48 protein-coding genes and 5 tRNA genes are annotated in these 57,671 nt (G+C 71.1%); 19 read left to right on the top strand and 34 right to left on the bottom strand.

Annotated features, from left to right (window positions below):
• Window positions 1–27: 27 nt before the first annotated feature.
• The 4 genes from ABTX60_RS11680 to ABTX60_RS11665 all read right to left on the bottom strand — a co-directional run bounded on the left by ABTX60_RS11680 (window position 28) and on the right by ABTX60_RS11665 (window position 6,342).
• On the bottom strand, window positions 28–1,446 hold the full coding sequence (locus tag ABTX60_RS11680) for a sugar porter family MFS transporter (RefSeq protein ID WP_352096894.1): 1,419 nt from the start codon (window positions 1,444–1,446) through the stop codon (window positions 28–30).
• A gap of 223 nt (window positions 1,447–1,669) precedes the next feature.
• The gene (gene smc, locus ABTX60_RS11675; protein WP_352096893.1) at window positions 1,670–5,266 is read right to left on the bottom strand and encodes a chromosome segregation protein SMC; all 3,597 of its coding nucleotides are present in this window, start codon (window positions 5,264–5,266) and stop codon (window positions 1,670–1,672) included.
• A gap of 212 nt (window positions 5,267–5,478) precedes the next feature.
• Window positions 5,479–5,682: a hypothetical protein gene (locus tag ABTX60_RS11670; protein ID WP_030852030.1), complete on the bottom strand. Its 204-nt coding sequence runs from the start codon at window positions 5,680–5,682 to the stop codon at window positions 5,479–5,481.
• 378 nt (window positions 5,683–6,060) lie between these two features.
• Window positions 6,061–6,342, bottom strand: coding sequence for an acylphosphatase (locus ABTX60_RS11665; RefSeq protein ID WP_352096892.1), 282 nt, complete (start codon window positions 6,340–6,342; stop codon window positions 6,061–6,063).
• 161 nt (window positions 6,343–6,503) lie between these two features.
• Between ABTX60_RS11665 and ABTX60_RS11660 the strand changes: the two genes are divergently transcribed.
• Window positions 6,504–7,640, top strand: coding sequence for a CAP domain-containing protein (locus ABTX60_RS11660; protein WP_352096891.1), 1,137 nt, complete (start codon window positions 6,504–6,506; stop codon window positions 7,638–7,640).
• A gap of 118 nt (window positions 7,641–7,758) precedes the next feature.
• Complete coding sequence (locus tag ABTX60_RS11655; protein WP_352096890.1) at window positions 7,759–8,157, top strand: winged helix-turn-helix transcriptional regulator; 399 nt, start codon at window positions 7,759–7,761, stop codon at window positions 8,155–8,157.
• Here the strand turns inward: ABTX60_RS11655 and mutM are convergent.
• The 8 genes from mutM to recG form a co-directional block, all read right to left on the bottom strand.
• Entirely contained in the window at window positions 8,147–9,007 is an 861-nt protein-coding gene (gene mutM, locus ABTX60_RS11650) for a bifunctional DNA-formamidopyrimidine glycosylase/DNA-(apurinic or apyrimidinic site) lyase (RefSeq protein WP_352096889.1), read from the bottom strand. The genes ABTX60_RS11655 and mutM overlap by 11 nt on opposite strands.
• A gap of 102 nt (window positions 9,008–9,109) precedes the next feature.
• Window positions 9,110–9,958 (bottom strand): ribonuclease III, encoded by an 849-nt coding sequence (gene rnc / locus ABTX60_RS11645; RefSeq protein WP_352096888.1) that lies wholly within the window; start codon window positions 9,956–9,958, stop codon window positions 9,110–9,112.
• A 7-nt stretch (window positions 9,959–9,965) separates the two neighbouring features.
• The gene (gene rpmF, locus ABTX60_RS11640) at window positions 9,966–10,139 is read right to left on the bottom strand and encodes a 50S ribosomal protein L32 (protein WP_003951102.1); all 174 of its coding nucleotides are present in this window, start codon (window positions 10,137–10,139) and stop codon (window positions 9,966–9,968) included.
• 2 nt (window positions 10,140–10,141) lie between these two features.
• Window positions 10,142–10,792, bottom strand: a complete 651-nt coding sequence (locus tag ABTX60_RS11635; RefSeq protein ID WP_352096887.1) for a YceD family protein — start codon at window positions 10,790–10,792, stop codon at window positions 10,142–10,144.
• A 129-nt stretch (window positions 10,793–10,921) separates the two neighbouring features.
• Complete coding sequence (locus ABTX60_RS11630) at window positions 10,922–12,049, bottom strand: cell division initiation protein (protein WP_352096886.1); 1,128 nt, start codon at window positions 12,047–12,049, stop codon at window positions 10,922–10,924.
• 121 nt (window positions 12,050–12,170) lie between these two features.
• Window positions 12,171–12,650 (bottom strand): pantetheine-phosphate adenylyltransferase, encoded by a 480-nt coding sequence (coaD, locus tag ABTX60_RS11625; protein WP_104781443.1) that lies wholly within the window; start codon window positions 12,648–12,650, stop codon window positions 12,171–12,173.
• 26 nt (window positions 12,651–12,676) lie between these two features.
• Entirely contained in the window at window positions 12,677–13,264 is a 588-nt protein-coding gene (gene rsmD / locus ABTX60_RS11620; RefSeq protein ID WP_352096885.1) for a 16S rRNA (guanine(966)-N(2))-methyltransferase RsmD, read from the bottom strand.
• Between the two features lie 86 nt (window positions 13,265–13,350).
• Window positions 13,351–15,570, bottom strand: a complete 2,220-nt coding sequence (gene recG / locus ABTX60_RS11615) for an ATP-dependent DNA helicase RecG (RefSeq protein WP_352096884.1) — start codon at window positions 15,568–15,570, stop codon at window positions 13,351–13,353.
• 187 nt (window positions 15,571–15,757) lie between these two features.
• Between recG and ABTX60_RS11610 the strand changes: the two genes are divergently transcribed.
• Entirely contained in the window at window positions 15,758–17,596 is a 1,839-nt protein-coding gene (locus ABTX60_RS11610; protein WP_352097032.1) for an HSP90 family protein, read from the top strand.
• A complete protein-coding gene (locus tag ABTX60_RS11605) occupies window positions 17,593–20,547 on the top strand; it encodes a tetratricopeptide repeat protein (RefSeq protein ID WP_352096883.1) in 2,955 nt (984 codons plus the stop codon). The genes ABTX60_RS11610 and ABTX60_RS11605 overlap by 4 nt, the downstream gene beginning before the upstream one ends.
• A gap of 54 nt (window positions 20,548–20,601) precedes the next feature.
• On the opposite strand, the gene ABTX60_RS11600 is transcribed toward ABTX60_RS11605, so the two are convergent.
• Window positions 20,602–22,341, bottom strand: a complete 1,740-nt coding sequence (locus ABTX60_RS11600; protein ID WP_352096882.1) for a DAK2 domain-containing protein — start codon at window positions 22,339–22,341, stop codon at window positions 20,602–20,604.
• 268 nt (window positions 22,342–22,609) lie between these two features.
• Here ABTX60_RS11600 and rpmB point away from each other — a divergent pair, with 268 nt between their 5' ends.
• Entirely contained in the window at window positions 22,610–22,795 is a 186-nt protein-coding gene (gene rpmB / locus ABTX60_RS11595; RefSeq protein ID WP_004924906.1) for a 50S ribosomal protein L28, read from the top strand.
• A gap of 138 nt (window positions 22,796–22,933) precedes the next feature.
• On the opposite strand, the gene thiD is transcribed toward rpmB, so the two are convergent.
• Window positions 22,934–23,731, bottom strand: coding sequence for a bifunctional hydroxymethylpyrimidine kinase/phosphomethylpyrimidine kinase (thiD, locus tag ABTX60_RS11590; RefSeq protein ID WP_352096881.1), 798 nt, complete (start codon window positions 23,729–23,731; stop codon window positions 22,934–22,936).
• Window positions 23,728–24,693, bottom strand: a complete 966-nt coding sequence (locus ABTX60_RS11585) for a thiamine-phosphate kinase (RefSeq protein ID WP_104781449.1) — start codon at window positions 24,691–24,693, stop codon at window positions 23,728–23,730. The genes thiD and ABTX60_RS11585 overlap by 4 nt, the downstream gene beginning before the upstream one ends.
• Before the next feature lie 206 nt (window positions 24,694–24,899).
• Between ABTX60_RS11585 and ABTX60_RS11580 the strand changes: the two genes are divergently transcribed.
• Together ABTX60_RS11580 and ABTX60_RS11575 are read left to right on the top strand one after the other, a co-directional pair.
• A complete protein-coding gene (locus ABTX60_RS11580; protein WP_344459002.1) occupies window positions 24,900–25,133 on the top strand; it encodes an Lrp/AsnC family transcriptional regulator in 234 nt (77 codons plus the stop codon).
• Between the two features lie 20 nt (window positions 25,134–25,153).
• Complete coding sequence (locus ABTX60_RS11575; RefSeq protein WP_352096880.1) at window positions 25,154–25,672, top strand: DUF3515 domain-containing protein; 519 nt, start codon at window positions 25,154–25,156, stop codon at window positions 25,670–25,672.
• Between the two features lie 80 nt (window positions 25,673–25,752).
• Here ABTX60_RS11575 and ABTX60_RS11570 read toward each other — a convergent pair whose 3' ends face one another.
• The 3 genes from ABTX60_RS11570 to ABTX60_RS11560 are packed head-to-tail and all read right to left on the bottom strand — an operon-like array spanning window position 25,753 to window position 28,768.
• Window positions 25,753–26,910: a D-alanine--D-alanine ligase family protein gene (locus ABTX60_RS11570; RefSeq protein ID WP_352096879.1), complete on the bottom strand. Its 1,158-nt coding sequence runs from the start codon at window positions 26,908–26,910 to the stop codon at window positions 25,753–25,755.
• A 59-nt stretch (window positions 26,911–26,969) separates the two neighbouring features.
• Window positions 26,970–27,980, bottom strand: a complete 1,011-nt coding sequence (locus ABTX60_RS11565; protein WP_352096878.1) for an NAD(P)H-dependent glycerol-3-phosphate dehydrogenase — start codon at window positions 27,978–27,980, stop codon at window positions 26,970–26,972.
• Complete coding sequence (locus ABTX60_RS11560) at window positions 27,977–28,768, bottom strand: lysophospholipid acyltransferase family protein (protein ID WP_352096877.1); 792 nt, start codon at window positions 28,766–28,768, stop codon at window positions 27,977–27,979. Before ABTX60_RS11560 ends, ABTX60_RS11565 begins: the two co-directional genes overlap by 4 nt.
• Before the next feature lie 160 nt (window positions 28,769–28,928).
• Between ABTX60_RS11560 and cofC the strand changes: the two genes are divergently transcribed.
• Both cofC and ABTX60_RS11550 read left to right on the top strand, forming a co-directional pair.
• Window positions 28,929–29,567, top strand: coding sequence for a 2-phospho-L-lactate guanylyltransferase (cofC, locus tag ABTX60_RS11555; protein ID WP_352096876.1), 639 nt, complete (start codon window positions 28,929–28,931; stop codon window positions 29,565–29,567).
• 9 nt (window positions 29,568–29,576) lie between these two features.
• Window positions 29,577–29,780: a hypothetical protein gene (locus tag ABTX60_RS11550; protein ID WP_104781455.1), complete on the top strand. Its 204-nt coding sequence runs from the start codon at window positions 29,577–29,579 to the stop codon at window positions 29,778–29,780.
• Between the two features lie 71 nt (window positions 29,781–29,851).
• On the opposite strand, the gene ABTX60_RS11545 is transcribed toward ABTX60_RS11550, so the two are convergent.
• The 4 genes from ABTX60_RS11545 to leuC all read right to left on the bottom strand — a co-directional run bounded on the left by ABTX60_RS11545 (window position 29,852) and on the right by leuC (window position 33,167).
• Window positions 29,852–30,493 carry an HU family DNA-binding protein gene (locus ABTX60_RS11545; protein ID WP_352096875.1) on the bottom strand — a complete coding sequence of 214 codons (642 nt, stop codon included), beginning with the start codon at window positions 30,491–30,493 and terminating at the stop codon, window positions 29,852–29,854.
• A 135-nt stretch (window positions 30,494–30,628) separates the two neighbouring features.
• Entirely contained in the window at window positions 30,629–30,859 is a 231-nt protein-coding gene (locus tag ABTX60_RS11540; protein WP_053668772.1) for an SCO5555 family protein, read from the bottom strand.
• 277 nt (window positions 30,860–31,136) lie between these two features.
• A complete protein-coding gene (gene leuD / locus ABTX60_RS11535; RefSeq protein WP_352096874.1) occupies window positions 31,137–31,730 on the bottom strand; it encodes a 3-isopropylmalate dehydratase small subunit in 594 nt (197 codons plus the stop codon).
• Window positions 31,731–31,736: 6 nt separating this feature from the next.
• Window positions 31,737–33,167 carry a 3-isopropylmalate dehydratase large subunit gene (gene leuC, locus ABTX60_RS11530; protein ID WP_352096873.1) on the bottom strand — a complete coding sequence of 477 codons (1,431 nt, stop codon included), beginning with the start codon at window positions 33,165–33,167 and terminating at the stop codon, window positions 31,737–31,739.
• A gap of 195 nt (window positions 33,168–33,362) precedes the next feature.
• Here leuC and ndgR point away from each other — a divergent pair, with 195 nt between their 5' ends.
• Window positions 33,363–34,079: an IclR family transcriptional regulator NdgR gene (gene ndgR, locus ABTX60_RS11525; protein ID WP_003993203.1), complete on the top strand. Its 717-nt coding sequence runs from the start codon at window positions 33,363–33,365 to the stop codon at window positions 34,077–34,079.
• A gap of 189 nt (window positions 34,080–34,268) precedes the next feature.
• Here ndgR and ABTX60_RS11520 read toward each other — a convergent pair.
• The 9 genes from ABTX60_RS11520 to ABTX60_RS11480 all read right to left on the bottom strand — a co-directional run bounded on the left by ABTX60_RS11520 (window position 34,269) and on the right by ABTX60_RS11480 (window position 38,406).
• A tRNA-Glu gene (locus ABTX60_RS11520) sits at window positions 34,269–34,341 on the bottom strand.
• Window positions 34,342–34,369: 28 nt separating this feature from the next.
• Window positions 34,370–34,441 (bottom strand) — tRNA-Gln (locus ABTX60_RS11515).
• A gap of 20 nt (window positions 34,442–34,461) precedes the next feature.
• A tRNA-Glu gene (locus tag ABTX60_RS11510) sits at window positions 34,462–34,534 on the bottom strand.
• 47 nt (window positions 34,535–34,581) lie between these two features.
• Window positions 34,582–34,654, bottom strand: a tRNA-Glu gene (locus tag ABTX60_RS11505).
• A gap of 21 nt (window positions 34,655–34,675) precedes the next feature.
• A tRNA-Gln gene (locus ABTX60_RS11500) sits at window positions 34,676–34,747 on the bottom strand.
• Between the two features lie 89 nt (window positions 34,748–34,836).
• Entirely contained in the window at window positions 34,837–35,568 is a 732-nt protein-coding gene (locus ABTX60_RS11495) for an HAD family hydrolase (protein WP_352096872.1), read from the bottom strand.
• Window positions 35,569–35,767: 199 nt separating this feature from the next.
• Window positions 35,768–37,252 carry a glutamate--tRNA ligase gene (gltX, locus tag ABTX60_RS11490; RefSeq protein ID WP_352096871.1) on the bottom strand — a complete coding sequence of 495 codons (1,485 nt, stop codon included), beginning with the start codon at window positions 37,250–37,252 and terminating at the stop codon, window positions 35,768–35,770.
• On the bottom strand, window positions 37,245–38,021 hold the full coding sequence (locus ABTX60_RS11485; RefSeq protein WP_352096870.1) for a fumarylacetoacetate hydrolase family protein: 777 nt from the start codon (window positions 38,019–38,021) through the stop codon (window positions 37,245–37,247). Before ABTX60_RS11485 ends, gltX begins: the two co-directional genes overlap by 8 nt.
• A gap of 193 nt (window positions 38,022–38,214) precedes the next feature.
• Entirely contained in the window at window positions 38,215–38,406 is a 192-nt protein-coding gene (locus ABTX60_RS11480; RefSeq protein ID WP_344458990.1) for a hypothetical protein, read from the bottom strand.
• A 602-nt stretch (window positions 38,407–39,008) separates the two neighbouring features.
• Here ABTX60_RS11480 and ABTX60_RS11475 point away from each other — a divergent pair.
• The 9 genes from ABTX60_RS11475 to ABTX60_RS11435 all read left to right on the top strand — a co-directional run bounded on the left by ABTX60_RS11475 (window position 39,009) and on the right by ABTX60_RS11435 (window position 52,869).
• Window positions 39,009–42,938 (top strand): sensor histidine kinase, encoded by a 3,930-nt coding sequence (locus ABTX60_RS11475; protein WP_352096869.1) that lies wholly within the window; start codon window positions 39,009–39,011, stop codon window positions 42,936–42,938.
• 9 nt (window positions 42,939–42,947) lie between these two features.
• Window positions 42,948–43,361, top strand: coding sequence for a roadblock/LC7 domain-containing protein (locus ABTX60_RS11470; RefSeq protein ID WP_031138073.1), 414 nt, complete (start codon window positions 42,948–42,950; stop codon window positions 43,359–43,361).
• 110 nt (window positions 43,362–43,471) lie between these two features.
• Entirely contained in the window at window positions 43,472–43,867 is a 396-nt protein-coding gene (locus tag ABTX60_RS11465) for a DUF742 domain-containing protein (protein WP_030851927.1), read from the top strand.
• On the top strand, window positions 43,848–44,423 hold the full coding sequence (locus ABTX60_RS11460; protein WP_352096868.1) for a GTP-binding protein: 576 nt from the start codon (window positions 43,848–43,850) through the stop codon (window positions 44,421–44,423). The genes ABTX60_RS11465 and ABTX60_RS11460 overlap by 20 nt, the downstream gene beginning before the upstream one ends.
• A gap of 376 nt (window positions 44,424–44,799) precedes the next feature.
• Window positions 44,800–48,108 carry a sensor histidine kinase gene (locus ABTX60_RS11455; protein ID WP_352096867.1) on the top strand — a complete coding sequence of 1,103 codons (3,309 nt, stop codon included), beginning with the start codon at window positions 44,800–44,802 and terminating at the stop codon, window positions 48,106–48,108.
• Between the two features lie 10 nt (window positions 48,109–48,118).
• On the top strand, window positions 48,119–48,532 hold the full coding sequence (locus ABTX60_RS11450) for a roadblock/LC7 domain-containing protein (RefSeq protein ID WP_003993185.1): 414 nt from the start codon (window positions 48,119–48,121) through the stop codon (window positions 48,530–48,532).
• Between the two features lie 94 nt (window positions 48,533–48,626).
• A complete protein-coding gene (locus tag ABTX60_RS11445; protein WP_352096866.1) occupies window positions 48,627–49,205 on the top strand; it encodes a DUF742 domain-containing protein in 579 nt (192 codons plus the stop codon).
• On the top strand, window positions 49,186–49,767 hold the full coding sequence (locus ABTX60_RS11440) for a GTP-binding protein (protein ID WP_014675207.1): 582 nt from the start codon (window positions 49,186–49,188) through the stop codon (window positions 49,765–49,767). Before ABTX60_RS11445 ends, ABTX60_RS11440 begins: the two co-directional genes overlap by 20 nt.
• 78 nt (window positions 49,768–49,845) lie before the next feature.
• Window positions 49,846–52,869 carry an NACHT domain-containing protein gene (locus ABTX60_RS11435; protein ID WP_352096865.1) on the top strand — a complete coding sequence of 1,008 codons (3,024 nt, stop codon included), beginning with the start codon at window positions 49,846–49,848 and terminating at the stop codon, window positions 52,867–52,869.
• Window positions 52,870–52,929: 60 nt separating this feature from the next.
• Here ABTX60_RS11435 and ABTX60_RS11430 read toward each other — a convergent pair whose 3' ends face one another.
• The 3 genes from ABTX60_RS11430 to ABTX60_RS11420 all read right to left on the bottom strand — a co-directional run bounded on the left by ABTX60_RS11430 (window position 52,930) and on the right by ABTX60_RS11420 (window position 57,267).
• Window positions 52,930–53,124 carry an acyl-CoA carboxylase subunit epsilon gene (locus ABTX60_RS11430; RefSeq protein ID WP_352096864.1) on the bottom strand — a complete coding sequence of 65 codons (195 nt, stop codon included), beginning with the start codon at window positions 53,122–53,124 and terminating at the stop codon, window positions 52,930–52,932.
• 35 nt (window positions 53,125–53,159) lie between these two features.
• The gene (locus tag ABTX60_RS11425) at window positions 53,160–54,743 is read right to left on the bottom strand and encodes an acyl-CoA carboxylase subunit beta (protein ID WP_352096863.1); all 1,584 of its coding nucleotides are present in this window, start codon (window positions 54,741–54,743) and stop codon (window positions 53,160–53,162) included.
• Between the two features lie 154 nt (window positions 54,744–54,897).
• Window positions 54,898–57,267: a polysaccharide lyase 8 family protein gene (locus tag ABTX60_RS11420; RefSeq protein ID WP_352096862.1), complete on the bottom strand. Its 2,370-nt coding sequence runs from the start codon at window positions 57,265–57,267 to the stop codon at window positions 54,898–54,900.
• Between the last annotated feature and the right edge of the window lie 404 nt (window positions 57,268–57,671).

Here is a 57,671-nt window from a genome sequence, read left to right as displayed (position 1 = left end):
CCCTTCTCCCCGAGTCGCGGGACGGGTCTAGCCCATCTCCTCCAGGGCCTTGCCCTTCGTCTCCTTGACGAACTTCAGGACGAACGGGATCGAGAGCGCGGCGAACGCGGTGTAGATCACGTAGGTCACGGAGAGGTTCCAGTCGGCCAGCGAGGGGAAGCTCGCGGTGATGGCCCAGTTGGCGATCCACTGCGCGGCGGCGGCCACACCCAGGGCGGCGGCGCGGATCCGGTTGGGGAACATCTCGCCGAGCATGACCCAGACGACCACACCCCAGGACAGGGCGAAGAAGAGGACGAAGACGTGCGCGGCGATCAGGGCGATCCAGCCCTGCGTGGCCGGCAGCTTGCCGTCGACGAGGTGGTGGGAGAACGCCCAGGCCTCCAGCGCCAGGCCGACGACCATGCCGACCGAGCCGATGATCGCGAGGGGTCGGCGGCCGATGCGGTCGACGAAGATCATCGCGATGACGGTGCCGAGGATGTTGATGATCGACGTGGTGAAGGAGTAGAAGAACGAGTCGGCGGGGTCGACGCCGACCGACTGCCACAGCGTCGCGGAGTAGTAGAACGCCACGTTGATGCCGACGAACTGCTGGAAGACCGACAGGCCGATGCCGATCCAGACGATCGGCTTGAAGAAGAAGCCGCCGCCGAGCAGGTCCTTGAAGCTCGACTTGTGCTCGCTCTTCATGGCGCCCTCGATCTCGGCGACACGGGCGTTCAGGTCGACGTCCTTGCCCTCGACCTCGGTGAGGATCTCCCGGGCGCGCTCGTGCTTGCCCACGGAGATGAGGAAGCGCGGGGACTCGGGGATGGCGAAGGAGAGCAGGCCGTAGAGGACGGCCGGGACGACCATGACGCCGAGCATGACCTGCCAGGCCTCCAGGCCCATCAGCTTGCCGCGCTGGTCACCGCCGGCGGCGTTCAGCAGACCCCAGTTGACCAGCTGTGACACGGCGATGCCGATGACGATCGCGGCCTGCTGGAAGGAGCCGAGCCGGCCGCGGTAGGCGGGCGGGGCGACCTCGGCGATGTAGGCCGGGCCGATCACGGAGGCCATGCCGATGGCGAAGCCGCCGACGACACGCCAGAAGGCGAGGTCCCACAGCGCGAAGGGCAGCGCGGAGCCGACGGCGCTGACGGTGAAGAGGGCCGCCGCGATCTGCATGCACCGGATGCGGCCGATGCGGTCGGCTATGCGGCCGGCGGTCGCGGCGCCGACGGCGCAGCCGATGAGGGCGATGGCGATGACCTGGGCGAGGGCCGCTGAGCCGACGTCGTAGCGGTCACGGATGGCCTCGACGGCGCCGTTGATCACGGAGCTGTCGTAGCCGAAGAGGAAACCGCCCATCGCGGCCGCCGCCGCGATGAAGATGACGTGCCCGAGATGATCGGGGTGAGCCGTCCTGGCTCCTGACTTGGGTGCCTGCGCTGTGCTGGTCACGTGTACTCCTCGGGCCACCGGCAACGCTGCCGGAGGGGATCAGCCCTTCGAGGTGCCACCTGAGGTACCTGAAGGTAAAAGGAACGTTGCCGAGACTATGCCTTCAAGTTTCGAAGTCAATAGGTCGTGACCTGTGAATCTGAGGCAGGGATGTGTCGGCTATGTGTTCAAGTGTTGAAGCCGCAGGACTCACGCAGGTGAGACTGGTGCAGAGGGCACCTATTTAACGGAGGCGCTGGCTGATGACCTTCGACACACCGTCGCCCTGCATGGAGACGCCGTAGAGCGCGTCGGCGACCTCCATGGTGCGCTTCTGGTGGGTGATCACGATCAGCTGGGACGCTTCCTGGAGCTCCTGCATGATCCGGATGAGCCGCTGGAGGTTGGTGTCGTCGAGAGCGGCCTCGACCTCGTCCATGACGTAGAACGGGCTGGGCCGCGCCTTGAAGATCGACACGAGCATCGCCACCGCGGTCAGCGACCGCTCCCCGCCGGAGAGCAGCGACAGCCTCTTGACCTTCTTGCCCGGCGGACGCGCCTCGACGTCCACGCCCGTGGTGAGCATGTTGTCGGGGTCGGTCAGGATCAGCCGCCCCTCACCACCGGGGAACAGCCGGCTGAAGACGCCCTCGAACTCCCGGGCCGTGTCGCGATAGGCCTCCGTGAAGACCTGCTCGACGCGCTCGTCGACCTCCTTCACCACCTGCAGGAGATCCGCCCGCGTCTTCTTCAGGTCCTCGAGCTGCTCGCTGAGGAACTGGTGGCGTTCCTCCAGTGCCGCGAACTCCTCCAAGGCGAGCGGGTTCACCTTGCCGAGCTGCTGGTAGGCCCGCTCGGCGGCCTTGAGGCGCTTCTCCTGCTCGGCCCGGACAAACGTCCTGGGCCGGTTGCGCGGGTGCTCCGGGTCCTCCGGCAGCTCCTCCCCCTCGGCGGGGGGCGAGGGCGGCACGAGCTGGTGCGGTCCGTACTCCGCCACCAGTCCGGCCGGTTCGACACCCAGCTCCTCCAGCGCCTTGGTCTCCAGCTGCTCGATGCGCAGCCGCTTCTCGGCGCCGAGTACCTCGCCGCGGTGGACCGAATCCGTCAACTTGTCGAGCTCGCCCTTGAGATCACGCCCCTCGGTGCGGGCGCGGGCGAGTTCCTGCTCACGGCGGGCCTTGGCGGCCTCGGCGGCGATGCGCTCCTCGTCGGCGCGGGCCAGGGAGACCTCGACGTGCATGAGCAGCTGCCGGGCACCCGCGCCGACTGCCTCGGCGACGGCCGCCTCGTGCCGCAGCCGGGCCCGCCGCTGCTCGGCACGCGCGCGCGCCTCGCGTTCCGCGCGGGCGGCCCGGTCGAGGGATTCGGCCCGTCCGGCCAGTCCCTTGACCCGTTCCTCGTGCGTACGGGCCTGGAGACGGGCCTCCATCTCGGTCTGGCGTGCGTTGGCACCGTCGGCGGCGAGCCGGTCCCGAGCGGAGGTGTCGGGCTCCTCCTCGATCGGCATCTCCTCGGCGACGGCCAGCCGTTCGGCGAGTTCCTCGACCTCCTGGAGCGCCTTGTCCAGGGCGTCCTGCGCACGGGCCGCCGCGGCGGCGGACCGCTCGGCCTCACCCGCCGCGCCTCGCGCCTGCCCGGCGAGGCGGCCGAGCTGCTGGGCGACGGCCGACTTCTCCCGGTCGCCGGCCCGGCGCCGCTCCCCCAGCTCCTCGACCAGGGCGGCCGCTTCCTTGCGCCGCTCGACCGCCGCGTGCTGCGTCTCGGTGAGCGCCTCGCAGCGGACGGCCAGCTCCTCCAGCTCCGCCGCGGCCTCGTCGACGGACGCCTGCACCTCCAGGAGGCTGGGGGCGCCGGCGGAGCCGCCGTGGGCGAAGTGGGCGCCCAGGAGGTCACCATCGGCGGTGACCGCGGTGAGGTGGGGGTGGCTGTAGACGAGGTCTTCGGCGTCTTCGAGGGTGTTGACGACGACGATGCCGTGGAGCAGCCGGCGGACGGCCGGCATGAGGTCGGAGGGCCCGCGGACCAGGTCTGCCGCGTAGGTGTGTCGTGCGTCTGCCGGTCCGTCGTGGCCGGTCGCGCAGTTCCCCGCGCCCCCAGGGCGATGATCCCCGGCCAGGAGATGATCTCCGGCCAGGAGCAGGGTGGCCCGGCCTCCGTCCTGCTTGCGCAGCATGCGGATGGCCTCGGCAGCCGCGGACGGGGACGTCACGGCCAGGGCGTCGGCGGCGGCCCCGAACGCCGCGGCCAGAGCGACCTCGTGGCCCGGGGTCACCGTCAGGAGTTCCGCCGCCGGGCCGAGCAGGCCGGAGAGGCGGTCCTTCGCCGCGAGCAGTGTCCCGGTGCCGTCCTTGCGCCGCAGGCCGAGGGCCAGGGCCTCGTGGCGGGCCTGGGTGGCGGCGCGTTTGCGCTCCGCCGCCGTGGCCTCCTCGCGGGCCGCCGTGAGGGCGGTCTCCGCCTCGGTCAGCTGCCGCTTCGCCGCCTCGTGCTGCTCGGAGAGTTCCGCGTCGCCGGCGTCGAGACCGTCGACCTCGGCCTTGAGGGCCTCGTACTCCTCCTGGGCTGCGACAGCACGTTCCTGCGCCTCGTCGCGGGCGGCGGCCAGGCGTTCGATCTCGGCCTGGGCGGAGGCCGCGCGGGAGCGGGCGGCGTTGACCTGGCCGCTGAGGCGGGCCAGGCCCTCACGCCGGTCGGCGATGGCGCGGGCGGCGTCCTTCAGGCGCCGCTCCTCCTCGGTGAGCGCGCGCTCCAGCTCGGCGCGGTGGGCGACCGTGTCCTCCAGCGCGCGTTCGGCCGCCTCCAGGGCCGCCTCCAGCTCGGCCTCCTGCTCACGGATCCGGGCGGCCTCGCGCTCCATGTCCTCCGGGTCGCGGCCACGCCGCTCCTCGGGGGGCGCCGAGGTGGCGCTCTTCACCCGCGCGTCGGCCAGTGAGATCGTGCCGCGCACACGCTCGGCGAGCTGGGAGAGCTCGTACCAGGTCTGCTGGGCGCGCTGGAGGCGCGGGGCGAGCCGGCGGACCTCGTCCTCCAGAAGGGCCTCACGCTGGAGCGCCTTGCGCAGCTCCTGCTCGGCGGACTCCTTGCGCTCCTTCAGCGCGGCCTCGTCGGCGACCTCGGCCTTGAGGGCCTCCCGGAGCCGCACGAGGTCGTCGGCCAGGAGACGCAGACGGGCGTCGCGCAGATCTGCCTGGATGACGGCGGCCCTGCGGGCGACGGCGGCCTGGCGGCCGAGCGGCTTGAGCTGGCGCCGCAGCTCGTCGGTGAGGTCCTGCACGCGTGCGAGGTTGGCCTGCATCGCGTCCAGCTTGCGCAGCGCCTTCTCCTTGCGCTTGCGGTGCTTGAGGACGCCCGCGGCCTCCTCGATGAAGGCGCGTCGGCCCATGGGGTCGGCGTGCAGCACGGAGTCGAGCTGGCCCTGCCCGACGATCACGTGCATCTCGCGGCCGATGCCGGAGTCGGAGAGGAGGTCCTGGATGTCGAGGAGGCGGCAGGTGTCGCCGTTGATCTGGTACTCGCTGCCGCCGTTGCGGAACATGATCCGCGTGATGGTGACCTCGGCGTACTCGATGGGCAGGGCCCCGTCGGAGTTGTCGATGGTCAGGGACACCTCGGCGCGGCCCAGCGGCGGGCGGCCGGTGGTGCCGGCGAAGATGACGTCCTCCATCTTGCCGCCGCGCAGCGACTTGGCGCCCTGCTCGCCCATGACCCAGCTGAGCGCGTCGACGACGTTGGACTTGCCCGAGCCGTTCGGTCCGACGACGCACGTGATCCCCGGCTCGAACCGAAGGGTGGTCGCCGAGGCGAACGACTTGAACCCGCGGAGGGTCAGGGCCTTGAGGTGCACGCCGCCGGACTCTACCGCCCGGGTGTGTCTCACTCCATGAACCCGCTGTTTCGCCGCTGAACGCGCAGGGCACATCAGACGTTAAAGACGGTGAAAGGATGCGGGGGCAAGAAAGAAGGGACGCCGACAGGGCGTCCCTTGCACTTCAGACAACTAGGCGGTTGTGACGGGCGGCCCAACCACTGCTGTGCTGTTGTGGAGCGGTGCAGTGATCAGGTGAGCGCAGGCTCCGCCTGGTGTGCGTCAACGCTCTCCATGATCCTGTCGTGAGAAGCGGCAGCCGTGAGCGCCTCGTTCTCAGCCTGGATTCGTCCGAGCTCGGATTCCAGGTCCTGGACGCGCTGCTGGAGCCGTCGCATCTCGGCGAGGAGTCGCGGGTCGGAGCCGCCGACGTAACCGAGAAGCGCCTTTGCCATGATGGATGGTCCTCCACAATGCGTGACCGACCGCTGCGGTGTGGGTCGTGAGGGAATCGCACCCGCGGTTCTGGCACGGCCTGGAGTTGTACTGCCGTTCAGCCATGCCAAACAGCTAAGGTGCGCGGGGCTTTCAGCGTCTCACCAAAAAGTTTGACGGTCAACACGATCACGCCCCGTATTGGGGGGCGGCCCGGGCGCGCGCGGCCTGGAACGGCCGTACTGCGGCTTCTGCGGGGCCCTCGGGGCGTGGCGATCATCCTTGCGTGTGGAGCGGGGCAAGGCAAGCGGTTCCGGCAATCACCAGCAAGTTTCCTCTCCGGGCGGCTGCCCGCACCCCGCCCGGAGGCCGCCTCATGAGCCGCCCGGCGGGCGTGATCAGCGGATGGCGAAGCCCTCGTAGCCGCCGCGCGGTGTGTCCCAGATCTCGGTGACCCCGTCCACGCGGCCGGGCGTGTCGTCACCCTGGAGCCACTCCAGCAGGCCCTCGCAGCCCTCCCGCCCGCCCTCGGCGACCACTTGGACACGGCCGTCGCCCAAATTGAGAGCAAAGCCACTCAGGCCGCCGATCTCCAACACCTTGGCCCGCGTGAACCAGCGGAAACCCACACCTTGGACGCGTCCACGCACCCAGGCGACCAGTCGCACATCCTCGCTCATGACTGCAACCTAACCGCCCGAACTCGCTCCGGGCACTTCCTCCACTTGCGCCATGCGGTACCGTCCCCCCTCAACGAATCTCATATGAAACTCACACGATCGAGTGAGTTTGGTGTTGATCTCGAGGACGAGTCGACCGCCAGGACGAGGAAGGCCAGGACATGGGACGCCACCGACGCTCCGACGCCGGCCGCGCCGCCACGGGCCGCGCCACGGGAATCACCCACGCCGAAGGCTTCGCGGAGGGTCACGATTCGCTGTACCCCACCGCGGACGACGCTCCGACGATGGGCATCGCGCCCTATCTGAACCCGGAGGCGTACGCCGACAGCTACGCGAAGAGCGAGGCGTACCTGTTCGCCGCCGAGGAATCCGAGGGGTCCTCCGCAGGTGACCGCTACGGCGCCACGGCCCTCTTCGCGAGCGACGGCTTCACGCCCGACGGCGGCGCCCGGCGCGCAGGTTCGCACCGCCGGCGCAAGAAGGCCGCCCGGCCGATGCGCACCGGGCTGCTCGGCGTCTCCGCCGCCGTAGCCCTCGGCACGGTCGCGGTCGCCACGGGCGCGGTGCCCGGCCTCGACAACTACAAGCTCGGCGGGGGCGGCGGGGCCGACAAGGTCCAGGCCGGGGACACCCCGACGAACACCCCGATCGAGCAGGGCGGCACCGCCGGCACCGCCGACAGCCGGGACGACACGTCCACCAGCCGGGACGCCGAGCGCTCGGCCACACCGTCGCCGTCCGCCTCGAAGACCTCGGCCGCGCCGACGAAGACGCCGGACAAGCCCGAGAAGACGCAGGAGAAGACTCCGGAGAAGAAGGAGCCGGCGGCCACCCCGAGCAAGAAGCCGGACACCACGCCTTCCCGCACTGCCACGAAGGCGCCGAGGACCCCCAGCGCCTCCGCCGCCCTGTCCGGGGAGTCCGCCGCCGCGGCCCAGGTGCTCAGCCTCGTGAACGAGGAGCGGGCCAAGGTGGGCTGCAGCCCGGTCGCCGCCAACAGCGCTCTCACCGGCCTGGCCCAGAGCTACAGCGAGGACATGGCGGCGCGCGGCTTCTTCGACCACACCGACCCGGACGGCCGCACTCCCTGGGACCGGGCCGAGAAGGCCGGGATATCCAACCTCGGCGGGGAGAACATAGCCCGCGGTCAGGCGACCGCGGCGGCCGTGATGGACGCCTGGATGAACAGCCCCGGCCACCGCGCCAACATACTGAACTGCGACTTCAAGACGCTGGGCGTCGGAGTCGAGTTCGGTTCCGGCGGCCCCTGGTGGACGCAGAACTTCGGCTACTAGACCCTGCTGACGGCACCCGGGTGACGGGCGGGCCCGGAAAGGTCTGTAACCGCACAGGGCGCTAACCCGTGGTTAGCGCAACCTTTCAGTTAGCGCTGTGCTGGCGTACGCTGGGCGTATGACCACCACCCAGGGACTCCCGGAAGGCCTCGACGAGCTCCCGTTCAACGTGTTCGCCAAAGCCTGCCCGTCGCGCGGCACGCTGGAGCACGTCACGGGCCGCTGGGGCGGCCTCGCGCTCGGCGCCCTGTACGAGGGTTCGCTGCGCTTCAACGAGCTGCGCCGCCGCGTCGACGGGGTCAGCGAGAAGATGCTGTCCCAGACGCTGCACGCCCTGGAGCGCGACGGTCTGGTCCACCGTGAGGCCCAGCCGACCAATCCGCCCCGGGTGGACTACGAACTGACGCCGCTCGGGCGGGACGTGGCCGAGCGGCTGCTCGCCCTGATCCACTTCGTGGAGGGCAGCATGGAGCAGGTGCTGGCCGCGCGCGAGCGGTACGACTCCGCTAGGGCGTGATCCTGGGCGGCCGCTGGCACTTCGGGCAGTAGTAGCTCGACCGGTTCATCCAGGGCCGGCGCCGCATGGGCGTCCCACAGCGCCGGCAGGGCAGGCCCTCGCGCCCGTACGCGTCGAGCGACCGGTCGAAGTAGCCCGACTCGCCGTTGACGTTGACGTACAGGCTGTCGAAGCTGGTGCCGCCCACCGCGAGGGCGGCGTTCATCACGTCCCGTACGTGCCCCAGCAGCATCAGGGCGCGGGGGCGGGTGAACGTCGCGGTCGGGCGCTCGTAGTGGATGCGGGCGCGCCACAGGGCCTCGTCCGCGTAGATGTTGCCGACCCCGCTGATCAGCGACTGGTCGAGCAGGGCCCGTTTGATCGTGGACCGCTTGCGGCGCAGCGCCCGGTGGAAGGCCTCGTCGTCGAAGAGTTCGTCGAGCGGGTCCCGGGCGATGTGCGCGATGACGTCCGGCAGGCCGTCGGGGGTGTTGTCGTGCAGCGAGAGGCCGCCGAAGGTGCGCTGGTCGACGAAGCGGAGTTCGGTGTCCAGGGCGTCGGTGAAGCGGACGCGGATGCGCAGGTGCTTCTCGTCCGGCGCGGTGTCCGGCTGGACCAGGAGCTGGCCGCTCATGCCGAGGTGGGCCAGGACCGACTGGTCGGTGTCCTCCAGGGGCAGCCACAGGTACTTGCCGCGCCGGCTGGGGACGCCGATGCGGTGGCCCTTCAGACGGTGTGCGAAGTCGTCGGCGCCCGCGAGATGGCGGCGTACCGCGCGCGGGTGCAGCACCTCGGCCTCGGCGACGGTCCGGTGGGCGACCCACCGCTCGAGACCGCGCCGCACGACCTCGACTTCGGGCAACTCGGGCATGGGCTCCCCCGTCACGGACCTGTGGATGACGCGAGCGCCCGCCCCGGGCAGGGGCGGGCGCTCGGGTGCGCTGTGCTTGCCGCCCGGTGAGGGCGGCGGCGGTCAGCCGCCGACGCTGCCGTCGGAGACCGTGTGGGCGGCCTGAACGGCTGCCGTCTGCGTCGCCTCGGCGTCCTTCGCCGCCTTGGCGCGCTCGTCCGCCGCGGCCCGGATGGACCGCCACGCGGACTCGGCGGCCTGCTGCTCCGCCTCCTTCTTGCTGCGGCCGGTGCCGGTGCCGTACGAGACGCCTCCGACGCGGGCAGCAGCAGTGAAGGTCTTCTCGTGATCGGGGCCCGTCTCCGTGACCAGGTACTCGGGGACACCGAGCCCCTCGGTCGCGGTGAGCTCCTGGAGACTGGTCTTCCAGTCCAGGCCGGCTCCGAGGTTCGAAGACTTCTCGATCAGGGGGTCGAACAGGCGGTGCACGAGCTCCGCCGCCGAGTCCAGTCCCTGGTCCAGGTAGACCGCGCCGATCACCGCTTCGAGGGTGTCGGCGAGGATGGACGCCTTGTCCCGGCCGCCCGTGCCCTCTTCACCCCGGCCGAGCCGGATGAAGGAGCCCAGGTCGAGCCCGCGGCCCACCTCGGCGAGCGCACGCGAGTTCACCACCGCGGCCCGCAGCTTGGCCAGCTGGCCTTCTGGCAGGTCGGGGTGGATGCGGTACAGCGTGTCCGTGACCACGAGGCCGAGGACGGAGTCCCCGAGGAACTCCAGGCGCTCGTTGGTCGGCAGACCGCCGTTCTCGTATGCGTACGACCGGTGGGTCAGTGCGCGCACCAGAAGGGCGGACTCGAGCTTGTACCCGAGCCGCCCTTCCAGAAGCGTGTGGGACGAGGCCTGGTTGTCCGCCGGAGCACTCCCGCTCGCACGGGAAGACTTGTTCTTAGGCGTGGACACAGTGCCTCTCACCAGCCGCTCAGACCTCGAGGACCTGGCGCTTGTTGTAGGTGCCGCACGACGGGCACGCGATGTGCTGCTGCTTGGGCTCGTGGCAGCGCTCGCACGCAACCAGGGTGGGGACCGCAGCCTTCCACTGCGACCGGCGGTGGCGCGTGTTGCTGCGCGACATCTTCCGCTTCGGAACAGCCACGGCTACTTCTCCTGCTTCTCGTCGACGCCCGCTTCCGCTTCGGCGCCGCTCATCTCGTCCTTCTCGCCGTCCTTCATGGTGCCGGCGAGTCCCTGCAATGCCGCCCAACGGATGTCGACGGCGTCATGGTGGTGGTCCGGGTCGTCCGCCAGCCGCGCGCCGCACTCGGCACACAGCCCGGGGCAGTCTTCCCGGCACACCGGCTGCATCGGCAGTGCGAGCACCACCGCATCACGCAGCACGGGCTCGAGGTCGAACAAGCCGTCCTCGAGGAAGAGCCTGTCCTCGTCGTCCTCGGCGTCGTCGCCCGGTTCCGCGATCACGCGGCCCCGGTCGTCGGCGTCAGGGTACGAGAACATCTCCTGGAACTCCGCTTCGAGCTGCTGCTCGAGCGGCTCCAGACACCTTACGCACTCCCCCTCGGCCGCGGCACGGGCGGTGCCTGTGACGAGCACCCCTTCCATGACCGACTCCAGGCGGAGTTCGAGCTCCACCGGGGCGCCTTCCGGCACTCCGATGACTCCCTTGATACCGAGGTCCTTGGGAGCGTCGACCGTGCGGGTCAGGCGCTGCAGCGCACCAGGCCGCCGGCCCAGCTCGTGCGTATCGAACACGAGGGGGTTGCGGTGGTCGAGGCGGGCGTTCAGGGCCATTCCAACTTTCGGTCTGCTGAGCTCGGGGGTACGCCGCCCTTCGTCGTTCCCGGGCAGCGTTGATCGCGGACGTACGCGCGACCGAAGAGCCAGGATACTGGACCATTCGCTCTCGGCCCAATCCGGGGCTCAGCCCTGGCCGCGGCCCTGTTCGTAAGCCCGCAGCTGCTCGGCGCTGATCATGCCGGTGTCGAAGAGACTGGTCTCGTCGAGGGCGTAACCCTGCTGGGTGTGGTGACCCTGCTGCGGCTGCTGCTGGACCTGGTTCGGGTCGTAGGCGGCCTGCTGGGGGTCGTAGCCCTGGAAGGGGGCACCTCCCGCCGGAGCGTAGCCGGGGGTGGCGGAATAGGGATCGGCGTGCTGGTAGCCGTAGGGGTCCTGCTGGGCGGCGTAGGCCTGCTGCGGGTAGCCGCCGTACGGATCGGGCTGCTGGGCGGGGTCGCCTCCCGCCGGGGTGTAGCCGGCGGCCGGGGCGTACGCCGGCTGCGGCTGTCCGTAGTCCTGCTGCTGGGCGGACTGTGCGGCCGAGGTCTCCCGCTCGGCGAGGGCGGCCAGGTCGGCGAGGTAGTCGGCGTCGCTGGAGTGCTGGACGGTGCTCGCGTCGTCGGCGAGGGAGCCGAGGTCGTCGGTGGCGATCCGGCCGTGCAGCTTCTGCCGACCGCGGCCGACGGCCTCCAGAGTCTTGGCGAGGACCGCCTCGAAGGCGCCGAGCTTGACGTCGACGTACTCGTCGGCGCTGCGGCGCTGGGTCTCCGGGTCGTGGCTGCGCTCGGGGGCGTCCTCGTCCTCGTACCCCTGCTCGTCGGTGCCGGGGCCGGTGCCCAGGAGCTTCTCGCGGCCGCGGCCGACGGAGCCGAGGGTCTTGGTGAGGACGACCTCGAAGTTGGCGAGCTTGGAGTCGACGTACTCGTCGGCCTCGGCGCGGATCTCCTCGGCCTCCTGGCGGGCCTCGGCGAGGATCCGGTCGGCCTCGGCCTGGGAGCGGCGGGCGACCTCGGTACCCGAGATCAGCGACCCGCGCTCGGCGTGCGCGCTCTCGATGATCTGCTGGGCCTCATGGCGGGCCTGCTCGACCATCTGCTCGCGGCCGCCGATCAGCTCCTGGGCCTGGGCGAGGGAGTCGGGCAGCGCCGCGCGTACCTCGTCCAGCATCGCGAGCAGGTCGGCGCGGTTGACCACGCACGAGGCCGACATGGGCATGGACCGGGCGCCGGAGACCGCGGAGACGATCTCGTCGAGCTTCTTCTGCACGTCCACCGTGTGCTCGCCACTCTCTACAGATGCGTTGGAGACGGACGGGACGACTGTACGGCCATGAGGTCGCCCCGGGACACCGGGTGACGGGCAGTCAGGCCCCGTGGAGCCGCCGGGGACCGGCTCAGTCCTTCCTCAGGCGCTCGGTGAGCTCCTGGAGGACCTCGGCCGGCACCAGGTGGGAGACGTCGCCGCCCCAGGTCGCGACCTCCTTGACCAGGGAGGACGACAGGAAGCTGTAGGTGGGGTTGGTGGGGATGAAGAGGGTCTCCACGCCCGAGAGGCCGTTGTTCATCTGGGCCATCTGCAGCTCGTAGTCGAAGTCGCTGACCGCGCGCAGGCCCTTGACGATGGCGGGGATGTCGCGCTGCTTGCAGAAGTCGACGAGCAGGCCGTGGAAGGCTTCCACGCGGACGTTGCCGTACTCGGCGGTGACCCGGCGGATCAGGTCGATCCGCTCCTCGATCTCGAAGAGGCCCTTCTTGGCCTGGTTGATCATCACCGCGACGTAGACCTCGTCGTACAGCCTGGAGGCGCGGGAGATGATGTCGAGGTGTCCGTTGGTGATCGGGTCGAACGACCCGGGACATACGGCGCGGCGCACTTGTGATCCCTCGCTCTCCGGTCCGGTCATCGTGCGTCTTCGCACGTAGAGGCGGCGCGACCGTACCAAAACGTTCCCTCGCCGTAGCGACGGGCCCGGAGGGGTTCGAAACCCTCGGGCCACCGGAATTCACCGCCTCTGGTGCTGCGCTCCACGGTGACGAGGGCTTCTCCGGCGAGCCAGCCCTCCGAGCGGAGTGTGAGGAGGATCTCCCGAAGATCGTCGTCCGTGACGGCGTACGGGGGGTCGAGGAAGACGAGGTCGTACGGGGCGCCGGGGGGTGACGTCCGGATGATCTGTTCGGCTTTGCCGGATCTGACCTCGGCGCCGGGGAGGCCGAGGTTCTTCACGTTCTCGCGGACCGTGCGGACGGCTTTGGCGTCGGCCTCGACGAGGAGGGTGTGGCTCGCGCCCCGGGACAGGGCCTCCAGGCCCACTGCGCCCGAGCCGGCGTAGAGGTCGAGGACGCGTTCGCCGTCCAGGGGGCCGCCGAGGAGGGACTGCCAGGTGGAGAAGAGGCCCTCGCGTGCGCGGTCGGAGGTGGGGCGGGTGCCGTTGCCGGGGGGTACGGCCAGTCGACGTCCGCCGGCTGTGCCGGCGATCACGCGGGTCATCTGTGGTCCTTGGTCGTGGGCGGCTTTCGGTATCAGTGTGGCTGGTCGCGCAGTTCCCCGCGCCCCTGAAAGACGGCCAGTCCCCCTCACCCCTTCTCCAGGTACTGCTCCCGCTCCTCGTCCAAGAGGGCGTCCAGTGCCGTGCGCAGGGCCGGGAGGTGGGTCAGCTCCGGGTCGTTCGCGACCACCGCCGCCGCCTCCTCCCTCGCCTCGGCGATGATCTCCTCGTCCTCGATGACGGCGAGGACCTTCAAGGATGTGCGGGCACCCGACTGGGCCTGGCCCAGGACATCGCCCTCGCGGCGTTGTTCCAGGTCGATGCGGGACAGTTCGAAGCCGTCGAGGGTGGCGGCCACCGCGCCCAGGCGCTGTCGGGCCGGGCTCGCCTCGGGCATCTCGGTGACCAGGAGGCAGAGGCCGGGGGCCGAGCCGCGGCCCACTCGGCCGCGCAGCTGGTGGAGCTGGGAGACGCCGAAGCGGTCGGCGTCCATGATCACCATGGCGGTGGCGTTGGGGACGTTGACACCGACCTCGATGACCGTCGTGGCGACGAGGACATGGGTCTCCCCGGCGGCGAAGCGGCGCATGACGGCGTCCTTGTCGTCGGGGTGCATCCTGCCGTGCAGAACCTCGACCTTGAGCCCCTGCAGGGGGCCCTTGGTGAGCTGGTCGGCCACCTCGAGGACGGCGAGGGGCGGGCGCTTCTCCGCCTCGTCCTCCGGGGACTTCTTCTTCGCGGACTTCTTGGGGTCGTCCTCCTCGTCACCGATGCGGGGGCAGACCACGTACGCCTGGTGGCCGTTCTCCACCTCCTCACGAACCCTTTCCCACGCGCGCGACAGGAAGTGGGGCTTGTCGGCGGCCGGGACCACATGGCTGGCGATCGGCGAACGGCCGGCCGGCAACTGGTCGAGGACGGAGGTCTCCAGGTCGCCGAAGACGGTCATTGCGACGGTGCGCGGGATGGGCGTGGCGGTCATGACCAGCAGATGCGGCGGTTGCTTGCCCTTGCCGCGCAGGGCGTCGCGCTGCTCGACGCCGAAGCGGTGCTGTTCGTCGACCACGACCAGGCCCAGGTCGTGGAACTGCACCTTGTCCTCGATCAGCGCGTGCGTGCCGATGACGACGCCGGCCTCGCCGGTGGTGAGGTCGAGCAGGGCGTGCCGCCGGGCGGCCGCCCCCATGGAACCGGTGAGCAGCACGACCTTGGTGGCCTGCTCGGCCCCGCCCAGCATGCCGCCCTCGGCCAGCTCTCCCATCATCTCGACGATGGACCGGTGGTGCTGCTGAGCGAGCACTTCGGTGGGCGCGAGCAGGGCGGCCTGACCACCGGCGTCGACCACGGCGAGCATGGCGCGCAACGCGACCATGGTTTTCCCGGAACCCACCTCCCCCTGCAACAGCCGGTGCATCGGATGGCTCGTGGCCAGGTCGTCGAAGATCTCCCGGGAGACGCGCTGCTGGCCGTCGGTGAGGGTGAAGGGGAGGCGGGCGTCGAAGGCGGTGAGGAGGCCGTCGGGGGCCGGCTTGCGCGGGACGGCGGGGAGTTGGGCGTCGGCGTGCCGGCGACGGGCCAGGGCGACCTGGAGGACGAAGGCCTCGTCCCACTTGAGGCGGGAGCGGGCGTCCTCGATGTCGGCCTTGGTGTGCGGGCGGTGGATCTTGAGGAGGGCTTCGGGGAGCGGGACCAGGCCGCGGCCCTCGCGCAGGGAGTCCGGGAGCGGATCGACGGCCTCCTGGGCGGTGGGCAGGACCGTCTGGATCGCTTTGCCGATCTTCCAGGACTCGAGCTTGGCGGTGGCGGGGTAGATCGGGATCAGGGCACCCGCCCAGGTCTCGACGGACTCCTCCGGGTCGCCGCGCAGCAACTCGTAGGCCGGGTGCGCTAGTTGGAGACGGCGGTTGAAGACGGAGACCTTGCCGGCGAACATCGCGCGGGTGCCCGGCAGGAGTTCCTTGTGGGGCTTGTGGACGCCCGCGCCGAAGAAGACCAGTTGGAGCCGGCCGCTGCCGTCCGTGATCGTGACCTCCAGACGCTGGCCCTTGCCGCGCGGGGCCTTGGCTGAGGCGAACGTGTGCAGGCGAGCGTCGGCGACCTGCGCGACCACCGTGACGTGCTCGTCCATGGGGAGGTCGGCGAGGTGCGTGAGCTGACCGCGCTCCTCGTATCTGCGCGGGTAGTGGTGCAGGAGGTCGCCGACGGTGAGCAGGCCGAGGTGCTCGGCCATCACCTTCGCGGTGGCGGGTCCGAGCACCGACTTCAGCGGCTGGCGCAGGGGTTCTTCCAGTGCGGGCACGAGATCCATTGCACACCACGCCACTGACATTGGCTTCCAGGCCCACGGCCGGACCGTCGTAAAGATCCCGGAAACCCCTGGTCAGGCGGCTCACCAGAGCCTTAGGATGACGCGCTCCCGGCCCTCTTCGCGGTCACCGCCCCACCGGGACCGCCCGACCCCGCGCCGTCGCGAGTCCCCCACCGGCGCCGTGATGATGGACTCCCAGACCTCACAGCCCTCCCCGGCACCCCATTCGCCCCCGTCACCTCATTCGTTCCAGGTCGACCTGCGTGGTCTGGTGGACCTGCTCTCCCACCACCTCTACTCCAGTCCCAAGGTGTATCTGCGCGAGCTGCTGCAGAACGCCGTGGACGCCGTCACGGCCCGGCTGGTGGACGAGCCGGACGCCCCTGCCCGGGTCCGGCTGCACGCCGAGGGCGGTGCCCTGCGCGTCGAGGACACCGGCGTGGGGCTCACCGAGGCGGACGTGCACAGCCTGTTGGCCACCATCGGGCGCAGCTCCAAGCGGGCCGAGGGGCTGGAAGAGGCGCGGTCCGACTTCCTCGGGCAGTTCGGCATCGGACTGCTGGCCTGTTTCGTCGTCGCCGAGCGGATCCGGGTCGTCAGCCGCAGCGCCCGTACGCCCGGGGCGCCGCCGGTGGAGTGGACGGCGTCCGACGACGGTTCGTACACCGTGCGGACGCTGCCGGACGCCGAGATGCCCGAACCGGGCACGACCGTGCACCTGGTGGCCAGGGCCGGGGCCGCGGAGTGGCTCGCGCCCGAACGGGTCGAGGCGCTGGCCCGGGACTTCGGGTCGCTGCTGCCGTACGACGTCCGGGTGGGCGGCGAGGCGGTCACCGACCTCCCGGCGCCCTGGGACCGTCCGTACCCGGGCCCGGCCGCCCGTCGCGTGGCTCTCGCCCGGCACTGTCACGACCTGTTCGGCTTCGCCCCGCTGGACACGATCGACCTGTCCGTGCCGCTGGCAGGCATCCGCGGGGTGGCGTACGTGCTGCCGTCGGCGGTGAACCCGGCCCAGCGCGCGGGTCACCGGGTGCACCTCAAGGGCATGCTGCTCACCGAGCGGGCCGAACAGCTGCTGCCCGACTGGGCGTTCTTCGTGCGCTGCGTCCTCGACACGGACAGCCTGCGGCCCACGGCGTCACGCGAGTCGCTGTACGAGGACGAGACGCTGGCCGGCGTGCGGGAGGCGCTGGGCGAGCGGATCCGTGCCTGGCTGACCGGGCTGGCGGCCGGTGATCCGGACCGGCTGGCCGCGTTCCTGTCGGTGCACCACCTGGGCGTGAAGTCGCTGGCCCGGCACGACCGGGAGATGCTGCGCACGATGCTCCCGTGGCTGCCGTTCGAGACGACCGACGGGCGGCTGTCCCTGGAGGAGTTCGCACAGCGGCATCCGGTGGTGCACTTCACGCGGACCGTCGAGGAGTACCGGCAGGTCGCGCCGATCGCGTCCGCGCAGGGCATCGGCGTGGTCAACGGCGGCTACACGTACGACGGCGAGCTGGTGCAGGCGCTGCCGACGGTGCGGCCGGGCACCGTGGTCGCCGAGCTGGACGCGGAGACGGTCACCGCGCACCTGGACGCGGTCGACCCGGCCGAGGAGCCGGCCCTGTCCGGCTTCCTGGCGGCGGCCCGGGCCCGGCTCGACCCGCTCGGCTGTGACGTCGTCCTGCGGGCTTTCCACCCGCTCTCCGTGCCCGCGCTGCACCTCGACGACCGGGACGCCCGGCACGAGCAGGCCCGGGCGGACGCCGAGGCGCAGGCCGACGACCTGTGGGCGGGCATCCTCGGCTCCTTGCGCGGCAGCGCCCCCCGCGCGCGGCTGGTGCTCAACCACCTCAACCCGCTCGTGCGGCGGATCAGCGCGCTCCCCGACCCGGAGTTGATCGGCACCGCCACCGAGTCGCTGTACGGGCAGGCGCTGCTGATGGCGCAGCGGCCGCTGAGGCCGGCCGACTCGGCGCTGCTCAACCGCGCGTTCATCGGCCTCCTGGAGTGGGCCACGCACAGCGAGGACGGTCAGGCATGACGGAGATCGCGGACTTCGACGCCCTGCGTGAGGCGATGGCGGAGAACTCCGGGCAGCCGGAGGGGCCGGCCCGCAACGCCCGCGCGGAGGAGCTGCTGACGGCGGCCGAGAAGCTGGGCGTCCCGCTCGCCGTGATCGAGGCCCTCGGCCACCAGCTGAAGGTCTACAACTACAGCTCCGAGAAGGGGAAGATGTTCGTCCCCTTCGCCCGGCTGCTGCGGATGTGGGACGAACGGCCCGAGGACTTCGACGAGTACGAGACCCACTCGCTGCACTGGGTCTTCAAGTGGGTCTCGGCCGGCATGCTGGACCAGCCCCACATCCCGCTCGCGTCGATCGAGAAGTGGCTCGGCGAGATGGAGCACCGCTACCGGCTCGCCGGGCACTCCGAACGGGCCGTGCGCAGCGCCGAGCACAGTGTGGCCGCGCACGTCGGGGACGTGGCGCGGGCCGAGCGGGCGTACGCCGCGTGGCTGGCCGCCGACCGGGACACCATGGCGGACTGCCACGCCTGCGAGTTGCACGGGCAGGGCTGGTGGCAGGCGGAGCTGGGGCGGGACGCCGAGGCGCTTCGGCTGTGGGGGCCGGTGCTGGAGGGCGAGTACGCCTGCGCCCACGAGCCGCACACGGCCCTCGCGTCCTCCCTGGTGCCGCTGCTGCGGCTGGGCCGCCTCGACGAGGCCCGGGCCAACCACCTGCGGGGCTTCCGGCTCGTCCGGGCGATGGAGAGCATGCGCGGTGCGTACGCGGAGCACGTGGAGTTCTGCGCGCTGACCGGCAACGAGGCCCGGGGTCTGGAGCTGCTCGCGGAGCGGCCGGCGTACTTCACCGACGACGGGCATCCGCAGAGCAGGCTGGAGTTCATGAGCGTGGTGGCCCTGCTCATGGACCGGCTGACCGGGCTCGGGCTGGGCGAGCGGCAGGTGCCGGGTCCGGCCGGGCGGGAGTGGACCGCCCGCGAACTCGCCGCGCACGCGCGCGGGGAGGCCCTGGCCCTGGCGGCCCGCTTCGACGAGCGCAACGGCACGGCGCACGTGAGCGAGCGGGCACGCGCGCGTATGGCGCGGCAACCGCTCGCGGAGCGGCTGCCGCTGGGCGTGCGGTCGGTGCGCCCGGCTGCCCCGCCCGTTCCTCCGGCGGCTCCCGTCCACGCCACCGGGCAGCCTGATCTGCCCGCCCTGCTGGCCGAGGCCCGGCGGCTGTCGGACACCCTGCGGCCGAACGCGGTGGAGGCGTGGGCGGCGGCCGCCGAGGCTGCCGCAGACACCGAGCTGGACCCGCGCGACCGTGCCGAGATGGCCGACCACGAGGCGATGTCCCTCGGCCCCGGGGGCACCGGGCTCTTCGAACGGGCCGCAGACCTCTACGCCGAGGCGGGCGACCCGGGCGAGGCCCTCGCGGCACGCGCGCGTGGGGCGTACGTCCGCGCGCTCGCGGGCGACGTGGACGGCGCCGTCGCGGCGGTGACCGGCCTGTACGACGAGATCATCGCGCTGTACGCCGCGGAGGGCACGGGGATGCGGCAGACCGCGTCCGTCGTGATGAGCCGGGCCCGGATCCTGACCCGCCGGGCGCACGAGGGCGAGGGCGACCGGGCCGCTCTCGCCGAGGCCGAGGCGGCCGTCCGTGAGGTCCTCGCGCTCGTCGCCGGCCGGACCGGCGAGGACGTACGGCTGGCCGCGCGGGTCGCCGAGGCGCAGGCGATGCTCGGGGAGCTGGCGGGGCTCGCCGGGGACCTGGAGAGGGCCGCGGAGCTGTTCGCGCGGGGCGCGGCGGCGTTCGTCGCGGCGGGACTGCCGTGGTACGCCGTGGAGTACGAGGCCCGTCTGGCCACCCTCGCCCACCACCTCGGTGACGCGGCGAAGACCGAGCGGGCGCTGCGGGCGGCCCTGGAGCACGGCGGAGCGCACCTGGAAGCGCCGGGCCGGGCCCAGCTGTACCTCCAGCTCGCCGAGGTCGTCGCCGGCCGTGGTGATGCCGTGGAGGCCGCCCGGCATGCCCTGGAGGCCGCGCACTGGGCCGACGAGGCGGGTGAGTCGGCGACGCTGGGGGCCTGGGCGCGACAGCAGCTCGGCGGGTTCCTGCTGCGGCAGGGACGGTGGGCCGAGGCGGCGGAGGTGCTGGAGTCGGCGCTGCCCGACCTGACCGCCGAGACGCACGGCGACGGGGCGGTCGTGCAGACGCAGTGGTGGCTCGGCGACTGCCTGAGCGAGCTCGGCGAGCACCGCGCGGCCGCCGAACGCCGTCTGCAGGCCGCCGAGACCGCCCGGCACTGGCCCGAGCAGCACGACCACGCGACCCTCGCCCACCTGGCCGGGGAGTCCCTCGGGCAGGCCGGACTGCCCGTCGAGGCGGACCGGGCCTACGCCCGCGCGGGCGACCTGTGGCGCGCTCTCGGCGACACCCCCGGCCTGATCCGCTCCCTGCGCGCCCGAGCCTGGCTGGCGTTGGAGACCGAGGGCGGGCCGGCCGAGGCACGTGCCCTGATGGCGGACGCGATCGAAGCGGGCGAAGCGGCACGGGAAGAGGCGTCCGACGAGGAGTCCCGGCAACGGATGGTCGCCGAACTCGGCCACACTCACCGCCAGTTCGCCGACCTGCTGACCCGATCCGTCTCCGAGGGCGCCGAAGGCCCCGCCGTGCGGGCCGTGTTCGAGGAGGCCCTGTCCCGGCTGCAGCGGGCCGCCGAGGTGTTCGCCTCACTCGGGGAGGGCGCCCTGCACAGCCGCACCGGCGCCGAACTCGGCGCGGGCTGGCTGGAGATCGAGCTGGACCGCCCGGCCGCCGCGAGGGCACGGGCGCGCACGGTGCTGGCGGCCTACGAAGGCTACGAAGGCCACGACGACGCCGGTACCGACGCGGCGACCGAGGGTGACGGCGAGGGCCGCTCGACGGTGGGGGCCCGGCGGGCGGAGGCGGAGCACATGCTCCGCGTCGCGTCGGGGGACTGATCGCCCGCAGCACTGCGAGCCGCCGTCACTCCCCGCCGATCCGCACCGGGCCGCTCACTCCACCCCGATGAGGAGCAGGGCCCCCTGCCGTCCGCCCCGGTACAGGACCGTGTCGACGGCGAGGTACCGCTCGCGGACCCGGCTCTCCAGACGCTCGGCGACGGTGTCGGGGACGTCGTCGCCGAGGACCAGGGTGACCATCTCGCCCCCGGCCGAGAGCATGCGGTCCAGGACGGTCTCCGCGGTCACCGCGACGTCCGAGCCGATCACGGCCACGTCCCCGTCGATCAGGCCCAGGACGTCGCCGGCCTGGCAGATGCCGGCCATCGTCCAGGACTGCCGTTCGGCGACGGTGACCTCGGCGTAACGGGTGGCCCCGGCCGCCGAGGTCATGGACACGACGTCCTCGTCGAAGCGACGGTCCGGTTCGTGGACGGCCAGCGCCGCGATGCCCTGGACCGCCGAGCGGGTCGGGATCAGGGCCACCCGGATGCCGTCGGCGCGAACCTGCTCGGCGGCCGCGGCGGCGGTGTGGCGCAGGTCGGCGTCGTTGGGCAGCAGCACGACCTCGCGCGCGTGGGCCCGCCGTACGGCCTGGACGAGCTCGCCGCTCGCGGGCGGCTCCCCGGGGCGGGCGAGCACGGTCGTCGCCCCGGCCTCGGTGTACAGCCCGGCCAGGCCCTCGCCGGGCACGACGGCCACGACCGCCCGCTCGGCGCGCTCCCGAGGCGGCCGCTCGGCGCCGGTGGTGTGCACGTCGCCGGCACCGAAGTGAGTGATGCGGATGCGGTGGGGCCGCCCGGCCTCGATGCCGGCCTCGACGGCCGCGCCGGCGTCGTCGACATGAACATGGACGTTCCACAGCCCGTCGCCGCCGACCACCACCAGGGAGTCCCCGAGGGCGTCGAGCCGCTCCCGCAGCCGCTCCACGGCCGCGTCCTCGGCCTCCAGGAGGTAGATCACCTCGAAGGCGGGCCCCTCCTCGCCCGGCGCGACGGCGGCGCCTTCCGCGCACTCGCCCAGGACGCCGTCGCCGGGAGCGGGGTCCTCGACGGGTGGCACGCGCGCGTGGGGATCCCGTCGAGGGCTCCGCGCCTTCTCCCCCGTGAACGTCTCCACGAGCGCCCCGAGCACCGCGACCAGCCCCCGTCCGCCGGCGTCGACCACCCCGGCGCGCTCCAGGACGGGCAGCCGGCCCGGGGTCTCGGCGAGGGCGGTGCGGGCTCCGTCGTAGGCCGCCCGGGCCACGGTCCCGCAGTCGCCCTCCGCACCGCCGGCCGCGTCGGCGGCGGCCGAGGCGACGGTGAGGACGGTGCCCTCGACGGGATGGGCGACGGCCTGGCGGGCGGAGTCGGCGGCGCGGCGCAGGGCGAGCCCGAGGCTCCGTCCGTCGGCGTGGGCGATGTCGCCGTCGGCGAGCACCTGGGCCATGCCGCGCAGCAGCTGGGCGAGGATCGTCCCGGAGTTCCCGCGGGCGCCGATGAGGGCGCCGTGCGCCATCGCCCGGGCCGCGTCGGCGAGCGTCGGCCCCCCGGACCCCGTGGCACCCGAGCGCGCGGCGCGCGGACCTCCCGTGGCTTCGGGCCCCGCAGCGTGCCCCGCGAACACCGCCTCGACGGCCGCGACCGCGGACTCCACGGTCAGATAGAGGTTGGTGCCGGTGTCGCCGTCCGCCACCGGGTAGACGTTGATCGCGTCGATCTCCTCACGCGACCGCCCCAGTGTCTCCAGCGCGAGACCGCACCAGGTGCGCACCGCGAGAGCATCGAAGAATGTCTGCGGCACCTGCGCCACTACGCCTCCCTGAGCTGCCGGACGTGGCAGGCAGCGTAGACCCCGGGGCGGTGTTCACCGGAAGTGGGAGGGGACCGGGCCCCTGAGCTGCCATGGTAGTTTCGCTCTACGGGTGCAGCCGTTGTATGCTGCTCCGGTTGCCCGATCTGATCGGGCCTTCCCCCTGGCAACGCCACTCAGATTTCGACCGGCTGTTCACAGCCCGAGAGTCTCGATCCCGGCCTGCCGGGATCAACCGTAAGTGCATCTGAAGTCTTTGGAGTGACCCGTGGCTGCCAACTGCGACGTCTGCGGCAAGGGGCCGGGCTTCGGCAACAACATCTCGCACTCGCACCGCCGTACGCCCCGCCGCTGGAACCCGAACATCCAGCGTGTGCGTACCGTGGTGGGCGGGACGCCGAAGCGCGTGAACGCTTGCACCTCGTGCATCAAGGCCGGCAAGGTCTCGCGCTGACGCTCAGCTAGCGCGCAACCACTGCTGGTTCGCTGCGAGAGCCGGTCCACCTCTGGTGGGCCGGCTCTTTGCGGTGCCTGATCTTCGCCATGCCGACGCTGACGATCAGGATCTTCACCTCGCCTGATCGTCAGCGTCTCAGCGTTCGGTGCCCGCCCGGAAGCGCCAGCCGTGATCCACCGGTCCGATCCCTCCGCCGAGCGCGAATCCGGCCGCCACGGCCCCCGTGACGTACTCCTTCGCCGCGGCCACCGCCTCCGGGACGGACTGCCCCTTGGCGAGCTGGGAGGCGACCGCGGAGGCGAGGGTGCAGCCGGTGCCGTGCGTGTGGCGGTTGTCATGTCGCGGCGCCCGCAGCCAGTGCTCCTCGGAGCCGTCGGTGAGCAGGTCGACGGCGTCCCCGGACAGATGGCCGCCCTTGATCAGCACCCAGCGCGGCCCGTACGCCAGCACGGCCTCGGCGGCTGTGCGCAGGTCGCGCTCCGCCTCGACCCGTACGCCCGCGATCTGGGCCACCTCGTCGAGGTTGGGAGTGGCGACCGTCGCCACCGGCAGCAGCTTCGTACGGACGGAGTCCAGCGCGGAGGCGGCGAGCAGGGCGTCGCCGTGCTTGGAGACGCCCACCGGGTCGACGACCGCCGGGGCGTCCGTCCCGGCGATCAAGTCGGCGACCGCCTCGACCAGTTCCGCCGAGGCCAGCATGCCCGTCTTGACCGCCTGGACGCCGATGTCGTCGACGACGCTGCGGTACTGGGCCCGCACGGCCTCCACGGGCAGTTCCCAAGCCCCCTGCACGCCGAGGGAGTTCTGCGCGGTCACCGCCGTCACGACGCTCATGCCGTGCACGCCGAGCGCGAGCATCGTCTTGAGGTCGGCCTGGATGCCCGCGCCGCCGCCGGAGTCGGAGCCCGCGACCGTCAGGACGTTCGGGATCATGACTCTATGTCCGCGAAGTGGTCCCAGCCGCCCTTGCTGGTCCACGGCGCCCCGTCGACCGTCACCTGGGGCAGCGCCGAGGGGTTGAGGACCTCGCCGATGACCTTCCAGCGGGCGGGCAGCTTCACGTCCGGCGGGAACGTCGCCACGATCGCGTGGTCCTCTCCCCCGGTCAGCACCCACTGCATGGGGTCGACCCCGACGGCCTGCCCGATGTCGTTCATCTGGGACGGGATGTCGATCGCCCCGGAGCGGATGTCGATCCGCACCTTGCTCGCCTCGGCGATGTGCCCGAGGTCGGCGATCAGCCCGTCGCTCACGTCGCACATCGCGGTCGCCCCGAGCCCGGCGGCCGCCGGACCCGCGTGGTACGGCGGCTCGGGCCGCCGGTGCGCCTCCACGAACGCACGCGGTGAGCGGAACCCCCGCGACAGCACCGCGTACCCGGCGGCCGACCAGCCCAGCCAGCCGGTCACCGCGACGCGGTCGCCGGGCCGGGCGCCCGCCCGCGTCACCGGCTCCTGGTTGCGCAGATCGCCCAGCGCGGTGATCGACACCATGATCGAGTCGCCGCGTACGACGTCCCCGCCGACCACGGCGGCGCCCGCCACCTGGCACTCGTCGCGCAGGCCGTCCATCAGCTCGCTCGGCCACGTCACCGGCAGCTCGGCCGGGACGACCAGGCCGAGCAGCAGCGCGGTCGGTACGGCGCCCATGGCGGCGATGTCGGCGAGGTTCTGCGCGGCCGCCTTGCGGCCCACGTCGTAGGCCGTCGACCAGTCGCGCCGGAAGTGCCGGCCCTCCACCAGGATGTCCGTGCTCGCCACGACCCTGCGGTCGGGCGCGGCCACCACGGCGGCGTCGTCGCCGGGGCCGACCCGGACCGCCGGGGTCGTGGTCAGACGGGAGGTGAGCTCCCTGATGAGCCCGAACTCACCGAGCTCACCAACAGTGCCCTTCATTGCCCTTGCTCCCCTTCTGTCCCTGTCCGTGCCCGGTCGCGAGGCATCTCGGTCCTCGCTACGGTCGAAGTGACCGTCACGTTCTGCCGGACCTGCACCCCGGCGCGCACAACCCGGCCCCCGCAGGTCTCCCCGCGGCGAGCGGCGACGCGATACCGTGGCGTTCCTTTTCCCCACATGATCCTCGTGGCCGCCCTGGAGGTTCCGTGGTACAGGCGTACATCCTGATCCAGACCGAGGTCGGGAAGGCCTCGGTCGTCGCCGAGACGATCGGCAAGATCCCTGGGATCATCCAGGCCGAGGACGTGACGGGACCGTACGACGTGATCGTGCGGGCCCAGGCCGACACCGTCGACGACCTCGGCCGCATGGTGGTCGCCAAGGTTCAGCAGGTGGACGGCATCACCCGCACCCTGACCTGCCCGGTCGTCCATCTGTAGCCCCCGTCTACCCTGTGCCGGTGAACTCTTTCCGTCACCGGCACCGCTGTATCTTCCGCGTGTTCCGCCTGCCCGCTGTCGCGCTGTTGATCACTGCTGCGGGCTGCTCCTCAGCAGACGACAGCGCGTCGGCGGCGGTTCCCAGTCCGGACGCGAAGGTCGTGGGACTGTGCCGGAACCTGGACAAGGTACTGCCCGCGAAGGTGGACGGTGAGCGCCGTGCGGATCCCGAGCCCGCGTCGGCGCTGACGGCGGGCTGGGGCAGCCCGGCGATCATACTGCGCTGCGGTGTGCCGCAGCCGCCGAAGATGGTCGACCCGAAGGTCGCCGAGGGACGGGATCCGGATGCCGTCGCCGGGGGCGTGAACGGGGTCGACTGGCTGATGGAGGAACAGGACGGCGGGGGGTACGTGTTCACCACCGCCAACCGGGAGGCGTACGTCGAGGTCCGGGCGCCCCAGGGCGCGGACACCTCGGGTGTGCTGATCGATCTTGCCGCGGCAGTGAAGAAGGCGATCCCCAAGGGGATCGCCTCCTGAGCGCCGGGCCGGTGCCCTCGTCCTGACCGCGGTCCGTTCATGGCTGAACGCACGGTTCCCCGCGCCCCTCGCGGGTCGATTCAGCGCAGGCCCGTCGAGCGCCGCAGCGCCGCCTGCACCAGCCGGTCGATCAGCTCCGGGTAGCTCACTCCGCTCGCCTGCCACATCTGCGGATACATCGAGATGGGCGTGAAGCCGGGCATCGTGTTGATCTCGTTGATCACGAACTCGCCGTCCTCGGTGAGGAAGAAGTCCGCGCGGACCAGGCCCTCGCAGGACGCCGCCTCGAACGCCTCGACCGCCAGGCGCTGGACCTCGGCCGTCTCCTCGGGCGTGAGGGGCGCGGGGACGAGACCCGGAGTGGAGTCGATGTACTTGGCCTCGAAGTCGTAGTACGCCTGCGCCTCGGGCGGGGGGATCTCCGCGGGGAGGGAGGCCCGGGGGCCGTCCTCGAACTCCAGGACGCCGCACTCGATCTCGCGGCCGCGCAGCGCGGCCTCCACGAGGATCTTGGGGTCGTGCCGCTGGGCCTCGGCGACCGCCTCGTCGAGTCCGGAGAGGTCGCCGACCTTGGTGATGCCGATCGACGAACCGGCCCGCGAGGGCTTCACGAACAGCGGCCAGCCGTGCTCGCCGGCGAAGTCGACGATCTTCTTGCGGGCGGCCGCCTGGTCCTGCTCCCACTCGCGCGGCCGGATCACCACGTACGGGCCCACCTTCAGCCCGAACGAGGTGAACACCCGCTTCATGTACTCCTTGTCCTGGCCCACGGCCGAGGCGAGCACACCCGAACCCACGTACGGGACGCCGGAGAGCTCCAGGAGGCCCTGGAGGGTGCCGTCCTCGCCGTACGGGCCGTGCAGCACCGGGAAGACCACGTCGACCTCGCCGAGGGCCTTGGGGACCGATCCCGGCTCGCTGTAGACGACTTCGCGGTCGGCGGGGTCGACCGGGAGGACCACTCCGCCCTCGGCGGACTCGGCGAGGGCGTCGACGCTCGGCGGGCGCCGGTCGACGATCGCCATCCGCTCCGGTTCGTCCGCCGTGAGCGCCCAACGCCCTTCCTGGGTGATGCCGATCGGCAGGACGTCGTACTTCGTCCGGTCGATGGCCTTGAGGACGGCGCCGGCGGTGACCACGGAGATCCCGTGTTCGGAGCTGCGCCCGCCGAACACGACGGCCACACGCGGCTTGCGAGGCGGCTGCTCGGGGCTCTGGGGGAGGTTCTCGGTGCTCATATCGCGTTGAGAGTACCCGTTGGTAGTGCCGCTAGTAAGCGCCGCCGGCCTCGCGTCGCTCAGCGTCGTTCGGGCTTCGCGCTGCGCGACATCAGCTCCTTGAGGGCCACCACCGGGGGCTTGCCCTCGTGCACGATGCCGACGACCGTCTCCGTGATGGGCATGTCGACGCCGTGCCGGCGGGCCAGGTCGAGCACCGACTCGCAGGACTTGACGCCCTCCGCGGTCTGCTTGGTGACCGCGATGGTCTCCTGCAGGGTCATGCCCTTGCCGAGGTTGGTGCCGAAGGTGTGGTTGCGCGACAGCGGCGAGGAACAGGTCGCCACCAGGTCCCCCAGACCCGCGAGTCCGGAGAAGGTCAGCGGGTCGGCGCCCAGGGCCATGCCGAGCCGGGTGGTCTCGGCGAGGCCGCGGGTGATGAGCGAGCCCTTGGCGTTGTCGCCGAGACCCATGCCGTCCGCGATGCCGACGGCGAGACCGATGACGTTCTTCACGGCTCCGCCCAGCTCGCAGCCCACCACGTCGGTATTGGTGTACGGGCGGAAGTACGGCGTGTGGCAGGCGGCCTGGAGCCGCTGGGCGACGGCCTCGTCGGTGCAGGCCACCACGGCCGCGGCCGGCATCCGCGCGGCGATCTCCCGCGCCAGGTTGGGCCCGGTGACCACGGCGATCCGCTCCGGGCCGACCTTGGCGACGTCGTCGATGACCTCGCTCATCCGCATCGCGGAGCCGAGTTCGACGCCCTTCATCAGCGACACCAGGACCGTGTCGGGGGCCAGCAGCGGGCTCCACTCGGCGAGGTTGCCGCGCAGGGTCTGCGAGGGGACCGACAGCACCGTGAAGTCAGCCTCCGCGGCGGCTTCCGCGGGGTCCGTGGTGGCCCGGACGTTCTCCGGGAGCTCGACGCCCGGGAAGTAGTCGGGATTGGTCCGCGTGGAGTTGATCGCCTCAGCGACCTCCGGGCGGCGCGCCCACAGGGTGACCTCGCACCCCGCGTCGGCGAGCACCATGCCGAAGGCCGTACCCCACGAACCGGCGCTCAGGACCGCCGCCTTGACCGGCTTGCTCACTTGCCCAGCCCCTCTTCCTGCACGGTCTGCCCGGCCTCCTGGTGCGTCTGTGTCTGTGCCTGTGTGCGGCGTCGCTGCTCGATCCGCTCCAGGCGCGGGTCGTACGGCGTCTCGGGTGCCTTCTCGCCGCGGATCAGCTCCAGCTGGACGGTGACGGCGGCCATGATGACCTCCGTGGCCTCCTTCAGCAGCTCCGCGGTCATCTCCCGGTCGTAGAACCGCGCGAGGTCCACGGGCGGCCCGGCGAGCACGTGGTGCGTCTTGCGGGGCAGCAGATTCGGCTTCCTCGCGTACGGCGGCAGCAACTCGTTGCAGCCCCACTGGGCGACGGGGATCACCGGGCACTTGGTCTGCAGGGCGACGCGCGCGGCCCCGGTCTTGGCGGTCATGGGCCAGCCGTCGGGGTCGCGCGTGAGGGTGCCCTCCGGGTAGAAGGCCACGCATTCCCCGCGGTCCACGGCGTCGATCGCGGCCCGGAAGGCGCTCAGCGTGTCCGTGCTCTCGCGGTAGACGGGGATCTGCCCGGTGCCCCGCATCGCGGCCCCGACGAATCCCTTCTTGAAAAGCCCGCTCTTCGCGAGGAATCGCGGGACGCGCCCGGTGTTGTACTGAAAGTGCGCGTAAGCGAAGGGATCGACGTGCGAATTATGGTTCACCGCGGTGATAAATCCACCCTCGGCCGGAATGTGCTCCATTCCACGCCAGTCCCGCCTGAGCAGAACCACCAGCGGCGGTTTGCAGATCACCGCGGCGAAGCGGTACCAGAAGCCGATTCTGCGGCGGGGCACGCGGACACCTTCCTCTAGGGCCTGAAAGCCGGGGCCACGGGGGGCCGCACAAGTGTCGCCCCAGGCCGCCGGTCTGTCGAGAACACCGTACGCCCCGGCATGCCGCCCGCCCGATGCCCCCGGGTGACAATGACCGCGACAAGAGGAGGACGGAACACCCGTGCAGTGGACCCTGGTCGTACCCCTGAAGCCCCTGGCCCAGGCCAAGAGCAGGCTTGCGGACACCGCGGACGACGGGCTGCGGCCGGACCTGGCGCTGGCCTTCGCCCAGGACACGGTGGCTGCCGCGCTGGCCTGCCCGGGGGTGGGAGATGTGGCAGTCGTCACGGACGACGCCCGGGCGGGCCGTGAGCTGGCCGCGCTGGGCGCCGCGATCATCCCCGACGAGCCGGGCGGCGGTCTCAACGCCGCCCTCGCACACGCGACGCGGGCCGTACGCTCCGTCCGCCCGGCCCGGGCGGTGGCCGCGCTGAACGCCGACCTTCCGGCCCTGCGCCCGGCGGAATTGTCCCGGGTACTCGATGCCGCCGCCGAATTCCCGCGCGCATTTCTCCCGGACGCGGCCGCAATCGGAACGACCCTGCTGGCAGCCGCCCCGGGCCGGGAATTGCGCCCGGCTTTCGGCACGGACTCCCGCGCCCGGCACCGCGCATCGGGGGCCGTGGAACTGCCCCTGACCGCGGTCGATTCGGTACGCCAGGACGTGGACACCGGCGACGACCTGCGCAGCGCTCTGGCCCTGGGGGTCGGCCCTCATACGGCCGCGGCCGCCGCGCGGTTGCTGATTCCCGGGCAGTAGGCTGCGGCCATGCAGGCGACCGCGTACACGTACGACCCCGAAAGCCGCAGCGGGCAGGTACTCCTGGACGACGGCACCCCGGTGCCCTTCGACGCGGCCGCGTTCGACGCGGGTGGCCTCAGACTGCTGCGCCCCGGCCAGCGGGTACGCATCGAGGTGGAAGGGGCGAGGGACGCGCTCCGGATCACTCTGGTGACCCTGCAGACCCTCTGACCACATGCCGAACACGCCGCGGGCCGGACTCCGTGCGGAGTCCGGCCCGGCGCGTGAGTACCCCGTCGCCCTTACTTCTTGCGGGCGGTGGTCTTCTTGGCCGTGGTCTTGCGCGCCGTCGACTTCTTGGCGGGCGCCTTCTTGGCCGTGGCCTTCTTCGCCGGGGCCTTCTTCGCGGTGGTCTTCTTCGCGGCGGTGGTCTTGGACGCCGCCGTGGTCTTCTTGGCGGGCGCCTTCTTCGCGGTGGTCTTCTTCGCGGCCGCGGTCTTCGTCGTGGCCTTCTTCGCCGTCGTCTTCTTGGCGGTGGTCTTCTTCGCGGCGGCCGACTTGGTGGTGGCCTTCTTCGCGGCGGCCTTCTTGACCGTCGCGCCGGCACCGCCGGTCAGGCTGCCCTTCGGCGCCTTCTTCACGGAGACCTCGCCGCCACGCGGCAGCTTCTTCGAGCCGCTGACCAGGTCCTTGAAGCCCTGACCGGCGCGGAAGCGCGGAACGGAGGTCTTCTTGACCCGAACCCTCTCGCCCGTCTGGGGGTTACGGGCGTACCGGGCCGGGCGGTCGACCTTCTCGAACGAACCGAAGCCGGTGACCGAGACCCGCTCACCCGAGACGACCGCTCGGACGATGGCGTCCAGTACATGGTCGACAGCGTCGGCGGCCTGCTGGCGGCCGCCCATCTTGTCGGCAATCGCTTCTACGAGCTGCGCCTTGTTCACGTCTTCCCCTTCGGAGACATCGCCAGAACGAAAGTGTTCAAGCTTTTCGCACGTTAGGCAGATATATACCGCAAATCAAACACGAAACGGGCTTATCACCCTTGTGCCGCAGCGAACTCGACGGTGCCGAGAGGTTCAGCGTTCCTCGACGGGGAGACGTCCCTCGTCGAGGTCCGTATTGAACCGCTCAAGCCGCCTTGCCGCGTCGGCGAGATCGTGCTTGGCCGCGGCCGTAATGACCAGCAGCTTCCGGGTCAGCGCCATCCGTACGCCCTCCGGGACTTGCAGTGCGCGCACCCTTGTGTGCGCTTCCTTGAGTTGGTCCGCGACTGCCGCATAGAGCTCGAGTTGGCCGTCGTGTTCCATGCACAGATTGTGCCATCTGGGGCGAGTTGTCGCCTGCGCAGGGGACAACTGCCGCCTCAAACGGCCTTCCCGGCACACGTGGAAGTCACGGCTGTACCCCTCGCCTACCCCAGCAACCACGGGCTTAACGTGGGAAGTTGGCAGCCGAACAGCGGGTGGGCAGGGCCGTTCGGGTGCAGACACGGCTGTACCCCCGATCGGGCTGATCGGGGGTACAGAGGGGATGTTGCTGTGGCCGAAAGTCGCCTTGTTCTCAGGCGGCGGGCCGTGCCCGGGGTCAGACCGGGAGGGTGCGCGGCTTGAAGGCGGGGCGCTTGGCCTCGTAGGCGGCGATGTCCGCCTCGCTCTGCAGGGTGATCGAGATGTCGTCGAGGCCGTTCAGCAGCCGCCAGCGGGAGTTCTCGTCCAGCTCGAAGGCGGCGGTGATGCCCTCGGCACGCACCTCGCGGGCCTGGAGGTCGACGGTGATCTCGGCCTGCGGGTCCTTGTCGGTGAGCTCCCACAGCGCGTCCACGGTCTGCTGCTCCAGAACGACCGTGAGCAGGCCGTTCTTGAGTGAGTTGCCGCGGAAGATGTCGGCGAAGCGGGAGGAGATCACGGCCTTGAAGCCGTAGTTCTGCAGTGCCCAGACGGCGTGCTCACGCGAGGAGCCGGTGCCGAAGTCGGGGCCGGCGACCAGGACGGTCGCGCCCTTGCGCTCGGGCTGGTTGAGCACGAACGACGCGTCCTTGCGCCAGGCCTCGAACAGCCCGTCCTCGAACCCGTCGCGCGTGACCTTCTTGAGCCAGTGGGCGGGGATGATCTGGTCGGTGTCGACGTTGGAGCGGCGCAGCGGGACGGCCCGGCCGGTGTGGGTGGTGAAGGCTTCCATGACTGATCAGACTCCAGCGGGCGTACGGGTTGCGGCGTCGGACAGGTCGGCCGGGGAGGCCAGGTGACCGAGGACGGCGGTGGCGGCCGCGACCTGCGGCGAGACCAGGTGGGTGCGTCCGCCCTTGCCCTGCCGGCCCTCGAAGTTGCGGTTGGAGGTGGACGCGGAGCGCTCACCGGGGGCCAGCTGGTCGGGGTTCATGCCCAGGCACATCGAGCAGCCCGCGTGCCGCCATTCGGCGCCGGCCTCCTTGAACACCACGTCCAGGCCCTCGGAGACGGCCTGCAGACCCACCCGCGCGGAGCCCGGGACGACCAGCATCCGTACGCCGTCGGCGACTTTGCGGCCCTTCAGCAGCTCGGCGGCGGCACGCAGGTCCTCGATGCGGCCGTTGGTGCAGGAGCCTACGAAGACGGTGTCCACGTTGATGGAACGCAGCGGCTGCCCGGCCTCCAACCCCATGTACTCCAGGGCCTTTTCGGCGGCGTAGCGCTCCGATGCGTCTTCGTACGAAGCAGGATCGGGGACGGACGCCGAAAGCGGTGCGCCCTGCCCGGGGTTGGTGCCCCAGGTGACGAACGGCGACAGTTCGGCGGCCTCGATGACCACCTCGGCGTCGAACTCGGCGTCCTCGTCGGTCCTGAGCGTCTTCCAGTACGCGACGGCCGCGTCCCAGTCCTCGCCCTCGGGGGCGTGCGGACGGCCCTCGAGGTAGGCGAAGGTGGTCTCGTCCGGGGCGATCATGCCCGCGCGGGCGCCGGCCTCGATCGACATGTTGCAGATGGTCATGCGGGCTTCCATCGAGAGCTTCTCGATGGCCTCACCGCGGTACTCCAGGACGTAGCCCTGGCCGCCGCCGGTGCCGATCTTCGCGATGATCGCCAGGATCAGGTCCTTGGCGGTGACACCCTCGGGCAGCTCGCCGTTGACCGTGATCGCCATGGTCTTCGGGCGGGACATCGGCAGCGTCTGGGTGGCCAGCACGTGCTCCACCTGGGAGGTGCCGATGCCGAACGCCAGCGCGCCGAAGGCACCGTGCGTGGAGGTGTGCGAGTCACCGCACACCACGGTGGTGCCCGGCTGGGTCAGACCCAGCTGCGGGCCCACGACGTGTACGACACCCTGCTCGACGTCGCCCAGCGGGTGCAGGCGCACGCCGAAGTCGGCGGCGTTCTTGCGCAGCGTCTCCAGCTGCACCCGCGAGACCGGGTCCGCGATCGGCTTGTCGATGTCCAGGGTCGGGGTGTTGTGGTCCTCGGTGGCGATGGTGAGGTCCAGACGCCGCACCGTGCGGCCGCTCTTGCGCAGACCGTCGAAGGCCTGCGGACTGGTCACCTCGTGCAGCAGGTGCAGATCGATGAAGAGAAGGTCGGGCTCACCCTCCGCGCGACGGACGACATGGTCGTCCCAGACTTTCTCCGCGAGTGTCCTACCCATCGCTGTTCCCTCCGGTCGGCGACGGTCCGCCGACCCAACTAGAGATCTTGAGGAGGCAGTGCCCGTACCCCTGATTCCGGGCACACACCGCCAGGCCCTTACGTCACGGGCCGTTGTGACTTCGTGATTCCAGGGTGGCGCGTTCCACGGAAAATTGAACTTGCGTTTCACAGAGTGAGACGCGAGTATCGTTTCATGGACAACAGTAGCGGCGTCGGCGTTCTGGACAAGGCGGCCCTCGTCCTGAGCGCTCTGGAGTCCGGCCCGGCCACCCTCGCGGGATTGGTCGGCGCCACCGGACTGGCACGACCCACGGCCCACCGCCTGGCCGTGGCCCTGGAACACCACCGCATGGTGGCGCGCGACATGCAGGGTCGTTTCATTCTCGGCCCCCGCCTGGCAGAGCTTGCCGCGGCCGCGGGTGAGGACCGTCTCCTCGCCACCGCGGGACCGGTGCTCACGCACCTTCGGGACATCACGGGCGAGAGCGCGCAGCTCTACCGCCGCCAGGGCGACATGCGCATCTGCGTCGCCGCGGCGGAGCGCCTGTCCGGCCTTCGGGACACGGTCCCGGTCGGTTCCACGCTCACGATGAAGGCCGGCTCCTCGGCGCAGATCCTGATGGCCTGGGAGGAGCCGGAAAGGCTGCACCGCGGCCTGCAGGGGGCGCGCTTCACGGCGACGGCCCTGTCGGGTGTGCGGCGGCGGGGCTGGGCCCAGTCGATCGGCGAGCGGGAGCCGGGCGTCGCGTCCGTGTCCGCGCCGGTGCGGGGGCCGTCGAACCGGGTGGTGGCCGCCGTGTCGGTGTCCGGGCCGATCGAGCGTCTCACCCGTCACCCGGGTCGGATGCACGCGCAGGCTGTGATCGATGCGGCGGGGCGTCTCTCCGAGGCGTTGCGGCGCACCGGCTGATCGACACAGGGAGTTTCGGGGAGGCTCGCCTCAACGCCGCGGCAGGCTTTCCCCGACTCCTCGCCGTAAGACTTGCGGTTTCGCTGTCGAGCGCCGGCACATAGCGGTTGATCGCGCAGCTCCCCCGCGCCCCCGAGAAGCTACGTACGCGAAAGGCCCCCCACCGAAGTGAAGGGCCTTTCGCCGATGTACCCCCGACCGGATTCGAACCGGCGCTACCGCCTTGAGAGGGCGGCGTGCTAGGCCGCTACACAACGGGGGCGTGGAACCTGCGTTTCCGCAGGTCCGAGCTGGTCTACCTGGACTCGAACCAAGACTAACTGAACCAGAATCAGTCGTGCTGCCAATTACACCATAGACCAATGTGGTTTAGACCAGTCAGTACCCCCGACCGGATTCGAACCGGCGCTACCGCCTTGAGAGGGCGGCGTGCTAGGCCGCTACACAACGGGGGCCCTAGCAGTCCCGAGACGATCGTCGATGTGCCGATCTTCGGAACCAGTACCCCCGACCGGATTCGAACCGGCGCTACTGCCTTGAGAGGGCAGCGTGCTAGGCCGCTACACAACGGGGGCGATGCAGATGAGCTCTGCGAGCTGGCCTACCTGGACTCGAACCAAGACTAACTGAACCAGAATCAGTCGTGCTGCCAATTACACCATAGGCCACTGGAACGCAAGCCCCGGAGGGTTCGTGTTCTAGCTGTGCGCCTGGGGTTCCGGCCTTTCGGCCCGCTCCCTGCGGCGCAGGAAGAACATTACCTGAAGGTGGACGGGGCTCCAAAACGACTATCCGGGCCGAGCAGAGACGGCAGTTCGCCCAGGGACGCGATGCGGTGCGGCCCGACGGGCGGGTCGATCGTGGCGTACAGGCCGCCGCGGTCGATCCACACCGACAGCAGTCCCGCGTCGGCGGCGCCCCGTCCGTCGATCTCCGGGTGATCGCCGACGTAGGCGACCTGGTGCGGCGGCAGTCCAAGGAAGTCGCAGGCCGCGAGGAACGCTCCGGCCTCGGGCTTGGAGACGCCGAGCTCGGCCGCGCACAGGATGGTCTCGAAGCGGTCGTGGACGCCGAGGGCGCGCAGCTTGCGGTCCTGGACGTGGAGGCTGGAGTTGGAGAGCACGGCGTGCCGGTGGCTCGCGGAAAGGGCGTCGAGGACGGGCAGGACGTCCGGGAAGAGGGCCCAGACCGCCTCGTAGTGGGTGACGTACCGCTGGAACCACGCGTCGGCCTCGGCGTCGGTGAGGTCCCTGTCCAGGAACACCCGTACGCGATCGCGCCGCTGCTCCTCGAAGGTGGCCTCGCCGGCCGAGAAGCGGGCCCACTGCAGGTGGGTGATCTCCCGCCAGTGGTCGATGGCCTGCTCGACGCTGTCGTAGCCGGCGAGCAGGCCCTCAGCCGTGAGGTGGGCGCGCATGCCGAGGCGGTCGGCGGTGGTGTAGTCGAAGAGGGTGTCGTCGACGTCCCAGACCACGGCTTGGATGCTCATGCTCCGACCGTACCCATCGCGCAGCGGGCTCAGCCCAGGCTCGTGGTGCCGGTGAGGGTGGGGTCCGGCCCTCCGTCGTCGCTCACGCGGTTCTCCGTGACGAAGGCCGGGAGTTGGCCGGCCTCCGGGCGACGGGCGGGCGGACACGGCGAGGGCGGCGCCCGGGACCGGACGCCGCCCTCGCCGTGTGGCGCTTCGCTTACGCGGCCAGCTTCGCCAGCGCCGCGTCGATCCGGGCCAGGGTGGTCTCCTTGCCCAGGACCTCCAGGGACTCGAAGAGCGGCAGACCGACCGTGCGGCCGGTGACGGCGACGCGGACGGGGGCCTGGGCCTTGCCGAGCTTGAGGCCGTGTGCCTCACCGGCGGCCAGGACGGCCTCCTTGAGCGACTCGGCGGAATTCCAGTCGGCGGCCTCGAGCTTCTCGCGGGCCGTGCGCAGCAGGTCGTCCGAGCCCTCCTTCATGGCCTTGGTCCAGGAGGCCTCGTCCACGGCCGGCTCCGGCAGGAACAGGAAGTCGACGTTGTCGGTGATCTCGGAGAGCACCTTGAGGCGGGTCTGGGCGTGCGGCGCGACGGCCTGCCACTTGGCCTCGTCGAAGGCCTCCGGGGCCCAGGGGGCGAACGGCGCCTGGAGCCAGGGGCGGCAGCGCTCCGTGAAGTCCTTCACATCCAGCAGACGGATGTGGTCGCCGTTGATCGCCTCGCACTTCTTGAGGTCGAAGCGCGCCGGGTTGGGCTGCACGTCGGAGATCTCGAAGGCCGCGGTCATCTCGTCGATCGAGAAGACGTCCTGGTCGGCCGAGAGGGACCAGCCGAGCAGCGACAGGTAGTTGAGCAGGCCCTCGGGGAGGAACCCGCGCTCCCGGTAGAGGTTGAGGGACGACTGCGGGTCGCGCTTGGAGAGCTTCTTGTTGCCCTCGCCCATCACGTACGGCAGGTGGCCGAAGGAGGGGATCTCCCTGGCGATGCCCAGCTCGATCAGCGCCTTGTACAGGGCGATCTGGCGGGGGGTGGAGGAGAGCAGGTCCTCGCCGCGCAGGACGTGGGTGATCTCCATCAGGGCGTCGTCGACCGGGTTGACCAGGGTGTACAGCGGAGCGCCGTTGGCGCGGACGATGCCGTAGTCCGGGACGTTCTCCGGGGTGAAGGTCAGCTCGCCGCGGACCAGGTCGGTGAAGGTGATCGTCTCGTCGGGCATCCGGAAGCGGACGATCGGCTCGCGGCCCTGGGCCCGGTACTCCTCGACCTGCGCGGCGGTCAGCTCACGGCAGTGGCCGTCGTAGCCGGAGGGCTTGCCGGCGGCGCGGGCGGCCTCACGGCGGGTGTCCAGCTCGTCCTGGGAGCAGTAGCAGCGGTAGGCGTGGCCGGCGTCGAGCAGCTTCTGGGCGACGTCCTTGTAGAGGTCCATGCGCTGCGACTGGCGGTACGGCGCGTGCGGGCCGCCGACCTCGGGGCCCTCGTCCCAGTCGAAGCCCAGCCAGCGCATCGAGTCGAGCAGCTGGGTGTAGGACTCCTCGGAGTCGCGGGCCGCGTCGGTGTCCTCGATGCGGAACACCAGGGTGCCCTGGTGGTGCTTGGCGAACGCCCAGTTGAACAGGGCGGTGCGCACCAGGCCCACGTGGGGGTTTCCGGTGGGCGAGGGACAGAAACGGACGCGTACTGGAGTGCCGGATGCGCTAGCCACGCTTGACAACCTTGTTGGTGAGAGTGCCGATGCCTTCGATGGTGACGGCGACCTCGTCGCCGACGTTCAGGGGGCCGACCCCAGCCGGGGTGCCGGTGAGGATGACGTCGCCGGGGAGCAGCGTCATGGCCTCGGAGATGTTGACGATCAGGTCCTCGATGGAGTGGATCATCTCGCTGGTGCGGCCCAGCTGGCGCTGCTGGCCGTTGACGGTGAGCTGGATGGTGAGGTCGCTCGCGTCCAGGTCCGTCTCCACCCAGGGGCCGAGCGGGCAGGAGCTGTCGAAGCCCTTGGCCCGGGCCCACTGCTTCTCGCGGCGCTGCACGTCACGGGCGGTGATGTCGTTGGCGCAGGTGTAGCCGAAGATCACGTCCTTGACGCGTTCGCGCGGGACCTCGCGGCACATCCGGCCGATCACCACGGCCAGCTCGGCCTCGTGGTGCACCTCCTCGGAGAAGGAGGGGTACTGGATCTCGTCGCCGGGGCCGATCACCGAGGTGGACGGCTTGAAGAAGGCGAAGGGGGCGTCGGGTACCTCGTTGCCCAGCTCGCGCGCGTGCTCCGCGTAGTTGCGGCCGAAGGCCACGACCTTGTTGGGGAGCACCGGCGGCAGCAGCCTGACCTTGCCGACCGGCACCTTCGTGCCGGAGAGCTCGAAGTCCGCGAACGGGATGCCCTTGATGATGTTCAGGACGAGTTCGTCCTGCTTGTCGCCCTCGATGGCGCCGAAGGCGACGTTCCCGTCGATGGAGAACCTGGCGATGCGCACGGGTTGCTTGGCCCCTTGACTGAAGCGGCTGGAGTCTGACGGTCCAGGCTAACGCGGGGAGGTGGACTCGCCCCGCGCATTACGAGGGGGCGCCCCGTCACCTACGAAAGGGCGCCCCGGCACGGGACGCCCTTCGAAAAATCCGGCCCCGCCGCCGTGAGCATCCGGCGGCCGGCACGCGTACTGGCTGGTGTCACTCCGCGGCCGCGGCGGCCGCGACGGGGATCTCCATGAGGACGGTGCGCTTGGGGTTTGCGGTCTGGGCCGGCAGTTCGACGGGGTGCTCCGGCTGCTCCGGCGTCTGCAGTTCGTCGGCGTCGTTCAGGTGTGCCAGCGTCGTGCGTCGCGGGTTGGCGATCTTGTGGAACATCGTCGTCGTCTTCACTGTTTACTTGACCCTGTCCTGTGACGGGCGCCCGGAGGGTAATGAACCCCGAGTCGGGCGCGGGTTGTCGGTTGTGCCATCGCTGTAAAGCGTCAGGCTAAACATCCGATTCCCCGGCCCCGCCGCACAGGGGTCATGATCGGCATGTGAGTTTTCTCACGAATCAGAGGGCGAATCGGTCAATCCGGACTCCCGCCCCACCCCAACGAAACGGACATTGGCCCACTGAAGCCATCATTCCGCTGCTGATCATGGCGACTGGGACACCTGGCACGGCTCGTCGACTCGCGGATTTTCGCCCGAAATGGGCGAACTCGCTTTCTACGTCCGGTGATCCGTCACTCACGTGGTGTCACCTACATCACGGCTCGGCCTACGGGCCTTGTTGGAGATCCTGTGCTGTGCTGGAATCTCACGGACCGCCGCAGGATCGAGCCGGCGCACAGGGGGCGCACAGACGCGCCGAGTGGCGGTGAGAAGGGGAAGCCGGCGCCGGTCATTCACGACCACCACGGGGGCGTTTTTCAGGGCGTCCCCAGAACGCCGACACCGTGCCCCGCCGTTCAGGCGACGGGGTGCCTGGTCCAGAGGTTGCGACGCTAGTGCAGGGACGTTTCAAGAGGGATGGCAGCGCTTCGGCGGAGCCGGAGCCGCACGGCGGGACTGGCCCCGTGAAAGGCGGCCCCGCGCCCCAGCACGCCCAGAACCAGGGCCCGGCCGGTGACGGCGGTGAGCGCGCCGGTACGTCGGCCCCGTCGGGGGCCGCGGGTTCTTCCCCGGCGCTGAAGCCGCCGGCGGGCCCGACCGGCCCGGGGCCGCGAATAGCCCTGCGCAACTGGCGCATCTCCACGCGACTGGTGTCGCTGCTCGCCCTCCCGGTGGTCGCGGCCACCTCGCTGGGCGCGCTGCGTATCGACCAGTCCATGGACGACATCCAGCAGCTCGACAACATGAAGCTGCTGACGGACATGACCAAGCAGGCCACCGAGCTGTCGGCCGCGCTCCAGGAGGAGCGCGACCAGTCGGCCGGCCCGCTGGCGCACGGCGGCAAGGCGAGCGACTTCACGGTCAAGGGACTTCGCGAGAAGACCGACCGTGCGAGGAAGAACTTCCTCGACAGCTCCGAGGAGATCGACGGCGCCAGCAAGGACGGCAACCTCAAGGGCGTCCGCGAGTACCTCGTCCAGCTCGCCGGTGAGCTCGGCGACCTGGAGCAGATCCGCAAGGGCGCCTACGCCTCCGAGGGCAACTCCACGCAGACGATCGAGGCGTACCACCGTCTGATCGAGAACCTGATCGACCTCTCCCAGGACATGGCCGAGGCGACCAGCAACCCGGACATGATCCAGCGCACGCGTGCGCTCGCGGCGTTCTCCTCCGCCAAGGAGTACTCCTCGATCCAGCGCGCGGCCCTCGCCGCGGCCCTGCCCGCGAGCAACACCACGACCGGCAAGCTCTCGCCGAACGACCGCCTCTACGCCGAGTCCGCCCTGGAGAGCCAGAACTCCGAGATCCGGAGCTTCAAGAGCATCTACGGCGAGGACTCCGCCGCCGAGCTGCTGAAGCCGATCGAGGACGGCGGCAACTCGACGATCAAGGCGACCGACACCTACGCCGGCCGCGCCCTGAAGTCCGCGAGCGGTCTCGCCCAGCAGGACAAGCGGTCCTACCGCGACTGGCTGGACGACAGCTCGACCAAGATCCAGCAGATGAAGAACATCGAGCACACCCTGCTCGAGGAGATGGAACAGAAGGCCCGCGAGCTGCGCAGCGCCACCGAGCGCGACGCGATCATCTCCGGTGTCCTGATCCTGATCGTGCTCGGTGTGTCGCTGGTCGGCGCCTTCGTCGTGGCGCGGTCCATGATCCGCTCGCTGCGGCGCCTGGAGGACACGGCGACCAAGGTCGCCTCCGACCGTCTGCCCGAGCTGGTCAAGCAGCTCTCCGAGTCCGACCCGCAGGACGTCGACACGTCCGTGGAGTCGGTCGGTGTGCACTCCCGGGACGAGATCGGCCGGGTGGCCGCGGCCTTCGACGACGTGCACCGCGAGGCGGTCCGACTCGCCGCCGAGCAGGCCCTGCTGCGGGGCAACGTCAACGCGATGTTCACCAACCTCTCGCGCCGCTCCCAGGGTCTGATCCAGCGCCAGCTGTCGCTGATCTCCGAGCTGGAGTCCCGCGAGGCCGACCCGGACCAGCTGTCCTCGCTGTTCAAGCTCGACCACCTCGCCACGCGCATGCGCCGTAACGGTGAGAACCTCCTCGTCCTCGCGGGTGAGGAGCCCGGCCGCCGCTGGACCCGTCCGGTCCCGCTGGTCGACGTGCTCCGCGCCGCCGCGTCCGAGGTGGAGCAGTACGAGCGCATCGAGCTGGCCTCGGTGCCGACCACCGAAGTGGCCGGCCGCGTGGTCAACGACCTCGTGCACCTGCTCGCCGAGCTGCTGGAGAACGCGACCTCCTTCTCCTCGCCGCAGACCAAGGTCAAGGTCACCGGTCACGCGCTGCCCGACGGCCGTGTACTCATCGAGATCCACGACACCGGTATCGGTCTGTCGCCGGAGGACCTGGCGGCGATCAACGAGCGGCTCGCCTCTCCCCCGACGGTGGACGTCTCCGTCTCCCGCCGCATGGGTCTGTTCGTGGTCGGCCGGCTGTCCCAGCGGCACGGCATCCGCATCCAGCTGCGCCCGTCCGACTCCGGTGGTACGACTGCGCTGGTCATGCTGCCCGTCGATGTCGCCCAGGGCGGCAGGAAGCCCCAGCCCAAGCAGCCCGGTCAGCCGTCGCCCGGCGGCGGTCCGGCCGCCGCGCAGGCCGCAGCCGGTGTGGCCGCGGCCCGGCGTACCGCCGGGGCCGGCCAGGGCGGCGGTGCCCTCGGCGCCGGTGCGTCCGGCGGGGCCTTCGGTGGCGGCGGGTCCGGCGGGGCCTTCGGTGGCGGTGCGTCCGGCGGCGGCCGGCTCGCTTCCGGTCAGGGCCCGCGGGCCGCGCTGCCCGGGCGCGACGCGGACGGCGGCCGTCCCGGAGCGCCCGGTGGAGCGCGCGGGCCGCAGGGTCCCGGGACCTCTTCGTTCGAGCAGGGTGGTTCCTCGCAGGGTCGTCCCGCTCCCGCGGGCACCGGGTTCGGCCAGCAGGCGCCGGGTGCCCCGCAGGGTCTGCAGGCGGCCGGCACCAACGGGCCCCAGGGCCAGGACGCTTTCGGCGGAGGCCGGAGCCGCAAGAAGCAGGGCGGCGACTCCGAGCAGGGCACGGGCCGCAGGCCGCAGCTGCCGCCGCGCGGCGGACCGCGTGCCGAGCTGCCCGGCGGCGACGCGCAGCCGCGCGTGCCGAGCTGGAGCGACGAGAACGCCCAGCCGCCGGCGCCGCGTGCCTCACTGGACGCCCCGCGCGGGCACGAGGAGCCGGACCTCTCCCGTGCGTCTTCGCTGCCGCGCGCCGACGACCGGCAGGGCCCCGGCGCGACGGCGGAGATGCCGGCCGTGCCGCGCGACACCGACCGGCAGGGCCTCGGCTCTCCGGCCGACTTCGGCGCTGCCCAGCAGGCGGACCCGTTCGGCCCCGGCGCGAACACCGCGCAGGACCAGGGTCAGTTCGTCCGCCCGGACGTCTTCGGCACCCCCGGCGGTCGTCACGACGCCTCGTCCGCGCCGGGCCAGTACCCGGCGCCCCCGTCCTACGGCAACGGCTCGACCGGTCAGTACCCGGCGCCCCGCCAGGACAACGGCAACCAGTACCAGGCTCCGCACCAGGACATCGGCAACCAGTACCAGGCTCCGCAGCACCAGGACAACGGCTCCGCCGCGTACCCCGCGCCCCGGCAGGACAACGGCAGCCAGTACCCGGCCCCGCGCCAGGACAACGGCTCGACCGGTCAGTACCCGGCGCCCCGCCAGGACAACGGCTCCGGACGGCCCACCCTCCCGGGTCCGGCCACCCCGGCCGACCCCGCGGGCACGGGCCGGTACGAGCGGCCGCAGTCGGGCGGTGGCCGGGGTCCGGCCGACTTCGGTGCCCCGCGTCCGCCCGCCCCGCAGGCCCGGCCGGTCCGGCAGGAGCCCGAGGCCCTGCCGCCGGCGTCCGGTCCGGGCGACGGTCGTACGCCGCTGTTCGACACGCTGGAGACCAACTGGTTCCACGGCCAGCAGCAGGAGCAGCAGCCGCAGAACAACGGCTCCGCCCCGGCCGCCCCGCAGCAATCCCAGCAACCGCAGGGACCCACCGGTCCGCAGCGGTCCGCCCCCGCCGGCTGGCGCACCTCGCCGAACGACGACCTCGTCCGCCAGGCCGAGCGAGTCCGCCAGCCCGCCGCGGGTGGTGTCACCACCTCCGGCCTGCCGCGCCGGGTGCCCCGGGCCAACCTCGTCCCGGGCACGGCGCAGCAGCAAACCCACCAGAGCGGTCCGCAGGTCTCGCGTGCGCCCGATGACGTGCGCGGCCGGCTGACCAATCTCCGTCGGGGAATCGCACAGGGTCGTCAGGCCGGGTCCACCCAGACCGGCAACCACCCACGGCCCACTCACCAGCAGGAGCGTTAGTTGAGTCCGATGAGCCAGGCGGCACAGAATCTCAACTGGTTGATCACCAACTTCGTGGACAACACCCCCGGGGTGTCCCACACCGTCGTCGTGTCCGCCGACGGTCTCCTCCTGGCGCTGTCGGAGGGCTTTCCGCGCGACCGCGCCGACCAGCTCGCGGCCGTCGCCTCGGGTCTGACGTCCCTGACGGCAGGCGCTTCCCGGATCTTCGAGGGCGGCGAGGTGGCGCAGACGGTCGTGGAGATGGAGCGGGGATTCCTCTTCCTCATGTCCGTCTCGGACGGCTCGTCCCTCGCGGTACTCGCCCACCCCGAGTGCGACATCGGCCTCGTCGGCTACGAGATGGCGCTCCTGGTCGACCGCGCGGGCGCGGTCCTCACCCCCGACCTCAGGGCTGAGCTCCAAGGCAGTCTGCTCCACTGATCGGCCCCGGCACCACCCGTCTCACCACATCACCGTCCGGCCGCCACACACCCCACACAGGCCCCGTCAGACGGCTTGCTGACCGACTTGCTGTCCCGCCCGGAGGACCCATGACCCCGCCCACCGCCTCTCATGATCCGTACGCGGAGCCGTACGAGGACGAGGGCGACCAGCCGCTGGTCCGGCCTTACGCCATGACCGGCGGCCGGACCCGGCCGCGCTACCAGCTGGCGATCGAGGCACTGATCAGTACGACCGCGGACCCCGCCGCGCTCATGGGGCTGCTCCCGGAGCACCAGCGGATCTGCCACCTGTGCCGTGAGGTCAAGTCGGTGGCCGAGGTGTCCGCCCTGCTCAACATGCCGCTGGGCGTGGCCCGGATCCTGGTCGCGGACCTCGCCGAGGCCGGTCTCGTCGCGATCCACCAGCCGGGCGGCGACGACGCCACCGGCGCGCCGGACGTGACACTGCTCGAAAGGGTGCTCAGTGGACTTCGCAAGCTCTGACGCGGGACGGTCCACCACTTCCGCGAAGATAGTGGTGGCCGGTGGCTTCGGCGTCGGCAAGACCACGTTCGTGGGTGCCGTCTCGGAGATCAACCCGCTGCGCACCGAGGCCGTCATGACGTCCGCTTCGGCCGGCATCGACGACCTCACCCACACCGGGGGCAAGACCACCACCACGGTGGCCATGGACTTCGGCCGTATCACCCTGGACCAGGACCTGATCCTGTACCTGTTCGGTACGCCGGGCCAGGACCGCTTCTGGTTCATGTGGGACGACCTGGTGCGCGGCGCCATCGGCGCGGTGGTGCTCGTGGACACCCGGCGCCTGGCCGACTGCTTCCCGGCCGTCGACTACTTCGAGAACAGCGGCCTGCCCTTCGTCGTCGCGCTGAACGGCTTCGACGGACAGCAGCCCTACCAGCCCGAAGAGGTGCGTGAGGCGCTGCAGATCGGACCGGACACCCCCATCATCACGACGGACGCCCGGCACCGGGCCGATGCGAAGAGTGCCCTGATCACGCTGGTCGAGCACGCTCTGATGGCACGGCTGAGGTAGCACCCAATTCAGGAGCGTCGTACGGCAGTTGTCGTAGATACACCGGAGCCGACTGTGTCCTTTGACACGGTCGGCCAAGGTGTTCATAACGTTTCGGCAGAGGAATCCGGTGGTACGGCCACGCGTCGCGCACACCCGGTCTCGCTGCGCGCACAATCGCCCCGCCTTTTGGCGGGGCTCGCTCTTTATGACCGTTTTATCTGGGGCTTACATCCCCTCGATTCCCCGCCTCGGACTGTTTGGAAGAGCGCAGGTCGTCGTGCTGGAATGCCTGAACTGCCCAATAGTCAATGACGCCCTCGTCCGTCGCTGGCGTCTTGGGCTCTGAACACTGCGGCACAACGTTGGTGCCGACCGCCGAGAGGTTGTTGGTCGAGTGAGGCGAAGCAAGAACAGTCCCGAGCCGTCGGCCCGGGGCAACTTCACCCCGCCGCCGCGCACAGCGGCGCCCGCCCCCGTGCCCGGTTCGGAACCGACGGCCGCGCCCGCCGAGAGCGGCGGCCGTCTCTCCCCGCGCAACTGGCGTGTGGCGACCAGGCTGAACGCGATCCTGCTCATACCCGTGGTGGTCGGCCTCGTCATGGGCGGCTTCCAGGTGAAGAGCTCGATCGACACCTGGCAGGAGGCCGAGGACGCGGAGAACACCGCGCGCCTGGTCCGCGCCGCCCTGGCCTACGGCAACGAACTGCTCACCGAGCGCGACGTGACCGCCGCGCCCCTGCTGCAGGGCAAGGGCGCGAAGGACCCGACGGTCGTGAAGGCCCGTGCGAACACCGACAGGGCGGCCGACGCCTTCGACGAGGCCGTCAAGAACATGCCCGACCGGCCCGGCCTCGAGCGGCGCCTGGATCGCTTCCGTGAGGTGGAGCCGAGGCTGACGCAGCTGCGTGCGGCCGCCTACACCAGCCAGCTCAAGGGCGTGCAGACCGAAGAGGGCTACGTCGAGACCGAGCACCGGCTGCTGGAGTTCGCCAACGAACTCGGCCTGGGCACCGGCAACATCACCAGCTACGGCCGCACCGTCTACGCCATCTCGCTGACCAAGGGCGCTCTCTCCCTCCAGCGCTCCATCGGCATGCACATCCTGATCAAGCCCGGTCCGGACGGCGGCAACCTGGCCAGCCAGCGCATCGCGCTGTCCTCGTACGCCTACCTGGAGCGCATCGCCATCCAGGAGTACGAGAGCGGCGGCACCGAGGCGGACTTCGCCAAGCTGACGGCGGCCGAGAAGCAGATCAAGGCCGATGGCGCGAGGATGGCCGCGGAGGCCAAGGCCAAGGACCCGGATTACGTACCGCCGCCCGCCAACCCCACCACGATGGTGGCCAGGATCGCGGCGCTGTCGTCCACGGACCCGAGCGAGCGCGCCGCCCTCGCCCAGCAAGGCATCACCGCGCAGAACTGGTGGGCCGTCACGACGCTGAAGTACAACGCGTACGACAAGATCGAGACCGAGCTCGCCGACCGCGCGGTGAGCGAGGCCTCCGACATCGCCGGCGACGCCCAGCGTGACGCCTACATCACCGGTGCCGCCGTCGTGGTCGCCCTGCTCCTGGCCTTCATCCTGGCCGGCGCGGTCGCCCGCCAGATGAGCCGCTCGATGCGCCAGCTGCGCAACGCCGCCTTCGGTATCGCCGAGCAGCGTCTGCCGATGCTGGTCGACCAGCTCTCGCGCACCGACCCCGGCCGCGTCGACACCCGCGTCGCCCCCATCCCGATCGCCACCACGGACGAGATCGGCGAGGTCGCCCGGGCCTTCGACCAGGTCCACCGCGAGGCCGTCCGGCTCGCCGCCGAGCAGGCCCTGCTGCGGGGCAACATCAACGCGATCTTCACCAACCTCTCGCGCCGCAACCAGTCGCTGATCGAGGGCCAGCTGACCCTCATCACCGACCTGGAGAACAACGAGGCCGACCCGGACCAGCTGGAGAACCTCTTCCGCCTGGACCACCTCGCGACCCGTATGCGCCGCAACGGCGAGAACCTCCTCGTCCTCGCCGGCGAGGAGCCCGGCCGCCGCTGGGACCAGCCGGTGCCGCTCGTCGACGTGCTGCGCGCCGCCTCCTCCGAGGTGGAGCAGTACGAGCGCATCGAGCTCTCCGGCGTCCCGGAGGCCGAGATCCACGGCCGCGCCGTGACCGACCTCGTGCACCTGCTCGCCGAGCTGCTGGAGAACGCGACGACGTTCTCCTCCCCGCAGACCAAGGTCCGCGTGACCGCCACCCGTCTTCCCGACGGCCGCGTCATGATCGAGATCCACGACAAGGGCATCGGCCTCACCGCCGAGGACTTCGCGGACATCAACCACAAGCTGGCCAACCCGCCGACCGTGGACGCCGCGATCTCGCAGCGCATGGGCCTGTTCGTGGTCGGCCGGCTGTCCGACCGGCACGGCATCCGGGTCCAGCTGCGCCCCTCGGGCGAGCAGGCCGGAACCACCTCGCTGGTCATGCTGCCGGACGCGATCACCCACGGTGGTGGCGGCGAGCAGCACGTGGACCGCGACGAGTTCACCGTCTCGCAGATCATCCCGGAGCAGAACTTCGGTGGCGGCGGCGAGAACTTCAACCAGCAGCCCATGCGCACGGCCGCGGAACTCGGCTTCGACGACAGCCGCTACTCCGACGTCCCCGACGACATACGGGAGCTGGACCCCGTAGGCCGCTCCCTGATGCGCGAGGAGCGCCGGGCGGCCTTGGAGTCCCAGTCGCACGAACAGCCCGCGCTGCCCGGCCAGAGCGGCCAGGAGTCCGGCCAGGCGACCGGCTACCGCGACGAGTACAACGGGCAGCAGCAGGGCTACGACGCCCCGCAGGCCTACGACACCGGCCAGACCGGCTACCCGGAGCAGCAGCCGTCCGCGTACGACCGCCAGGCGCCGTACGAGCAGCAGCACCAGTCGTACGACGAGCAGCGGCACACGGCGTACGAGGAGCCGCAGCGGTCTGCCTACGGCGAGCAGTACTACGCGCCGAACGGCGGCGCGCCGCAGAACGACACCTTCTCGCCGAACGGCGGCTATCCGGAGCCCTCCTATGCGGAGCCGGCCCAGGAGGAGCCCTCGGGGCAGGGTGCGGGCGGCGCGGGCGGTTTCGCCGCGTTCGAGCAGCGACGTCACCAGGACGACTGGCCGCAGCAGGACGGTTACCAGAACGGCTATCCGAGCCAGTACCCTTCTCAGGCCCAGGAAACGGAATCTGCGCAGGCCGCTGACGCAAGTGAGCAGGACCGCGTAGGCTTCGACCGTCCGGGATCGAGCCCCTCCGCCGCTCACACGATGACCGACGCCGGGCTTCCCCGCCGTGGACCCGCCGCGAGCGGTGCGAACGGCACGGGTGGCGCACGGCACGTGAACCAGGAGAAGCCGGCCTCCGCTCCGGAGAGCAACGGCGACGACTGGCGTTCGGCCAACGACGAGCGGTGGCAGCAGGCCTCGCAGCTCCGGAAGCCCAAGGCGGGCGGGGTCACCTCCTCCGGCCTGCCGAGGCGGGTACCCAAGGCCAACCTGATCGAGGGTGCCGCCGAAAGCACCCCCCAGGGAGGCCCACAGGTCTCCCGCGCCCCGGAGGACGTCCGGGGCAGGCTGAGCAACCTGCGTCGAGGCGTCCAGCGCGGACGCAGCGCAGGCAGTGAAACGAACGGCCAGGGCTTCGGTCCTGACAGCACCTACAACCAGGAGCGTTAGTGTGAGCCCGATGAGCCAGGCGGCACAGAACCTGAACTGGTTGATCACCAACTTCGTGGACAACACCCCGGGGGTGTCCCACACGGTGGTGGTCTCCGCCGACGGACTCCTTCTGGCGATGTCCGAAGGCTTCCCCCGCGACCGCGCCGACCAGCTCGCGGCCGTCGCCTCCGGTCTGACGTCTCTGACGGCAGGCGCTTCCCGGATCTTCGAGGGCGGCGCGGTGAACCAGACGGTTGTGGAGATGGAGCGGGGATTCCTCTTCATCATGTCCGTATCCGACGGCTCGTCGCTGGCCGTGCTCGCTCACCCGGAGGCGGACATCGGCCTCATCGGGTACGAGATGGCGCTGCTGGTGGACCGAGCCGGTACGGTCCTGACACCGGACCTTCGTGCAGAGCTCCAGGGGAGCCTGCTCAACTAGTAGACGGACGGTGCGTTTTGGCGTCCCGGGGCCGTAAGGTTTCGGGACGCGGCTCCACAGCGATGGGTGCCAGGCACAGTCGGAGGAGGAGAAAGTGGCAACACCCCCAGGCGGTTCGTCTTCGGGCAACTGGTCGTACGGCCCTGCCCAGGGCCAGGGCGACGGTGGTCAGAACCCGAACCGTTACAACTTCCCCTCCGCACCGAGCCACCGGCAGCCGTACGCGCCGCAGGGCCCCGGCCCGTCGCCGTACGACCAGCCGCCGGCCCCGCGTATCCAGCCTGTGCAGCCGCAGCGCCGCACCCCCGAGCCGTCGCCCGCCGGGGCGTCGAACAACCCCCTGGTGCGTCCGTACGCCATGACCGGCGGCCGGACCCGCCCGCGCTACCAGCTCGCCATCGAGGCGCTGGTGCACACCACTGCGCAGCCGCACCAGATGCAGGGCCAGTTGCCCGAGCATCAGCGGATCTGCAACCTCTGCCGGGAAATCAAGTCGGTCGCCGAGATCTCGGCGCTCCTCACGATCCCTCTCGGCGTGGCCAGGATCCTCGTCGCCGACTTGGCGGAGGCGGGACTGGTCGCCATCCATCAGCCCGGCGGCGACGAGAACGCCGGCGGCCAGCCAGACGTGACACTGCTCGAAAGGGTGCTCAGTGGACTTCGCAAGCTCTAGCGGAGGGCCTTCCCGCTCCACCACGTCCGCGAAGATCGTGGTGGCTGGCGGCTTCGGCGTGGGCAAGACCACGTTCGTTGGTGCCGTCTCGGAGATCAACCCGCTGCGCACCGAGGCCGTCATGACGTCCGCTTCGGCCGGCATCGACGACCTCACCCACACCGGGGACAAGACCACCACCACGGTGGCCATGGACTTCGGCCGAATCACCCTGGACCAGGACCTGATCCTGTACCTGTTCGGTACGCCGGGCCAGGACCGCTTCTGGTTCATGTGGGACGACCTGGTGCGCGGCGCCATCGGCGCGATCGTGCTGGTCGACACGAGGAGGCTCGCCGACTGCTTCCCCGCCGTCGACTACTTCGAGAACAGCGGCCTGCCCTTCGTCATCGCGCTGAACGGCTTCGACGGACAGCAGCCGTACACGCCGGACGAGGTGCGGGAGGCGCTGCAGATCGGGCCGGACACCCCGATCATCACCACCGACGCCCGCCACCGGGCCGACGCGAAGTCGGCGCTGATCACGCTGGTGGAGCACGCTCTGATGGCGCGCCTGCGGTAATCGCCCCATCTGCCTTGCGGCCCCCGTTCCTCCTGTGGGAGGAGTGGGGGCCGCAGTGTTGTCCTGGGAGGGGGCGCGGTGAGCGCGGAGGCAGCGGCATTACGGCTGGGCACGACCGTGGCGAAGGCGGCGGCCGACATCTGGCTGGGAGGCAGACGGCGCAGGCAGGAACGGCAGCTGTCGCTGACGGAGCTGGTGCGGCTGAGGGTGCCGGGACTGCGGCTGCAGCGGAGTGTGGAGCGGCAGTTCGGGCAGATCATCGACGCGGTTTTCGACCGGCTGGAGCCGTATCTGGGGCACGAGTTCCGGGGGCTGGACGAGTCCGGGCGGCAGGCCGTGATCGACGCGGTGTGCGACACGTTCGCGCGGGCGGACCTGTCGGACGAGGCCGTGTTCGCGGCGGACGCCAATCCGGCGGAGCTGATCCGGCGCATCACCGGCTCGGTGCCCGCCCCGGCGGGGCTGAGTGAGGCGGAGATCCGGCTGTACGAGATGCTCTTCGCCGAGTGCGTCGAGTACTACGTACGGATCGTGCGGAGCCTGCCCGTCTTCGAGGAGCGGGCGGCGGCCGAACTCCTGGCCCGGACGGCCACGCTCGGCACCGAGGTGGCCCGGATCCTGGAGCGGCTTCCGGACCGCTCCCTGCTCGCGCCGGACGGCACGGACCGGGACACGGCGTTCCGGCGCAGGTACCTGGAGCTGATCAGCCGGGACCTGGACGAGGTGGAGCTGTTCCGGCGTACGTCGGACCGGGCGGCGGGGCCGCGGGTGCGGCTGTCGGTGGCGTACGTGAGCCTGCGGGCCACCGGGGACGACGGGTCCCGGCGCCGGACCGTGCGCTCCCTGTCGCGGCTGCGGCCCGACATGAGCGACTGGGAGGAGGCCGGGGGCGAGAGCTCCGGGGTGCGCGTCGAGACCGGGCTCAGCGGTGCCTCGCGGGTGCTGCTGCGCGGCGAGGCGGGTTCGGGCAAGACGACCCTGCTGCGCTGGCTGGCCGTGACGGCCGCGCGGGGTGCCTTCTGCGGGGAGCTGGCCGACTGGAACGGCCTGACGCCCGTCCTGGTCAAGCTGCGGGAGTACAGCGGCCGCACACCTCCGGCTCCGGACGCGATGCTCGACGGGGTCGCCGGGCCCATCACCGGCATCATGCCGAAGGGCTGGGTAGAGCGGCAGCTCGACTCGGGCCGGGCCCTGCTGCTGATCGACGGCGTGGACGAGCTCCTCGACCGGGAGCGCCGGGCGGTGCGGGACTGGCTGCGCAAGCTCCTGGCGGCGTACGACGGGGTGCGCGTGGTGGTCACCTCCCGCCCGGCGGCGGCCGGCGCGGACTGGCTGCGCGGCGAGGACTTCACCGCGATGCACCTGGACCGCATGAACCCGCCGGACCTGGCGGCCTTCGTGCGGCAGTGGCACCAGGCGGTACGGGAGCTGGGCGAGGACCTGCCGTGTGCCGTGGACGACCTGCCGCTGTACGAGCAGTCCCTGCTGACCAATCTGAAGGACCGCCCGCACCTGCAGTCGCTGGCCGGCACTCCCCTGCTGGCCGCGATGCTCTGTGCCATGCACCTCAACCGGGGCCGTCAACTGCCGCGCGACCGGATGGAGTTGTACCGAAACGCGCTGCACACCCTGGTCCACGACCGGGATGCCGACCGGAACGTGCCGAGCGCGGTGGACAGCAAGCTGAGCCTCAGCGACAAGCTCGTCATCCTGCGGGATCTGGCCTGGCGGCTGTCGGACAACAACCGCAGCGAGATCTCCGTGGAGCAGGCCGCCGTGCACGTCGGCGGGAAACTGCGGGCGATGCGGCACCTGGACGGCTTGGAGGGCGGGGAGGTGCTGGACCGGTTGCGCCACCGGTCGGGCATCCTCCGCTCCCCCGCCGAGGCGCGCCTGGACTTCGTGCACCGCACGTTCCAGGAGTACCTCGCCTCGTCGGAGGCGGCCGAGGAGGACCGGATGGGCAACCTCGTCGAGCGGGCGCATCTGGATCTGTGGCGGGAGACGGTCATCATGGCGGCAGGCCATGCGAACGCCCGCCAGCGGGAGGAGCTGCTGGGCGGGATCCTCGACCGGGCCGACCGGGAACCCCGGCATGCGCGGACGTTGAGGTTGCTGGCGGCGTCCTGCCAGGAGACGTTGCCGGAGGTCTCCGACGGCTTGGCCGGACGGTTGGAAGATGCGGTGTCGCATCTGCTGCCCGCGCGACGGCCGACGGATCCACCCGCGCTGGCGGCGGTGGGATCGAGTCTGCTGCGGAGGCTGCCGGGGTCGTTGGGGGAACTGACGGAGAAGGCCGCCGCGCAGACGGTGCGGACCGTGGCGCTGATCGGTGGGGAGGAGGCGCTGGGGCTCTTGGCGGGGTACGCCGGAGACGAACGCCACAGCGTCCGGTCGGAACTCGTCGCGGCCTGGCAGTACTTCGATGCCGACTCCTACGCCGACGCGGTGTTGTCGGCCCTGCCGCTGGAAGACCTCGCCGTTCGCGTCACATATTCCGCCCAGTTGCCTGCCGCTGCCAGACTGCCGTCCCTCTCCCGGCTGGAGATCACCTACCCCTTCGCGGACTTCACCGAACTGGAGCGCCTGCCCCCTCTTGACGCTCTGGAGGTGGAGCACATACGCGGGGGTGCCGACCTGTCTCCGCTCGCCGCGCATCCGAACCTGTCCGTGCTCTCTCTCCTCTCGTACGGTCCGGTGGCAGGGCAGCACGTCCTGCACGACCTTGACAAGCTGGTCAACCTACGGATCGTTCTGGAGGACCTGCCCGACGTCCGGAACCTGGCGCTGACTCCTGACCTGCGCTATCTCTCGATGTTCGGGGCAGAGCCGACCACGGACCTGGCCTTCGTCGCAGATCACCCCGGGATCACCTATCTGTATCTGGCGGCCGACGAGCCCTGTCTGCCCAGAGGCGTCGCGGCCTTGTCGACACTGCCCCGGCTCCGCGCTCTGGATCTCTACGGGATCGACATGACCCAATGGCTGACGATCTCGTCACCTCTCCCACCTGAAGAGGGAACCCTCCGGCTCACAGCGTGCGTCATGCCCGACGATCCGGACGTGCTGCTACGCCCCGGTGTGGCCGTCAGTATCTTCTAGCCGTACGGCTACGGCCCCGCCCTCCCACCCGGGAGAACGGGGCCGTAGCCACACACGAGCTCAGCGCCAGCTGTGCGGGGCGCGGAAGCCGGGCTCGCGTTCCAGGCGGCGCCACCCTGCCTTGATGCGGCCGCGGTGGGTCGGGGCCGGGTCGGTGGGGCGGGCTGCGGCACGGGCCAGGAGGATGGCCGTGATGGCGGCGACCTCCTCGGGCTCGGCGTGGCCCTTCTCGACGCGGATATCAGCAGATTCCATGGGTGTCAGTCTCCGTGAGGAAGATGTCCGCAGGGTTACTGCGGCGGGTTGCCGTGCTTGCGGGACGGCAGGTCCGCGTGCTTGGTCTGGAGCATCGCGAGGGACTTGATCAGCACCTCGCGGGTCTCGGCGGGGTCGATGACGTCGTCGACCAGGCCGCGCTCGGCCGCGTAGTACGGGTGCATCAGCTCGGACTTGTACTCCTTGACCATGCGGGCCCGCATGGCCTCGGGGTCTTCGGCCTCGGCGATCTGGCGGCGGAAGATGACGTTGGCAGCGCCCTCGGCGCCCATGACGGCGATCTCGTTCGTCGGCCAGGCGTAGGTGAGGTCGGCACCGATGGACTGGCTGTCCATGACGATGTACGCACCTCCGTAGGCCTTGCGCAGGATCAGCGAGATCCTCGGCACGGTCGCGTTGCAGTAGGCGTAGAGGAGCTTCGCGCCGTGGCGGATGATGCCACCGTGCTCCTGGTCGACGCCCGGGAGGAAGCCGGGGACGTCCAGAAGAGTGATGATCGGGATGTTGAACGCGTCGCACATCTGAACGAAGCGGGCCGCCTTCTCGGAGGCCTCGATGTCCAGCACGCCCGCCAGGGCCTGCGGCTGGTTCGCCACGATGCCGACGACCTGGCCGTCCATCCGGCCCAGCGCGCAGATGATGTTGCGGGCCCAGCGCTCGTGGACCTCGAGGTAGTCGCCGTCGTCGACGATCTCCTCGATGACCTTGGCCATGTCGTACGGCCGGTTGCCGTCCGCCGGGACCAGGTCCAGCAGGACGTCCGAGCGGCGGTCGGCCGCGTCCGAGGACTCCGAGCGGGGCGGGTTCTCCCGGTTGTTCTGCGGGAGCAGGGAGAGGAGGTAGCGGACCTCGGCGATGCAGGTCTCTTCGTCGTCGTAGGCGAAGTGGCAGACACCGGAGGTCTCGGCGTGGACGTCGGCGCCGCCCAGGCCGTTCTGCGTGATCTCCTCGCCGGTGACGGCCTTGACGACGTCGGGGCCGGTGATGAACATCTGCGAGGTCTCGCGGACCATGAAGACGAAGTCGGTGAGGGCGGGGCTGTAGGCCGCGCCGCCGGCGCACGGGCCGAGCATCACCGAGATCTGCGGGATCACGCCCGAGGCCTTGGTGTTGCGCTGGAAGATGCCGCCGTAGCCGGCGAGGGCGGAGACGCCCTCCTGGATACGGGCGCCGGCGCCGTCGTTCAGCGAGACCAGCGGGGCACCGGCCGCGATGGCCATGTCCATGATCTTGTGGATCTTCGTGGCGTGGGCCTCGCCCAGGGCGCCGCCGAAGATGCGGAAGTCGTGCGCGTAGACGAAGACCGTGCGGCCCTCCACCGTGCCCCAGCCGGTGATCACACCGTCGCTGTACGGCTTCTTGGCCTCCAGGCCGAAGCCCGTGGCCCGGTGCCGGCGCAACTGCTCGACCTCCCGGAAGGACTCCGGGTCCAGGAGAAGTTCGATCCGCTCCCGCGCGGTCAGCTTGCCCTTGGCGTGCTGCGCCGCGGTCGCCTTCTCGCTCGGTCCGGCCACCGCCTGCGCACGGATCTCGTGCAGTTCGGCCACGCGTCCGCGCGCGTCGGTCGGCTCGCCCGGCGCCTCATCCAAAACGGTCATGTAGTGACCTTACGAAGTCAACCGAGGAATGCGAGCCGTCGACTCCTCACAGTCTCCGGCGTGTTTTCCTGGTACCCCTGAACAGAACCCAGACGACGTTGACCCTTTCTGACTGCTCAGAGGGCGTGTCGCTTGTAGGGGTCGCACAAAGCGATCAGGCGAGAGTCACCTCACAGACGTGGGTGGCGCATTCCGTCCCCGGAGTGACGCGCAGGCGCAGCCCCCGGTCGGTGGACAGCACCTCGACGGTCTCGTCCACCCGGCCGACCTGTCGGACCGGGCGGTCCCAGACGATCTCCAGCGGTTCGCCGGTGCGGGGCGGTTCGCTCACGCAGAGGGTAGCGGTGCGGCCCCGGACGACGGTCAGCACGCTCGCGGCGGCGGAGGCGGTGAGGGGGCCCGCGATGCCGGCCCTCCAGAAGTTCGCGGCCGTGCAGCCGAGGGAGGGCACGGTGACGGCCTGCCGGCCGGGGTCGTTGGCGAGCACCGACATCCAGTGACGGTCGGCGGCCCGGCGCGCGACCGCCCGGCGGGAGGCCCCGGGCATCAGGACGTAGGCGTAGGTGGCGTCCTCGGGGTCGGTGCCGTGATCCAGCCAGACGGTCTGCCAGCGGCGGGTGCGTCGCTCCCGCGTGCCGCCGGTGTTGATGTCGGACCAGGCGCCGGTGCGGTCCTCGCGCAGCGCCTTCGGCTCGTGGCCGAGCAGGAGCCAGCCGCCGTGGTCCTCCAAGTGGGCCCAGTGGGAGCCTTCGACGAAGCGCTGGGTGCCGGACGCGCCGAGGTTGCGGTTGTCGACGATCGTCTCGACCGGGACGCCGTCGGCGCAGGTGATCCCGGCGCCCAGGCAGATCACCGCGTCCGCGACGCAGAACCAGGACTTGCGGGCCTCCAGAGTGGAGTCGAGGCCCTTGAGGTGCTGGCCGAGGGCCGCGTACCCACCGTCGGTGGTGCCGCCGACCCAGCGCGTGTCCGGGCGGGCCGTGCCCCACTCGCCGCCCGCGCGGTCGGCGAGCCGTTTGGTGGAGACGGTGGTGCCGGGCAGCCGGTACCAGTCGACGGTCGGCCAGTACCAGTCCGTGTACTGGTCGCTCGTGCCGGACCACCAGCTGACCATGCCCGCGCCGGTGTGCCAGCCGCGGGGGTTCTCGCCGTTGCCGCACTCGTAGTGGGCGATGCGGTCGCTGGCCATGGCGATGTTCACGGTGAAGCCGGGGCCGCGGTGGACGGCACGGTCCATGGCGGGGAAGAGGTGGTGACCGGCGGGTTCGGGCGCGGCCGGGACGGGTGAGGCGGCGACGGTGTGCAGCCGGGCCAGGTCGGCGACGCCGAACTGGGGGGCGGTCAGGACCGGGCTCACGGTGTCCCGTTCGATCCAGCCCTTGATCAGGGCGTGCCAGCGGTCGCGTTCGGCCGGGCTCGCGCCGGCCGCGAGGAGGGCGATGGCGGCGACGAGCTGGTGGCCGTGGTGGTGGTCGCTGCGCAGGATCTCGCGGTCGTCGGCGGTGAGGAGGCCGCGGCTGATGGCCCGGCCGTTGACGCTGTCCATGACCAGCCCGTCGTGGAGGAGGGGCACGTAGGCCCGCTCGACGCTGTCGAGGACGATCTGCCGGTTCGGGTCGGTGACCTCCCATTCGGATCCGGCGAGCAGCGCGAGGAGCCGGCCGAGTCCGTCGAGCACGACTTGGCCGTACGTGCCCGAGTAGGCGACCCAGGTGTGCTGGACGAAGGAGCCGTCGGCGTAGAGACCGTCGCCCCGCGTGACGTAGGGGAAGACCGGGGAGAGCGCGTCCCGGGCGAGGGCGATCCTGGCGTGGTCGCGGCCGAGGACGCCGCGCAGGGCGACGGAGCGGCACAGGTCGACGCGGTTGGCGCCGGTGGAGGTGCCGCTGTAGTCGCGGAGGACCGAGTCGGGGACGAAGTGGCCGACGGCGGCGCAGGCGGCGCCGACACGGGCCTCCCCCAGCTCCTCGTACAGGGCGGCCGTGATGTCGGTGAGCAGGCGGGGGCTGCCGATCTGCCACTCCCACCAGTTGCCGTAGGGGGTGGTGGAGGGGTTGTAGACGGTGGCGAAAAGGTGGTCGAGGCCACGCAGGATGCCGGCGAGGAGGCCGGGGTCGGTGGTGGAGCCGGTGCCCTGCTGGACGTAGGCCTGCGTCATGGTCCACAGACGGGCATAGCCGAGGGTGATGCCGGCCGGCGGGTCGAAGGGGTGGCCGGGCCAGAGGGAATGCGCCGTCGGGGCCATGCTCGCGTGCAGGTCGCGGGCGAGTGCCCCGGTCTCCGCGAGCCGGGCGGCGTAGGGCTCGGCGGCCGGGTCGTAGCCGGTGCCGAGGGAGATACCGAGCCAGCGGCGGCGGAGGGTGTCGTACGGGTCGCCGGGCACGTCGGCGCTCCGGCCCACCGGCGCCGCGCCCCCGGTCGCCGCGAGGGCGGCGGCCGCCAGCAGCAGGGCGCGGCGGCCGGGCCGGGGCAGGGCGGCGGCTCCGGCCGCACGCCGGGGGAAGACGCGACGCTGCGGAGTCATGCCCATGCCCTACCACGGGGAGCCGGTCACCTGGACGGTGGATCCGGCCGGAGTGGCCGGAACGGGGGAACGGCCGCGCGGGCGGTCGAGCGGTGGGCGGAGGTTCGGCGGGCGACGGTACGAGCCCGCGGGGTGGGCCGAAGCGGGCCACCTGACGGCGGTGCGAGGCGGGGCGCGGGTCGCGCGGGTCCGCCGGAGCAGCTCAGCGCGGCACAGACCCGGCGCCGGTCCCGAAACAGCTCACCCGACAACGGCACCAACCCGGCGCCCGTCAACCGAAGCAGCTCACCCGACAACGGCACCAACCGGCGCCCGTCAACCGAAGCAGCTCACCCGACAACGGCACCAACCGGCGCCCGTCAACCGAAGCAGCTCACCCGACAGCGGCACCAACCGGCGCCCGT

This window comes from Streptomyces sp. NPDC126510, assembly GCF_040302345.1.
In the GTDB taxonomy this organism is placed as follows: domain Bacteria; phylum Actinomycetota; class Actinomycetes; order Streptomycetales; family Streptomycetaceae; genus Streptomyces.
Note: the sequence above shows the minus strand (reverse complement) of the source record. Positions and strands in the feature narration are given on the sequence as shown.

Bases quoted from the DNA above. Each gene is read 5' to 3' on its own strand.
- ABTX60_RS11670 (WP_030852030.1), bottom strand. From the start codon at position 5,682: ATGGCAAAGGCGCTTCTCGGTTACGTCGGCGGCTCCGACCCGCGACTC.
- ABTX60_RS11665 (WP_352096892.1), bottom strand. From the start codon at position 6,342: ATGAGCGAGGATGTGCGACTGGTCGCCTGGGTGCGTGGACGCGTCCAA.
- ABTX60_RS11660 (WP_352096891.1), top strand. From the start codon at position 6,504: ATGGGACGCCACCGACGCTCCGACGCCGGCCGCGCCGCCACGGGCCGC.
- ABTX60_RS11655 (WP_352096890.1), top strand. From the start codon at position 7,759: ATGACCACCACCCAGGGACTCCCGGAAGGCCTCGACGAGCTCCCGTTC.
- mutM (WP_352096889.1), bottom strand. From the start codon at position 9,007: ATGCCCGAGTTGCCCGAAGTCGAGGTCGTGCGGCGCGGTCTCGAGCGG.
- ABTX60_RS11635 (WP_352096887.1), bottom strand. From the start codon at position 10,792: ATGGCCCTGAACGCCCGCCTCGACCACCGCAACCCCCTCGTGTTCGAT.
- rsmD (WP_352096885.1), bottom strand. From the start codon at position 13,264: ATGACCCGCGTGATCGCCGGCACAGCCGGCGGACGTCGACTGGCCGTA.
- recG (WP_352096884.1), bottom strand. From the start codon at position 15,570: ATGGATCTCGTGCCCGCACTGGAAGAACCCCTGCGCCAGCCGCTGAAG.
- ABTX60_RS11610 (WP_352097032.1), top strand. From the start codon at position 15,758: ATGGACTCCCAGACCTCACAGCCCTCCCCGGCACCCCATTCGCCCCCG.
- ABTX60_RS11605 (WP_352096883.1), top strand. From the start codon at position 17,593: ATGACGGAGATCGCGGACTTCGACGCCCTGCGTGAGGCGATGGCGGAG.
- thiD (WP_352096881.1), bottom strand. From the start codon at position 23,731: ATGATCCCGAACGTCCTGACGGTCGCGGGCTCCGACTCCGGCGGCGGC.
- ABTX60_RS11585 (WP_104781449.1), bottom strand. From the start codon at position 24,693: ATGAAGGGCACTGTTGGTGAGCTCGGTGAGTTCGGGCTCATCAGGGAG.
- ABTX60_RS11570 (WP_352096879.1), bottom strand. From the start codon at position 26,910: ATGAGCACCGAGAACCTCCCCCAGAGCCCCGAGCAGCCGCCTCGCAAG.
- ABTX60_RS11550 (WP_104781455.1), top strand. From the start codon at position 29,577: ATGCAGGCGACCGCGTACACGTACGACCCCGAAAGCCGCAGCGGGCAG.
- ABTX60_RS11540 (WP_053668772.1), bottom strand. From the start codon at position 30,859: ATGGAACACGACGGCCAACTCGAGCTCTATGCGGCAGTCGCGGACCAA.
- leuD (WP_352096874.1), bottom strand. From the start codon at position 31,730: ATGGAAGCCTTCACCACCCACACCGGCCGGGCCGTCCCGCTGCGCCGC.
- leuC (WP_352096873.1), bottom strand. From the start codon at position 33,167: ATGGGTAGGACACTCGCGGAGAAAGTCTGGGACGACCATGTCGTCCGT.
- ndgR (WP_003993203.1), top strand. From the start codon at position 33,363: ATGGACAACAGTAGCGGCGTCGGCGTTCTGGACAAGGCGGCCCTCGTC.
- ABTX60_RS11495 (WP_352096872.1), bottom strand. From the start codon at position 35,568: ATGAGCATCCAAGCCGTGGTCTGGGACGTCGACGACACCCTCTTCGAC.
- ABTX60_RS11470 (WP_031138073.1), top strand. From the start codon at position 42,948: ATGAGCCAGGCGGCACAGAATCTCAACTGGTTGATCACCAACTTCGTG.
- ABTX60_RS11465 (WP_030851927.1), top strand. From the start codon at position 43,472: ATGACCCCGCCCACCGCCTCTCATGATCCGTACGCGGAGCCGTACGAG.
- ABTX60_RS11450 (WP_003993185.1), top strand. From the start codon at position 48,119: ATGAGCCAGGCGGCACAGAACCTGAACTGGTTGATCACCAACTTCGTG.
- ABTX60_RS11430 (WP_352096864.1), bottom strand. From the start codon at position 53,124: ATGGAATCTGCTGATATCCGCGTCGAGAAGGGCCACGCCGAGCCCGAG.
- ABTX60_RS11425 (WP_352096863.1), bottom strand. From the start codon at position 54,743: ATGACCGTTTTGGATGAGGCGCCGGGCGAGCCGACCGACGCGCGCGGA.
- ABTX60_RS11420 (WP_352096862.1), bottom strand. From the start codon at position 57,267: ATGACTCCGCAGCGTCGCGTCTTCCCCCGGCGTGCGGCCGGAGCCGCC.